General features: G+C 61.9%; 37 protein-coding genes and 4 tRNA genes. 16 read left to right on the forward strand and 25 right to left on the reverse strand.

Annotated elements, in window-relative coordinates:
• Positions 1–155: 155 nt before the first annotated feature.
• From rpsA to BLR71_RS16155, 7 genes are all read right to left on the reverse strand, one after another.
• Entirely contained in the window at positions 156–1,829 is a 1,674-nt protein-coding gene (rpsA, locus tag BLR71_RS16125) for a 30S ribosomal protein S1 (RefSeq protein ID WP_092528676.1), read from the reverse strand.
• A gap of 184 nt (positions 1,830–2,013) precedes the next feature.
• A complete protein-coding gene (gene cmk, locus BLR71_RS16130) occupies positions 2,014–2,697 on the reverse strand; it encodes a (d)CMP kinase (RefSeq protein ID WP_092528678.1) in 684 nt (227 codons plus the stop codon).
• Positions 2,694–5,033, reverse strand: a complete 2,340-nt coding sequence (locus tag BLR71_RS16135) for a bifunctional prephenate dehydrogenase/3-phosphoshikimate 1-carboxyvinyltransferase (protein WP_092528680.1) — start codon at positions 5,031–5,033, stop codon at positions 2,694–2,696. Before BLR71_RS16135 ends, cmk begins: the two co-directional genes overlap by 4 nt.
• Before the next feature lie 2 nt (positions 5,034–5,035).
• Positions 5,036–6,127: a prephenate dehydratase gene (gene pheA / locus BLR71_RS16140; RefSeq protein ID WP_092528682.1), complete on the reverse strand. Its 1,092-nt coding sequence runs from the start codon at positions 6,125–6,127 to the stop codon at positions 5,036–5,038.
• Positions 6,128–6,211: 84 nt separating this feature from the next.
• The gene (gene serC, locus BLR71_RS16145; protein WP_092528684.1) at positions 6,212–7,312 is read right to left on the reverse strand and encodes a 3-phosphoserine/phosphohydroxythreonine transaminase; all 1,101 of its coding nucleotides are present in this window, start codon (positions 7,310–7,312) and stop codon (positions 6,212–6,214) included.
• Between the two features lie 40 nt (positions 7,313–7,352).
• Positions 7,353–10,091: a DNA gyrase subunit A gene (gene gyrA / locus BLR71_RS16150; RefSeq protein WP_092528686.1), complete on the reverse strand. Its 2,739-nt coding sequence runs from the start codon at positions 10,089–10,091 to the stop codon at positions 7,353–7,355.
• 144 nt (positions 10,092–10,235) lie between these two features.
• Entirely contained in the window at positions 10,236–11,279 is a 1,044-nt protein-coding gene (locus BLR71_RS16155) for a CobW family GTP-binding protein (RefSeq protein ID WP_340147982.1), read from the reverse strand.
• Positions 11,280–11,570: 291 nt separating this feature from the next.
• On the opposite strand from BLR71_RS16155, the gene BLR71_RS16160 reads away from it, so the two are divergent.
• On the forward strand, positions 11,571–12,692 hold the full coding sequence (locus tag BLR71_RS16160; RefSeq protein ID WP_092528690.1) for a histone deacetylase family protein: 1,122 nt from the start codon (positions 11,571–11,573) through the stop codon (positions 12,690–12,692).
• Positions 12,693–12,816: 124 nt separating this feature from the next.
• Here BLR71_RS16160 and BLR71_RS16165 read toward each other — a convergent pair whose 3' ends face one another.
• The 10 genes from BLR71_RS16165 to BLR71_RS16210 form a co-directional block, all read right to left on the reverse strand.
• The gene (locus tag BLR71_RS16165) at positions 12,817–14,637 is read right to left on the reverse strand and encodes a SurA N-terminal domain-containing protein (protein ID WP_092528692.1); all 1,821 of its coding nucleotides are present in this window, start codon (positions 14,635–14,637) and stop codon (positions 12,817–12,819) included.
• Between the two features lie 182 nt (positions 14,638–14,819).
• Positions 14,820–15,092: a nucleoid-associated protein HU-beta gene (gene hupB, locus BLR71_RS16170; RefSeq protein ID WP_092528694.1), complete on the reverse strand. Its 273-nt coding sequence runs from the start codon at positions 15,090–15,092 to the stop codon at positions 14,820–14,822.
• A gap of 176 nt (positions 15,093–15,268) precedes the next feature.
• A complete protein-coding gene (lon, locus tag BLR71_RS16175; RefSeq protein WP_092528696.1) occupies positions 15,269–17,677 on the reverse strand; it encodes an endopeptidase La in 2,409 nt (802 codons plus the stop codon).
• A 145-nt stretch (positions 17,678–17,822) separates the two neighbouring features.
• The gene (gene clpX, locus BLR71_RS16180) at positions 17,823–19,103 is read right to left on the reverse strand and encodes an ATP-dependent Clp protease ATP-binding subunit ClpX (protein ID WP_092528698.1); all 1,281 of its coding nucleotides are present in this window, start codon (positions 19,101–19,103) and stop codon (positions 17,823–17,825) included.
• A 76-nt stretch (positions 19,104–19,179) separates the two neighbouring features.
• A complete protein-coding gene (gene clpP / locus BLR71_RS16185) occupies positions 19,180–19,800 on the reverse strand; it encodes an ATP-dependent Clp endopeptidase proteolytic subunit ClpP (RefSeq protein WP_092528700.1) in 621 nt (206 codons plus the stop codon).
• A 119-nt stretch (positions 19,801–19,919) separates the two neighbouring features.
• Complete coding sequence (gene tig / locus BLR71_RS16190; RefSeq protein ID WP_092528702.1) at positions 19,920–21,266, reverse strand: trigger factor; 1,347 nt, start codon at positions 21,264–21,266, stop codon at positions 19,920–19,922.
• Between the two features lie 322 nt (positions 21,267–21,588).
• Positions 21,589–21,663: transfer RNA gene (locus tag BLR71_RS16195), tRNA-His, on the reverse strand.
• Between the two features lie 32 nt (positions 21,664–21,695).
• Positions 21,696–21,770 (reverse strand) — tRNA-His (locus BLR71_RS16200).
• A gap of 55 nt (positions 21,771–21,825) precedes the next feature.
• A tRNA-Arg gene (locus BLR71_RS16205) sits at positions 21,826–21,902 on the reverse strand.
• A 72-nt stretch (positions 21,903–21,974) separates the two neighbouring features.
• Positions 21,975–22,051, reverse strand: a tRNA-Pro gene (locus BLR71_RS16210).
• Between the two features lie 217 nt (positions 22,052–22,268).
• On the opposite strand from BLR71_RS16210, the gene folD reads away from it, so the two are divergent.
• From folD to BLR71_RS16240, 6 genes are all read left to right on the forward strand, one after another.
• Positions 22,269–23,135 (forward strand): bifunctional methylenetetrahydrofolate dehydrogenase/methenyltetrahydrofolate cyclohydrolase FolD, encoded by an 867-nt coding sequence (gene folD, locus BLR71_RS16215; RefSeq protein ID WP_092528704.1) that lies wholly within the window; start codon positions 22,269–22,271, stop codon positions 23,133–23,135.
• A gap of 119 nt (positions 23,136–23,254) precedes the next feature.
• Positions 23,255–23,722, forward strand: a complete 468-nt coding sequence (locus BLR71_RS16220; RefSeq protein ID WP_092528706.1) for an S-ribosylhomocysteine lyase — start codon at positions 23,255–23,257, stop codon at positions 23,720–23,722.
• A 24-nt stretch (positions 23,723–23,746) separates the two neighbouring features.
• Positions 23,747–24,496, forward strand: coding sequence for a 5'-methylthioadenosine/S-adenosylhomocysteine nucleosidase (mtnN, locus tag BLR71_RS16225; protein WP_092528708.1), 750 nt, complete (start codon positions 23,747–23,749; stop codon positions 24,494–24,496).
• A 181-nt stretch (positions 24,497–24,677) separates the two neighbouring features.
• Entirely contained in the window at positions 24,678–25,637 is a 960-nt protein-coding gene (locus tag BLR71_RS16230) for an alpha/beta hydrolase (RefSeq protein ID WP_092528710.1), read from the forward strand.
• An 11-nt stretch (positions 25,638–25,648) separates the two neighbouring features.
• Positions 25,649–26,692, forward strand: a complete 1,044-nt coding sequence (locus BLR71_RS16235) for an asparaginase (protein WP_092528712.1) — start codon at positions 25,649–25,651, stop codon at positions 26,690–26,692.
• A 197-nt stretch (positions 26,693–26,889) separates the two neighbouring features.
• Complete coding sequence (locus BLR71_RS16240; RefSeq protein WP_092528714.1) at positions 26,890–27,126, forward strand: DUF2789 domain-containing protein; 237 nt, start codon at positions 26,890–26,892, stop codon at positions 27,124–27,126.
• Positions 27,127–27,155: 29 nt separating this feature from the next.
• Here the strand turns inward: BLR71_RS16240 and BLR71_RS16245 are convergent, their stop codons facing one another.
• A complete protein-coding gene (locus BLR71_RS16245; protein ID WP_092528716.1) occupies positions 27,156–27,566 on the reverse strand; it encodes an SRPBCC family protein in 411 nt (136 codons plus the stop codon).
• 205 nt (positions 27,567–27,771) lie between these two features.
• Positions 27,772–29,526, reverse strand: coding sequence for a bifunctional ornithine lipid synthase OlsF (olsF, locus tag BLR71_RS16250; protein ID WP_245696563.1), 1,755 nt, complete (start codon positions 29,524–29,526; stop codon positions 27,772–27,774).
• Positions 29,527–29,683: 157 nt separating this feature from the next.
• Here olsF and queC point away from each other — a divergent pair, with 157 nt between their 5' ends.
• Genes queC through BLR71_RS16270 form a run of 4 tightly spaced genes read left to right on the forward strand, consistent with a single transcriptional unit; the run spans position 29,684 to position 32,256 of the window.
• On the forward strand, positions 29,684–30,475 hold the full coding sequence (gene queC / locus BLR71_RS16255; protein WP_092528720.1) for a 7-cyano-7-deazaguanine synthase QueC: 792 nt from the start codon (positions 29,684–29,686) through the stop codon (positions 30,473–30,475).
• Entirely contained in the window at positions 30,468–31,109 is a 642-nt protein-coding gene (queE, locus tag BLR71_RS16260) for a 7-carboxy-7-deazaguanine synthase (protein WP_092528722.1), read from the forward strand. The genes queC and queE overlap by 8 nt, the downstream gene beginning before the upstream one ends.
• On the forward strand, positions 31,109–31,954 hold the full coding sequence (locus BLR71_RS16265; protein WP_092528724.1) for a 6-carboxytetrahydropterin synthase: 846 nt from the start codon (positions 31,109–31,111) through the stop codon (positions 31,952–31,954). Before queE ends, BLR71_RS16265 begins: the two co-directional genes overlap by 1 nt.
• A complete protein-coding gene (locus BLR71_RS16270; RefSeq protein WP_217629353.1) occupies positions 31,951–32,256 on the forward strand; it encodes a YkgJ family cysteine cluster protein in 306 nt (101 codons plus the stop codon). The genes BLR71_RS16265 and BLR71_RS16270 overlap by 4 nt, the downstream gene beginning before the upstream one ends.
• A gap of 156 nt (positions 32,257–32,412) precedes the next feature.
• Here the strand turns inward: BLR71_RS16270 and BLR71_RS16275 are convergent, their stop codons facing one another.
• The 3 genes from BLR71_RS16275 to BLR71_RS16285 all read right to left on the reverse strand — a co-directional run bounded on the left by BLR71_RS16275 (position 32,413) and on the right by BLR71_RS16285 (position 37,725).
• Positions 32,413–36,303: an ATP-binding protein gene (locus BLR71_RS16275; RefSeq protein ID WP_092528726.1), complete on the reverse strand. Its 3,891-nt coding sequence runs from the start codon at positions 36,301–36,303 to the stop codon at positions 32,413–32,415.
• A gap of 192 nt (positions 36,304–36,495) precedes the next feature.
• On the reverse strand, positions 36,496–37,134 hold the full coding sequence (locus BLR71_RS16280; RefSeq protein ID WP_092528728.1) for a MiaE family protein: 639 nt from the start codon (positions 37,132–37,134) through the stop codon (positions 36,496–36,498).
• 156 nt (positions 37,135–37,290) lie between these two features.
• Positions 37,291–37,725, reverse strand: a complete 435-nt coding sequence (locus BLR71_RS16285) for a DUF1289 domain-containing protein (protein ID WP_092528730.1) — start codon at positions 37,723–37,725, stop codon at positions 37,291–37,293.
• 276 nt (positions 37,726–38,001) lie between these two features.
• Between BLR71_RS16285 and acnB the strand changes: the two genes are divergently transcribed.
• From acnB to BLR71_RS16305, 4 genes are all read left to right on the forward strand, one after another.
• The gene (gene acnB / locus BLR71_RS16290) at positions 38,002–40,602 is read left to right on the forward strand and encodes a bifunctional aconitate hydratase 2/2-methylisocitrate dehydratase (RefSeq protein ID WP_092528732.1); all 2,601 of its coding nucleotides are present in this window, start codon (positions 38,002–38,004) and stop codon (positions 40,600–40,602) included.
• A gap of 331 nt (positions 40,603–40,933) precedes the next feature.
• Positions 40,934–41,533, forward strand: a complete 600-nt coding sequence (locus BLR71_RS16295; RefSeq protein WP_092528734.1) for a porin family protein — start codon at positions 40,934–40,936, stop codon at positions 41,531–41,533.
• Positions 41,534–41,689: 156 nt separating this feature from the next.
• Complete coding sequence (rraA, locus tag BLR71_RS16300) at positions 41,690–42,169, forward strand: ribonuclease E activity regulator RraA (protein ID WP_092528736.1); 480 nt, start codon at positions 41,690–41,692, stop codon at positions 42,167–42,169.
• A 44-nt stretch (positions 42,170–42,213) separates the two neighbouring features.
• Complete coding sequence (locus BLR71_RS16305; RefSeq protein ID WP_092528738.1) at positions 42,214–43,113, forward strand: glycine betaine ABC transporter substrate-binding protein; 900 nt, start codon at positions 42,214–42,216, stop codon at positions 43,111–43,113.
• Positions 43,114–43,195: 82 nt separating this feature from the next.
• On the opposite strand, the gene BLR71_RS16310 is transcribed toward BLR71_RS16305, so the two are convergent.
• The 3 genes from BLR71_RS16310 to BLR71_RS16320 form a co-directional block, all read right to left on the reverse strand.
• Positions 43,196–44,221 carry an XdhC family protein gene (locus BLR71_RS16310; RefSeq protein WP_092528740.1) on the reverse strand — a complete coding sequence of 342 codons (1,026 nt, stop codon included), beginning with the start codon at positions 44,219–44,221 and terminating at the stop codon, positions 43,196–43,198.
• A gap of 74 nt (positions 44,222–44,295) precedes the next feature.
• Positions 44,296–46,644, reverse strand: coding sequence for a xanthine dehydrogenase family protein molybdopterin-binding subunit (locus BLR71_RS16315; RefSeq protein ID WP_217629354.1), 2,349 nt, complete (start codon positions 46,642–46,644; stop codon positions 44,296–44,298).
• Positions 46,631–47,161 carry a (2Fe-2S)-binding protein gene (locus BLR71_RS16320; protein ID WP_092528742.1) on the reverse strand — a complete coding sequence of 177 codons (531 nt, stop codon included), beginning with the start codon at positions 47,159–47,161 and terminating at the stop codon, positions 46,631–46,633. Before BLR71_RS16320 ends, BLR71_RS16315 begins: the two co-directional genes overlap by 14 nt.
• Before the next feature lie 280 nt (positions 47,162–47,441).
• Between BLR71_RS16320 and BLR71_RS16325 the strand changes: the two genes are divergently transcribed.
• On the forward strand, positions 47,442–48,649 hold a 1,208-nt coding region (locus tag BLR71_RS16325; RefSeq protein ID WP_139172664.1), incomplete at its 3' end, for an IS1182 family transposase.

The following is a 48,649-nucleotide window of genomic DNA, read 5'->3' on the forward strand; positions in this document are numbered from 1 at the left end:
CTGGCACTGAAATGAAGACTGCCCCGGCAAAGCCGAGGCAGTCTTCTGGAGCGCCGCCCCGAGGCTGGTGACGGGTTATCACACAGCCTCCCTAAGGGCGGCGTTTTTGTTCAAGCGTCAGGGCGTCTCGGCGAACCGAGACACCAGGGCTGGACTTAGTCCTGACCCATCTGCTGCTTGATGAGATCACCGATGGTGGTCGGTGTAGTCTCGGACTCCTGCTCGCGCAGACGACCCATGTTTTTACGGGTGTCTTCCTGATCCTTGGCCTTGACGGACAAGTTGATAACGCGGCTCTTGCGATCCACGCTCACGATGCGAGCTTCGACGCTATCGCCTTCGTTCAGGACGTTGCGTGCATCTTCAACGCGATCGGCGCTGATCTCGGAAGCCTTGAGCACGGCCACGACATCTGTTGCCAGCTCGACGTGGGCTTCCTTGGCATCGACTTCGACGACACGACCGGTAACAACGCTACCCTTGTCGTTAACGGCGAGGTACTCGGCAACCGGATCGCTGTCCAGCTGCTTGATGCCCAGAGAAATGCGCTCACGCTCCGGATCGATGGACAGGATGACAGCTTCTGCCTCATCGCCCTTCTTGAAGTTGCGCACGGCTTCTTCGCCCGTCTCGGACCAAGAGATGTCGGACAGGTGCACCAGGCCGTCGATACCGCCTTCCAGGCCGATGAAGATGCCGAAGTCGGTGATGGACTTGATGCTGCCAGACACGCGGTCGCCCTTGTTGTAGCGAGCGCTGAAGTCTTCCCACGGGTTAGTGGTGCACTGCTTGATGCCCAGAGAGATACGACGACGCTCTTCGTCGATATCCAGAACCATCACCTCGACGTCGTCGCCAACCTGGACGACCTTGGACGGGTGAATGTTCTTGTTGGTCCAGTCCATTTCGGACACGTGGACCAGGCCTTCGACACCTTCTTCCAGCTCGGCGAAGCAGCCGTAGTCGGTAAGATTGGTAACGCGTGCGTTGACCTTGGTGTTCTCCGGGTAGCGACCCTTGATGTTGACCCAGGGATCTTCGCCCAGCTGCTTGAGACCCAGGGAAACACGGTTGCGCTCACGGTCGAACTTCAGCACCTTGACGTTGATCTCGTCGCCGACGGCAACGATCTCGGACGGATGCTTGATGCGCTTCCAGGCCATGTCGGTGATGTGCAGCAGGCCATCGACGCCGCCCAGGTCCACGAAGGCACCGTAGTCGGTCAGGTTCTTGACGATACCCTTGATCTGCTGGCCTTCCTGCAGGGTAGCCAGCAGCGCTTCACGCTCGGCGCTGTTCTCGGCTTCCAGAACGGCACGGCGAGAAACCACCACGTTGTTGCGTTTCGGGTCGAGCTTGATGACCTTGAAGTCCAGCTCTTTGTGCTCGAGGTGAGCTGTGTCACGCACCGGACGCACGTCTACCAGGGAACCCGGCAGGAAGGCACGGATAGAGGCCACGTCGACGGTGAAGCCACCCTTGACCTTACCGTTGATCACGCCCTTGACGATCTCATCTTTCTCGAAGGCTGCTTCCAGCTCTTTCCACGCCTCGGCGCGCTTGGCCTTCTCGCGGGACAGGCGGGTCTCACCGAAGCCATCTTCCACGGCTTCCAGTGCAACCTTGACTTCATCGCCCACACCGATGGTCAGCTCACCGTTGTCGTCGCGGAACTGCGCGGACGGGATCTGGCCTTCGGATTTCAGACCGGCATTGACGGTGATCCAATCACCTTCAATGTCGACGACGGTCGCCATGACAATGGCGCCCGGCTCCATGTTGATGTCTTGGAGAGACTGTTCAAACAAGTCAGCAAAGCTTTCGCTCATGATGTTCCTACGTGATCAACGTTGAATGGCGGCTTACCGCCTTCTCCGCACCACCAGCGAGTGCGGGCCTACTGCAATATGCCTCGGGGATGTTGACGCTGGTTAGACCTGAGCGGACTCTCAGTACGTGCTGTCCGCCCATGTCGTTACATTGTCCCGAGGCCCGTAATGGATCGTTGGACGATCATACAATGCCGCGTTGGGCAAGCAGATCCTTCACCCGTTCCACCACTTCCGGAATAGTCAGGCTCGTGGTGTCCAGCTCGATGGCATCGGCTGCCGGTTCGAGAGGGGCAACGCTGCGCTGCATATCTCGCGCATCGCGGGCCTGAATCTCCTTCAAAAGACTCGGTAGACTAGCATCCTGCCCCGCCTCCCGCAACTGCAGATGCCGACGCTTGGCACGCTCCTCGGCGCTGGCGGTCAGGAAGACTTTCAGGGGAGCGGCGGGAAACACCACTGTCCCCATGTCACGACCATCGGCCACCAGGCCAGGCGCCTTGAGGAAGTCGCGCTGACGCTTCAGCAACGCCTCGCGAACCCGCGGCAGCGACGCCACCTGGGAGGCCCGGTCGCCGGCCTGCTCGGTGCGAATCTCACGGCTGACGTCATCCCCTTCCAGCAGCACGAGACTCCCACCCTCGTCGGGAACGAAGACCACGTCCAGATTGGAAGCCAGCGTTGCCAGAGATGCCTCGTCGTCCAGCTCCACCTCATGGCGCTCGGCCGCCAGGGCGGTCAGCCGATACAGCGCCCCGCTGTCCAGCAAATGCCAACCCAGCCCCTCGGCGATCAAGCGGCTAATGGTGCCCTTGCCGGCCCCGCCGGGGCCATCGATGGTCAACACCCGTGTTTCGGCATCGCTCATGCATCCTCCCGCTGTTCGCAGGCCACGGACTCATCACCAGAGGCGGGAGCGACGATCAGGCCGACACGGCGCGCCAGCTCGACGAAGCCGGGGAAGGAGGTGGCCACATTGGCGCAGTCATCGATCACGATCTCGTCACGGGCGCGCAGTCCGGCGACCGCGAAGGCCATGGCAATGCGATGATCACCGAGGCTGTCGACTTGACCGCCGCCGTAATTCGGCGCGCCGGAGCCATCGTCAGCACCGAGGATATCGATACCATCGGCCACCACGGTATTCTCGACGCCGAGCACAGCGAGGCCATCGGCCATGGCCTGAATACGATCGGACTCCTTGACGCGCAGTTCTTCCGCACCGCGCAGTCGCGTCGTGCCTTGCGCATTGGCGGCAGCGATAAACAGCGCCGGGAACTCGTCGATGGCCAGCGGCACCTGGTCGACCGGAATATCGATACCCTTGAGCGGCGCATAGCGCACTCGGATATCCGCGACCGGCTCTCCGCCCACCTCATGCTGATGCGATAGCTCGAGATCGGCACCCATCAGCTTGAGGATATTGATCACCCCGATACGGGTGGGGTTGATACCGACATGCTCGAGCGTCAAGTCGGCACCCGGCGTGATCGCTGCGGCGACCAGGAAGAAGGTCGCCGAGGAGATATCGGAGGGCACATCGATAGGCCCTGCCGCAAGGGAGCCACCGCCGTTGAGCCACGCAGTATCGCCTTCGCGCTCGACCGGATAGCCAAAACCATTGAGCATACGCTCGGTGTGATCACGTGTCGGCGCCGGCTCTTTAACGCGGGTCTCACCCTCGGCATACATGCCCGCGAGCAACAGGCACGACTTGACCTGGGCACTGGCCATGGGCATCGCGTAGTCGATGCCTTTGAGGGGCTGGCCACCATGAATCTTCAGCGGCGGGCGCCCGCCCTCGGCGGTGTCGATCTTGGCCCCCATCAGGCGCAGCGGGTCGGCGACCCGGCCCATGGGCCGCTTGGTCAGGGAGGCGTCACCCGTCAGCTCGCTATCGAAGGCCTGACCGGCCAGCAGGCCGGCAAACAGGCGCATGGCGGTGCCGGAATTGCCCACGTAAATAGGCCCCGCCGGCGCCTTGAGGCCGTGCATGCCGACGCCATGGATGGTCACCCGCCCTTGATGCGGCCCTTCGATGGCCACGCCCATTTCGCGGAAGGCCTGCAGCGTCGCCAAGCTATCCTCGCCTTCGAGGAAGCCTTTCACTTCGGTGACACCTTCAGCTAGCGCGCCCAACATGATGGAACGGTGTGATACCGACTTGTCGCCCGGCACGCGAATGCGTCCGGAAACGCTGCCGCCGGGGCTGACCCGGTAGCGCATGGAATTGTCTTGCATGGTCTGATAACCCGCCTGATAACTGGTCTGGTTTAACAGCGTATCGAAATAGTGCCGAGCATGGCTGGCCCGGTCGAGAATGCCCAGCATGGCATCGCCGTTTCCCTCTTCCACGGCACGGCGCAGTCGAGCCACGCCCCCTTCGAAATCATCCAGGGCCTGCAGAACGGCATCGCGATTAGCCGTAAAGATATCCCGCCACATCACCGGGTCACTGCCGGCGATACGGGTGAAATCACGAAAGCCACCGGCAGCGTAGCGAAAGATATCCAAGCGCTCATCCTGGCGAGCCAGGGTATCCACCAGCGAAAAGGCCAGCAGATGCGGCAGATGGCTGGTGCGCGCCAGCACCTGGTCGTGGTGCTCGACTGGCATTTCGAGCACCGTGGCCCCGCAGGCGTCCCACAGGGCACGCACCCGGCACAGCGCGCCGGGCGCCGTGTCTTCGTCGGGCGTCAGGATGACCTTGTGCTGACGATACAACCGGGAATTGGAAGCGGCCACCCCACTCTTCTCGGAGCCGGCGATCGGATGCCCCAGCACCAGGTTGGTCGGCAGCTTGCCGAAGATGCGCTCTGCGGTATCGCGAATGGCCGCCTTGGTGCTGCCGACATCGGTGATGACGACGTCGCTAGCGGCCGTGTGAAGCCCTGCGGCCAAGGCCTCCATCACCGCATCCATGGCCAATACCGGCACTGCCAGCACGACCAGGCTGCTGCCTGGCAGCACTGCGGCAAGCTCGGTGTCACCGCCGTCGATGATGCCCATCTCGATTCCGCGAGCGATCTCGTCGGCATCACGGTCACAGGCCAGAATCGTACCAGCGAAACCGCCGGCCTTGAGGGCCGCCGCCAAGGAACCGCCAATCAGCCCGAGCCCGACGATCAATAATTGGGACTCGCCGAGCCTGCTCGCATCCGGCGCGGGCGGCGCCGCCGACTGAGGCCTGGAAGACGCCCTCATGATCAGAGCACACCTACCGGATAGGAGCCCAGCACCTTGAGCTCGGCACAGCGCAACTGCACTTCCTCGAGCACGGCCGCCACACGCGCATCATCACGATGCCCGCTGAAGTCGATGAAGAAGACGTAGTTCCAGACCCCGCTGCGCGACGGCCGCGTCTCGAGACGCGTCAGGTCGATCTGATGACGGTGGAAGGGTTCCAGCAGGTCATGCAGGGCGCCAGGCTGGTTGCGCATGGCCACCACGATCGACGTCTTGTCCTCACCCGAGGCAGGCACATCCTGATTGCCGATGATCAAGAAGCGCGTCGAGTTATCCGGACGATCCTCGATGGTCTCGGCAATCTTCTCGAGGTCATAGAGCTTGGCCGCCATATCGCCGGCAATCGCCGCACTATGCCACTCGGTCTTGACCAGCTTGGCCGCCTCGGCGTTGGAAGACACCGGCACCCGCTCGGCATGCGGATAATGCGCGTCCAGCCATTTGCGACACTGAGCAAAGGACTGGGGATGCGAGTAGACCCGCGAGACCTTGTCACGACGGGTATTGCTCGACACCAGCAGGTGATGATGGATGCGCAGCACCACTTCGCCACAGATGCGCATTGAGGAGTCCATGAAGGAATCCAGGGTATGGTTGACCACGCCTTCGGTGGAGTTTTCCACCGGCACCACGCCGTAATTGACGGCGCCGGCCTCGACCTCCCGGAACACCTCGTCGATGGCGGCCATCGGCAAGCTGACCGCGCTTTCGCCGAAGTGCTTGAGGGCCGCCTGCTGGGTAAAGGTACCTTCGGGCCCCAGATAGGCCACCTTGACCGGCTTTTCGAGCGCCAGACAGGCCGACATGATCTCGCGGAACAGCCGCGCCATTTCCTCGGCATCCAAAGGCCCCTGGTTGAGCGCCATGATGCGTCTGAGCACCTGGGCCTCACGCTCGGGCCGATAGAAGACCGCATCCGGGTCGGAGTCGGTCTTTACCTTGGCCACCTGACCCGCGCACTGGGCGCGCTCGCTGATCAGGCGCAGGATTTCACCATCCAGGCCATCGATACGCTGACGCAGCGCATCGAGATCGATGGGGGTGTCACTCATTCGATTTCCCCTAACTAAACCCCTGATTCGACAATGGTACGGCCACCGAGCATGGTTGGCTCGGTCGCGCCGCCCGCTGCGACGCTAGCCGCGCCGACGCTCGAAGTCGGCCATGAACTCCACCAGGGTATCGACCCCGGATTCGGGTACCGCGTTGTAGAGGCTGGCACGCATGCCACCCACGCTGCGATGCCCCTTGAGGTTGAGCAGCCCGGCCTCTTCCGATTCGGCCAGGAAGGCCTTGTCGAGGCGATCATCTGCCAGCACGAAGGGCACGTTCATGCGCGAACGATTGTCCACCGCAATAGGGTTGGAATACATATCGCTCTGGTCGATGGCGGCATACAGCTTGGCGGCCTTGCGCTCATTGAGGGCATTCATCGCCTCGAGACCGCCGATCTCGTGTTTCAGCCACTGGAACACCAACCCCGCCAAGTACCAGCTATAGGTCGGCGGCGTGTTGTACATCGAGCCGTGCTCGGCCATGACCTTGTAATTGAACATGGTCGGCGTATCGGGGCGCGCGCGATCCAGCAGGTCATCGCGCACAATCGCCAGCGTCAGGCCGGCGGGGCCGATGTTTTTCTGGGCCCCGGCGTAGATCACACCGAACTGCGAGACATCCAGCGGGCCGGAAAGAATCGACGAGGACATGTCGCAGACCACCGGCACTTCACTGCCATCGGCCAGTCGCCCTTCGGGGATATAGTCGAACGCAAGGCCGCCGATGGTCTCGTTGCTCGTATAGTGCAGGTAGGCTGCATCACCCGACAGCGCAATATCCTCCTGGCGCGGCACGGCGGTGAGGCCATTGGCCTCGCTGGACGCCGCCACATGGGCACCGGCCAGATGGCGCGCCTCGGCAATGGCTTTCTTGCCCCAGATACCGGTATACAGATAGTTCGGCGTGCCGCCCTGACCCAGCAGGTTGTAGGGCAACATCGCAAATTGCATCGAGGCACCGCCCTGCAGGAACAGCACCCGATAGTTATCGGGCACGGCCAGCAGCTCGCGCAGATCCGCCTCGGCCTGCTCGGCGATGGCTACGAACTCGGGGCTACGATGGCTCATCTCCATCACCGAGAGGCCACGCCCCTGATAATCGAGCAGCTCTTCCCGAGCCTTTTCCAGAACGGCGGTCGGCAGCGCCGCCGGTCCCGCACAAAAATTATAATGACGTGTCATCAGCGTAGTATTCCAGAATGATGGTGTCGGCTAACGGCGCTCAGTGATCGTCTTCAGACGCATCGCTGCCTGTCCCCTCTGCGGGGGCTTCGCCTGACGCGTCTTCCGCGCCCGCCTCAAGCGTTTCTTCAGCAGCCCCGTCCAGTGTCTCACCGCTAGGCGCTTCTTCGTCCGGCTCGTCGATGCGCACGGTCTTGACCAGCGCCTCGCCCTCGCCCAGACGAATCAGCATCACGCCCTGAGTGTTGCGCGATGTCGTGGACACTTCCTCGACCCGCGTACGCACCAGCGTGCCTTTGTCGGTGATCAGCATCATCTCGTCGGCAGAGTAGACCTGCATCGCCGCGACCATATCGCCGTTACGCTGGCTGGTCTGCATCGCGATCACGCCCTGGCCACCACGCCCACGCAGCGGGAACTCCTCGAGGCGGGTACGCTTGCCATAGCCGCGCTCGGAGGCGGTCAGGATGTAGATCTGACCATCATGGGTCGCCACATCTGCCGGGGCCTCAGCATCATCGCTTTCGGTATCGTCTTCGACATCGACCTGCTGGGACTGCGGAATGATCAGACTGATCACCCGAGCGCCATCCTGCAGCCGCATACCGCGCACGCCGCGGGCAGTCCGCCCCATGGCGCGGACATGGGATTCCTCGAAGCGGATCGCCTTGCCGTTGGAAGACAACAGCATGGCGTGGTCCGAGCCAGAGGTAATAGCGGCACCAATCAGCTGGTCATCCTCGTCGATATCGATGGCGATGAGGCCAACGCTACGCGGACGCGAGAACTGATCGAGGCTGGTACGCTTGACCGTACCCTTGGCGGTAGCGAAGAAGATGAAGCTGTCTTCGCGATACTCGCGCACCGGCAGCATGGCGCTCACCGCTTCGCCTTCATCCAGCGGCAGCAGGTTGACCAGCGGCTTGCCCCTGGAGCCGCGGCTGGCATTGGGCATCTCGTAGACCTTGAGCCAGTAGACCTTGCCCTTGTTGGTGAACAGCAGCACGGTGTCGTGAGTCGAGGCCACCAGCAGGTGTTCGATGACGTCTTCATCTTTCATCGCCGTCGCCGACTTGCCGCGCCCACCGCGGCGCTGCGCCTGGTAGTCGGAAAGGGGCTGCGTCTTGGCATAGCCGCTACGAGAAATGGTCACCACCATGTCTTCTTCGGCGATCAGGTCTTCGATATGCAGATCAAGATGGCTGATCTGGACCTCGGTGCGACGCGGATCACCATACTGATCGCGGATGGCTTCGAGCTCTTCGCGAATCACCTCGAGCAAACGGTCTGCGGAGGCCAAAATCGCGGTCAGCTCGGCGATTCTTTCGAGAATGCCCAGATACTCGTTGAGCAGCTTCTCGGTCTCAAGGCCGGTCAAACGGTGCAGACGCAGCTCAAGAATGGCCTGGGCCTGGGCCGGCGAGAGGCGATATTGCTGGCCTGCATCGTCGAGACCGAAGCCCTCTTCCAGATCCTCGGGCTTGCACGAGGTCGCACCGGCTCGCTCCAGCATGCCGGTCACCTGCCCCGGCTGCCAGCTACGGGCCAGCAGTTGATCCTTGGCTTCAGCAGCCGACGGCGAGGCCTTGATGAGCTCGATCACCTCATCGATATTGGAGATCGCGACCGCCAAGCCCTCGAGAATATGACCGCGTTCACGCGCCTTGCGCAGCTCGAAGAGCGTACGGCGGGTGACGACTTCACGACGGTGACGAATGAAGGCCTCAAGCATTTCCTTGAGGTTAAGCGTCTTCGGCTGGCCGTCGGACAATGCCACCATGTTGATGCCGAACACGTTCTGCAGCTGCGTCTGAGCGAAGAGGTTGTTGACCACCACCTCGCCGCTTTCGCCACGCTTGACCTCGATCACGACGCGCAGACCATCCTTGTCGGACTCGTCGCGCAGTTCGGCGATGCCGTCGATGCGCTTTTCCTTGACCAGTTCGGCGATCTTCTCGATCAAGCGCGCCTTGTTTACCTGATACGGCAGCTCATTGACGATGATGTGGTCGCGGCCCGTCTTGTCATCGTGCTCGATGGTGTGACGCGCACGCACATAGATGCGCCCACGGCCGGTACGGTAGGCATCGAGAATCCCGGCCTTACCGTTGATGATGCCGCCGGTGGGGAAGTCGGGGGCCTGGATATATTCCATCAGGTCATCGATCGACAGCGTATGGTCGTCGATCAACGCCAGGCAGCCGCTGATCACCTCGCTCATATTGTGCGGCGGGATGTTGGTAGCCATACCCACGGCAATGCCGGAGCTACCATTGATCAGCAGATTGGGAACCTTGGTCGGCAGCACCTCGGGGATGCGTTCGGTGCCGTCATAGTTGTCGACCCAGTCGACGGTATCTTTCTCGAGATCGGCCAGCAGCTCATGGGAGAGCTTGGCCATGCGCACCTCGGTATAACGCATGGCGGCAGCGTTATCACCGTCGATGGAACCGAAGTTACCCTGGCCGTCGACCAGCACATGGCGCATCGAGAAATCCTGCGCCATACGTACGATGGTATCGTAGACCGCACTGTCACCGTGCGGGTGATATTTACCGATGACGTCACCCACGACACGGGCCGACTTCTTGTAAGGCTTGTTCCAGTCGTTGTTCAATTCGTGCATGGCAAACAGCACACGCCGGTGTACCGGCTTGAGGCCATCACGTACGTCGGGCAGCGCCCGGCCGATGATCACGCTCATGGCGTAATCGAGATACGACTGCTTGAGCTCGTCCTCGATGTTGACTGGCAGAATCTCTCTGGCGATGTCACCCATGGGTCGTCAAATCCTTTGCACTGCGACTGTTTGGCGCTACGGGAGGCTGGCAAGGCTAGCTTCGTGATAGCAATGCGAAATTGTACCACTCACCGCCCCCTAAAGGCAGCGTCAGCGCCCCTAGCGGAGCCAGTTCGGGGTAGATTATCCGACTTCGCGGCAGGCCAGCAGGCTCGCTTCCAGTGACGCTGGCTCAGGCAAGGCCTGGCTATCCGCCTCCATGATCAGCTCAAGGCGCGAATCCCGCCGCCAACTGGCCGGCATCAGCGTCACGCGGCCAGCAGCCCGGTTGTAGAATTTCCAGCCTGACGCAGTGTGCACCACCGCCTTGATGCGCAGCGCCGCGGGCAACGACGACAACAACTGTTCTAACGCATCCAGCGAAAACCGCTCGCTTGCATGAAAGCGCCACCCTAGGCTGCGAAAGCCAAGCGAGCCTCCTTCGTCGCACACCGGCTTCCCAGGAACGGGCGCACGATAGGCAAACGTATCCAGGGTGACCGCAGCCTGTCCTTCGTGAGCAGTAGAGTGCGACCTCATCCGCGGCGACGCCGAGGCCTCCCCGCCTTGATGACCAGAAGCCCCCTTGGCGCCATCCTGATGAACGGCATCATCAAGCAGCCGCGACACGGGAAGCTGCCCATGTGGCGCCACCTCGATCCAGCGCTTGGCGGGCCATAAGCCGGAAAGATATTCCTGCGCTACCCGGCACTGCCGCTCCGTGGCCAGATCGGTCATGGTAAGCGCCACGCCATCGGCCATCGCCAACTGATCGCGAAAGGTCTCATGCTCTCTTGAGCGCGGGTCATCGAGGCGTCGCGGATCCAGCAAGGCAATGATATCGCGCACCTCCAACACCTCGTTGAAGGCCTCGCTGCGCAGCAAGTCCAGAAGACCCGCGGGATGACCAAGCCCGGAGGGCTCTATGATCAGCCGATCAGGACGATGACGGTGCAGCAGATTGACCAGCGACGCCTGCAACACGAAGGCCAACTGACAGCATAGGCAGCCGCCCGGCAACCCCTTGACCACCACATCCTCGCGCTCTTCGAACATGGCCTGATCGATACCGACCTGGCCGAACTCGTTGATCACCACGACCCAGCGCTCGTCAGCAGGCTTGTGGGCCAGCAGGTGGCGAATCAGAGTGCTCTTGCCGCTGCCGAGAAACCCGGTAATCACATGCACGGGAATGCCTGTCAGAGGCATGCTTGAGTGAACGACAGATGGACGAGAAGCGGATGAAGGCGATGGAGAAGGCACAGGCGCGGATCCTCGATGACGTCGATGAAAGCTAGTAGGCTCAAATACGTTACTTTATAACATTTTCGCCTGCTTAAGCAGATCGCAACTCCCTATTGATCGCTGAAAAACCATTCGGTGCCCACAAGCCGAATTGCCTGAGACGCGGGAGAGGACGACACTGAAGCAAGCAGCCCTCCCGGCGCCCGGGGCGGGCACTATCTAACGTGACGGAGAATGCTCGTGATCGGCGACCGCTCAGTGCTGGTGATCAATGACGACCGCATGCTTAATCATCAACCCGACATCCAGGACCCCTTCCTGCCTGGACGCCTGGACCGACGAGTCAGAGAGATACTCAATGGCCTGGCGGTTCAATGGAAATATCCCGAGCACCCCGGCCGGATAACGGCCATCATGGAACGCCTCAGCGCCGAGCCGATCCCCGGCGTGACGTTCGAGACCGCAGAGCCGGCCACGCTCGAGCAACTTGGGCGGGTACATACCAGCGCCCACCTGCGTGAAATCGAACGCATGCGCGGCAAGCATGCCTGGCTTGATGTCGACACCACTGCCGTATCACCGGGCAGCATCGAGGCCGCCGAGGTCGCCGCCGGGGCCGCCATCGCAGCGGTCGACGCCGTCTGCAAGGGCCGAGCCCAAAGCGCCTTTGCACTCTGCCGCCCGCCGGGGCATCACGCCGAACCGGCCCGCTCGCGCGGTTTCTGCTTCTTCAACAACGTCGCGGTCGCAGCAGCCCATGCCCAGCATGAGCTGGGCATCGAGCGCGTCCTGATCGTCGACTGGGATGCCCATCATGGCAATGGCACCCAGGACATTTTCTGGGCATCGCCGGATGTCATGCTGTTCGACACCCATCGCGCCGCCCCCTTCTATCCGGGCTCCGGCCGACTGGAAGACGTCGGCGCCGGGCTCGGCGAGGGCACCACCGTCAATGTGCCATTACCCGGCGGAGCCGGCGACCAAGCCATCCTGATGGCCTTTCGCGACATCTTGGAGCCGGCAGCCGCCTGGTTCCAGCCGGACCTGATCCTGGTTTCGGCTGGCTTCGATGCCCACCGGCTCGATCTATGCCTGAACGTCAGTTATGAGGGGTTCGCCGCCATGACGGAGATCGTTCAGGGCTTGGCCGACCGACACTGCGACGGCAGGCTCGCCCTGGTACTCGAGGGCGGCTACCACCTGGAGTCTCTTTCTCAAGGCGTCCATAGCGTGCTGCAGGTTCTGGCCGGCGGCAGCGCCCCCACACCCGAAGAAATCGGCCTCGCCGATGTGGCAGCCGCCAGTGACTTCCATAAAACGGCCTTCACTTCCGACCCACCGCTCTCAGACACTTGATATAAAAGACATTTGATACATAGGTCACTTGATACGAGGGCTGCATAAAAAAACGCGACCCATGAGGGTCGCGTTTCTTATCCCGGACTAACGGGGCTCGGCTAGCACCTGCCCAAGCTAACCACTAGAGACGCTCGATCTCGGCATCATTTTGCAGCTGCTCGAGCAGCCCGCTGACTGCCGCCTGTGCACGCAGGCGCTCGACCAGTTGAGCGACGCGGGACTCGCTAGCATCGGACACATCGCCCTCTTGCACGGCATCCAGAGCCACCAGCGCCACACCATTCTGAGTCGCCGTCTGACCGTACACCGGCGCGCCATCTTCCGGATTCGGCAGGCGGAAGGCCAAGCCGTTCACCGCAGCGGGCACATTGCTGCCGCTCTGACGTGTCGCGGACTCGACCCGCTGCCAATCGACGACTTGTTGTGAGCCATCGCGTAGTGCCGCCACACGCTTCTCGGCAAGCGCCGTCAGCGCCTCCTGCACCTTGAGCTTCTCGACCGCAGCAGACACGCGGTCACGCACTTCATCGAGCTCGAGAGTGGTGGCCGGGCGATGATCCCGCACGCGCAGCACCATACGGCGATCCTGGTCCAGCTCGATCACCTCACTGTTGAAGCCTTCCTCGAGCACGTCCTTCGTGAAGGCGGCATCCATTACCCCAGGCTCGGCCAGCACGCCTTCGGCACTGTCGGCCGACACCCAGTCGCTGGTCTGAAGCTCGGCACCCACATCCTTGGCGATACTCGCCAGGTCATCGGCAGCGAAACTTTCATCGATCAGCTGCTGGACACGCTCATTGAAAAGATCATCCACGTCGGCAAGCGCTGCCTGATCGCGCAGTTCTCCGCGCAGCTCCTCGAAGGACGGGATTTCGATTTCGGTGACCTTGAGCAGGTGCAGTCCGTTGTCGGTTTCGACGATATCCGACACCTGCCCTTGGTCGAGGGAATACACGGCACTGTCAAAGGCGTCGCCGAAGAAGCCACGGCTGATCACACCCAGGTCGCCACCGCTATCGCTGGTGGACGTATCGTCCGACACTTCCGCGGCAAGCGATGCAAAGGACTCACCGGCGGCCAGACGTTCCTTGACCTTCTTGAGGGCGGCGACCGCCTCTTCTCGAGTGCGCTGATCGCCAAAGGTCAGCATGATATGCGAGACACGACGATCGGCTTCACTGACACGCTCGGCATAGAGCGAGCGCAGCTGGTCATCGTCCACCTCGACCTGGTCGGCCAGCTCGCGACGATCGAGCACCAGATAGGCCAGCTTCACCTGCTCCGGGCGCTGGTAGTCATCGCGGTGATCCTGGTAATAGGCTTCCAGGTCCGCCTGGCTGACTTGCGACGCCTCTTCCAGGTCGGAGGCGTCGAGTTGCTGGTAGCGATAACTACGCGTCTGGTTTTGCAGAGCCGCTAGGCGCTGCTTCTCATCATCGAGCATGAACTCGCTAGACGAGAGCCCCTGCTGCAGCTGTTGACGCTGCATGTCATCGCGCAGCTGCGCCCGAAACGCCAGCGGCGTATAGCCGGCACTCGCCAGGCGGTTCTTGAACAACTCCCGGGAGAATTTGCCATCCTGGTCTTGGAACTCAGGCAACGTCACGATCAGGTTATCGAGCTGCCCCTCGGAGAGGTGCAGGCCACCTTCTTCAGCGTATTGATCCAGCAATGAGGTACGAATCAGTTGGTCGAGTACCTGTCCACGCAGCTGACGCTCCTGCTCTGGCGGCACCTGACCACTGCGGATCGCGCGCTGGACCTGCACTTCGACCTGCTGGCGGGTGATCGACTGCCCATTGACGGTGGCGACATCATCCCCGCCGGATGACAGCAAACCGACCAGAGAGTCGACCCCGAAAAGAGCCATGGTCGCGATCACCGCGCCGATGATGATCTTGGCGCCCCAGCTGGTGGAGCGGTCCCGAATACGTTGCAGCATTACTGGCCTCGGCTGGAGTTTGGCAGAAAAAACGGTTCATTATAGGCGTCTGATACGGGGCTGGGGCAACCGTGACTCGGCGTATCCCATGCTACTAACGGAATCCCGCCCAATAAAAAGGCGCACCGCTGAGCGATGCGCCATACAGAAGACCGTCAGTCCGCTAGGCAAAGCCCAGCGTCTCAGTTGACAGAATCCTTGAGCGCCTTACCTGCCTTGAAGCTGGGCACTTTGGCGGCACTGATTTCGATCGGCTGACCGGTCTGCGGGTTACGGCCGGTGCGAGCAGCACGCTCCTTGATGGAGAAAGTGCCAAACCCTACCAGAGAGACGGAATCACCCTGCTTCAGGCTTTCAGTGACGCTATCGACCATGGCGTCGAGCGCACGGCTTGCAGCCGCCTTGGGAATATCGGCAGACGCGGCAATGGCTTCGATCAGCTCGGATTTGTTCACACTTCACCCCTTGACTGTTTCAGAAATTACTGGAAATCGGCGCTATCTTGAGGCGGCTTAAACGATCACAGCAAAGCGTAATTTATAGCAATGCCGCAAAAGATCGTCAAGCAACTATTGGTCCCAAGCCCCACCATGCCAAGGTTTTACCCTTGGCATGGTGGGAAAAATCACCGCTAATGAGTACTGATCACCGCTTGGGAAGAAGCAGAGTCATCTGGACGATTTTCATCAGATTCGAGGGTAGACTTCTTGGCAAGAGCAACCTCTAGCACCTCATCTATCCAACGCACAGGACGAATATCCAATGCTTCCTTGATATTGTCCGGCACTTCTTTGAGGTCTCGGCGGTTTTCCTCGGGAATTAGCACGGTCTTTATACCACCGCGCCTTGCGGCCAGCAATTTCTCCTTGAGGCCACCAATCGGCATTACCTCGCCACGCAGATTGACTTCGCCGGTCATCGCCACGTCGCAACGCACCGCTCGCCCGGTAAAAGCAGAGACCATAGCAGTCACCATGGCAATGCCAGCGCTGGGGCCGTCCTTGGGCGTCGCCCCCTCAGGCACGTGGATGTGCAGATCTTCCTTCTCGAAGCGCTCAGTATCGATACCCAACGCCTTGGCCCGGGCACGCACCACGGTCTGGGCGGCGCTCACGGACTCCTTCATGACATCACCGAGGGAGCCGGTCTTGTTGATCCGACCCTTGCCCGGGGTAAGAACAGACTCGATGGTCAGCAGCTCGCCACCCACCGACGTCCAGGCAAGCCCAGTGACGCGCCCAACCTGGTCTTCCTGGTCGGCGAGCCCATAGCTGTAGCGGCGCACACCCGCGTGGCGCTCGATGCCTTCCGCTGCCAGCCGCTGAGGCGCTTGCGCACCTTCTTTGCCCTGAGTCTCGATCCGCTCACGCAACACCTTGCGACAGACCTTCGCCACCTGACGCTCCAGCTCGCGCACCCCCGCTTCTCTGGTGTAGTAGCGGATCAGCTCGAGCACGGCATCATCTTCGAAGGAGAGCTCGTCATCCTTGAGGCCATTTGCCTTGAGCTGCTTAGGAATCAGATAACGCTTGGCGATCGCCAGCTTCTCGTCTTCGGTGTAGCCCGGCAGACGAATGATTTCCATACGGTCCATCAAGGGACCCGGAATATTCATCGAGTTCGCCGTGCAGATGAACATGGTTTCGGACAGATCGTAATCAAGTTCGAGATAGTGATCGCTGAACTTGTCGTTCTGCTCCGGGTCCAGCACCTCAAGCAAGGCAGACGACGGATCGCCACGGTGATCCATGCCGATCTTGTCGACCTCATCGAGCAGGAACAGCGGGTTCTTGACCCCGGCCTTGCTCATGCGCTGCACCACCTTGCCCGGCAGCGAGCCAATGTAGGTACGGCGGTGGCCGCGAATCTCGGATTCGTCACGCACGCCACCCAGCGCCAGCCGCACGTACTTGCGGTTGGTCGCTCGGGCAATCGACTGCCCCAAAGAGGTCTTGCCTACACCGGGCGGCCCCACCAGGCACAGCACCGGACCCTTGAGCTTCTTGACCCGCTTCTGAACGGCCAGGTACTCGAGAATACGCTCCTTGACCTCCTCGAGCCCGTAGTGGTCTTCGTCGAGGACCTTCTGGGCGCGCAGCAGGTCATGCTTGACCCGAGTACGCTTCTTCCAGGGCACCGCGATCAGCCAATCGAGATAGGAGCGCACCACCGTAGCCTCGGCGGAGGACGGTCCCATCATTTTCAGCTTGTTAAGCTCCTGAGTGGCTTTCTCACGAGCCTCATCGGGCATGCCGGACTCTTCGATCGCCTGCTCGTACTTCTCGGCCTCATTGGGCACGTTGTCGAGCTCGCCCATCTCTTTCTGGATGGCCTTCATCTGCTCGTTGAGGTAGTACTCGCGCTGCGACTTCTCCATCTGGTCCTTGACCCGCGACCGGATGCGCTTCTCGACCTGCAGCAGATCGATCTCAGATTCGATCAGTGCCATCAGGTGCTCGATACGGTCGCGCACCCGATCCATTTCCAGGAGCTGCTGCTTGTCGCCAATCTTCAGCGACAGATGGGCACAGATGGTATCGACCAACCGACTGGGGTCTTCGATCCCGGACAGAGAGTTCAAGACCTCATTGGGGACCTTCTTGGACAGCTTTACGTACTGCTCGAACTGATTGAGCAGCACGCGCACCAGTGATTCCTGCTCCCTCTCGGTGAGCGGCTCGCTTTCGCGCAGGGTCACTTCGGCGCGGCTATAGCCTTCGTCGACCACGGTGATATCACCGACGTCGGCGCGGGCTGCGCCTTCAATCAACACCTTCACGGTGCCATCGGGCAGCTTCAGTAGCTGCATAATCTCGGCAACGGTGCCCACCGCGAACAGGTCGCTGGTATCAGGCTCGTCCTGACCGGCTTCACGTTGGGCGACGAGCAGAATGCGCTTGTCGGCGGCCATGGCCGCCTCGAGCGCCTGAATGGACTTCTCTCGCCCCACGAACAGCGGGATCACCATCTGCGGGTAAACCACCACATCGCGAAGCGGCAATAGGGGCAGACTCTGGGTCTGTTCGGCGTTCTGCTGCATCGCAGACGTTCCTCAATGCTCGAATGATTGAACAGGTGATGGGGGCAACGGGCACTCTTTACAAGCGCAGCGGCGGGCCACCAGGACAAAAGAGCGCGAAAAAAAGGGGCCGCAAAAGCGGCCCCTGCTCCGGAGGGGAACGGCCCTAGCCGTCTTTGCCCGCCACCTTGCTGTCTTCCTGCTGGGAGTAGATCAGCAGCGGCTCGCTTTCTCCACGAATCACGGAGTCATCGATCACCACCTTGGTGACACCCTCAAGCGACGGGATCTCGTACATGGTATCGAGCAGCACCGCCTCGAGGATCGAACGCAGGCCCCGTGCACCGGTCTTGCGCGACATGGCTTTTTCAGCGACGGCACGCAGCGCCTCTTCACGGAAGTCGAGCTCGACACCTTCCATCTCGAACAGCTTGACGTACTGCTTGACAAGCGAGTTCTTGGGCTCGGTGAGGATCTGGATCAAGGCATCTTCCGAGAGCTCGGTGAGCGTCGCGATGACCGGCAGACGACCCACGAACTCGGGAATCAGGCCAAACTTGACCAGATCATCGGGCTCGACGTCGAGCAGGATATCGCCCACACCCTTGCTTTCGTCCTTGCTCTTGACCTCGGCGTTAAAGCCGATGCCACCCTTCTCGGCGCGCTCCCGGATCACCTTGTCGAGACCCGCGAAAGCGCCGCCGACGATGAACAGGATGTTGCCCGTATCCACCTGCAGGAACTCTTGCTGCGGATGCTTGCGACCACCCTGGGGGGGCACCGAGGCGGTAGTGCCCTCGATTAGCTTGAGCAGTGCCTGCTGAACGCCCTCGCCCGAGACGTCTCGCGTGATCGAAGGGTTATCGGACTTGCGCGAAATCTTGTCGATCTCGTCGATGTAGACAATGCCCTTCTGCGCCTTGTCGACATCGTAATCACACTTTTGCAGCAGCTTCTGGATGATGTTCTCGACATCTTCACCGACATAGCCCGCCTCAGTGAGGGTCGTGGCATCGGCGATGGTGAAGGGAACATTGAGCAAGCGCGCCAGCGTCTCGGCAAGCAGCGTCTTACCGCTACCGGTCGGGCCGATCAGGAGGATATTGGACTTGCCAAGCTCCACCTCTTCGCTCTTCACTTCGGCACGCAGACGCTTGTAATGATTGTAAACCGCCACGGACAGCACCATCTTGGCGCGATCCTGGCCGATCACATAATCATCGAGGGTGTGCCGAATCTCTCGCGGTGCCGGCAGGCGATCTTCATCGCTCTCGGCATCGGCCTCGAGGACCTCCTCGCGAATGATGTCGTTGCACAGGTCGACGCACTCATCGCAGATATAGACGGACGGGCCGGCGATCAGCTTGCGAACTTCGTTCTGGTTCTTGCCACAAAACGAGCAGTACAGCAGCTTGCCGCTCTCGTCCTTACCTTTGCCGTCGGCCATTTGCGTACCTCTCTACGAACGGCGGCCGGAGGGCCGCCGGAGTTGCATATCGTGGCTGATGATGACGTCCACGCTATCAGGATGCCGGCCGTTTCTCCAGCATGGCATCGATCAGACCGTATTCTGCCGCCTGGGCCCCATTCATGAAGTTATCACGATCGGTGTCCTTGGCAATGGTCTCGATGTCCTGGCCGGTATGATCGGCAAGAATCTGGTTCAGGCGCTGACGGATAGAGAGAATTTCCTTGGTGTGGATCTCGATATCGGTGGCCTGACCCTGATAACCGCCCAGCGGCTGGTGGATCATCATGCGTGAATTCGGCAAGCAATAACGCTTGCCCGCGGCGCCACCGGCCAGCAGTAGCGCACCCATGCTAGCGGCCTGACCGATACAGACGGTGGAAACGTCCGGCTTGATGAATTGCATGGTGTCATAGATCGACATGCCCGCCGTGACTGAGCCACCCGGCGAGTTGATGTACAGATGAATGTCCTTGTCCGGGTTCTCGGACTCCAGGAACAGCAACTGCGCCACCACCAAGTTGGCCGTGTAGTCTTCCACCGGTCCCACCAGGAAGATCACACGCTCCTTGAGCAGGCGCGAGTAGATGTCGTAGGAGCGCTCACCGCGCGCGCTCTGCTCGACCACCATCGGCACCAGGCCGCCAGCGTTTTGAATATCGAACTCGTTGCCCATTGTGTGACGTCCTTCATCCGATGACTGAATTACGACCCCGCCTATGCGGCGTCATGGAGACAGTAAAGCATGCTTGACAGCCCGACCGAAGCCGGGCTACCAACGACTGCCGTCGTCTATCACGCCGTGGCGCCGTCCTCTTCTTCCTCAGCCGCTTCAGCTTGCTGCTGAGCCGCCTGCAGCGCCTGCTCGTAGGACATCTCGACATCCTTCACAGTGGCCTGCTCGAGCAGAACCGCAACGGCCTTCTCTTCCAGAATCGACGATTTCAGCTGATTCTTGAGCTGGTCGTTGCTCATGTAGTAATCGATGACCTGCTGCGGGTCCTCGTACTGCTGAGACAGCTCCTCGACCTTGGCCTTGATCTCATCGTCAGACGCATCGATCTCGTGGGTCTTGATGACTTCTGCCAGCAGCAGGCCGACCTGAACGCGGCTCTTGGCCTGTTCGGCGAACAGTTCGTTGGGCAACTGAGAGACATCGAAGTCCTCGCCCAGGCCGAACTGCTGAGCGGCCTGACGCTTGAGGGCGTCGGTTTCCTGCTGAACCAGCGCCTGCGGGGCCGGAATGTCGTTGGCCTTCTTAAGCGCGTCCATGACCTGCTGCTTGACGCGATTGTCAACGGCCTGAGCAGCTTCGCGAGTCATGTTCTTCTTGATCTCGGTGCGGAAGGTATCCACATCGCCACCTTCGACACCGAACTGCTTGATGAAGGCTTCATCGATCTCGGGCAGCTCTTGACCGCTAACCTTGTGGACCTTGACCTTGAAAGTCGCATCCTGACCGGCCAGGTTCTCGGCCTGATAATCTTCCGGGAAGGTCACCTTGATCTCGGTCTCGTCACCGGCTTTGGCACCGATCAGTTGCTCTTCGAAGCCCGGAATGAAGCTACCGGAACCGATCACCAGGTCATGGTTCTCGGCGCTACCACCTTCGAACGGCTCGTCGCCCAGGAAGCCCTGGAAGTCGAGGGTGACCTGATCGCCGTCTGCGGCGGCACGCTCGACTTCGGCCCAGGCGGCATTCTGCTTGCGCAGGGTCTCGATCATCTGTTCGACGTCGGCATCGCTCACTTCGACCACCGGACGCTCGACTTCGGCGCCTTCGATGCTGGCCAGCTCGACTTCCGGATAAATCTCCAGCGTTGCCACGAACTCGAGATCCTGACCGCTTTCATTGACCGTCGGCTCGATCTGCGGATAGCCCGCCGGGTTGAGGTTTTCCTGGGTAATCGCCTGAACGTAGCGCTCACGCATCACCTCGCCCACCACTTCATTGCGCGCATCTTGCCCATAGCGCTGGCGGACCACAGCCATCGGCACCTTGCCGGGGCGGAAGCCATTCAGGCGAGCGTTCTTGGCGGTGTCCTTGAGGCGAGCCTCGACGGCCTGGTCGATCTCGGCCGCTGGCACTTGAACCTTGACGCGACGTTCGATCTGGGAGGTCGTTTCGACGGAAACTTGCATGAATAGTCCTCTACCACTGGGGCGTTCGAAAAAGCGTTGAATGGTCAAAGGGGTTCAATTCTAAGAACCCCAATGCACGCTGGCAAGCGCGATGCCATGACTATGGGGGCGCTATCGCCTGTTACAAGGGGGTTGGCGGCAAAAACCTTGCTCTTGCAGCATAAAAAAACACTGATAACACCACCTTGCGGACACGGCCATCAGGACAAGATGCCACGGGCGCAAGACCAAGGCGCACAGACCCCAGACACGCAAAATCGCTCGTGACCATTGGCCGCGAACCTGTTTATGAAAAAGCAAGAAATATCAGGAGGGAAGGTAATGGGGTGGATGATGGGGATCGAACCCACGACAGCCGGAACCACAATCCGGGGCTCTACCACTGAGCTACATCCACCACTACCAAAAACACAACAAGCAACCGAAAAATGGGGTGGATGATGGGGATCGAACCCACGACAGCCGGAACCACAATCCGGGGCTCTACCACTGAGCTACATCCACCATATCGGCTTGCCTGCCAGGCACTCGCCTTGCTGTCGACCACTTACTCTCAAAGTGGCGCGCCCAGCAGGACTCGAACCTGCAACCTACGGCTTAGAAGGCCGTTGCTCTATCCAATTGAGCTATGAGCGCATTCTAAAGCCTCTAGACTCGTAACTGCAACCCTTGCCAACACCTTTATCTTAAAAAAATCAAAAGGTTACATGGTCGGGATGGAGGGATTCGAACCCCCGACATCCTGCTCCCAAAGCAGGCGCGCTACCAGACTGCGCTACATCCCGTCGGCATCAAACTGCAGCACATTGACGCGAAAACTGCCGCCTCAATGCGGAGCGTATTTTACGCATCCTTGCCCGCTGGTCAAGCCCTTAGCGCACACTCTCGCACAAGCATGCTTTGACTCGAGGCCAGCTCATGCGAAAATCAACGCCCTCAATCTTTCGTCGCCCGCGGCAGGTATACCCCAAGCCCGCCGACTTAACTTTTTAGGAAACGCCGATGACCGCCCAACTGATCGATGGCAAGGCCATTGCCGCTCATGTTCGTCAACAGGTTGCCCGCCAGGTAGCGGCCCGTCACGAATCAGGCGCACGTAGCCCAGGCCTGGCCGTGGTGCTGGTCGGTGAAGACCCGGCATCCGAAGTCTATGTACGCAACAAGCATCGCGCCTGTGAAGAAGCCGGCATCCTCTCCTTTCGCCATCAGTTGCCCGCGGACACTACCCAAGCCCACCTGGAGGCGCTGGTCGATGAGCTGAATGCCGATGAGCGCATTGACGGCATCCTGGTACAGCTACCCTTGCCCGAACACCTGGACCCGCGGCCTATCCTCGAGCGTATTCAGCCCGACAAGGACGTCGATGGCTTCCACCCGTACAACCTTGGTCGTCTCGCTCAACGCCTACCCCTACTTCGCCCCTGCACCCCCAAGGGCGTCATGACCCTGCTGCAGGAATCCGGCCTCGACGTTCGCGGGCTGGACGCCACCATTGTCGGCGCCTCTAACATTGTCGGCCGACCCATGGCCATGGAACTGATGCTGGCCGGCTGCACGACGACCGTCTGCCATCGCTTTACCAAGGATCTAGAGGCTCAGGTGCGCCGCGCCGATCTGCTGGTGGTCGCCGTAGGCAAACCCGGACTGGTCAAGGGCGAATGGGTGAAGGAAGGCGCCATCGTCATCGACGTGGGCATTAACCGCAATGATGACGGCAAGTTGATCGGTGACGTGGAGTTCGCGCCGGCCGCCGAACGCGCCAGCCACATCACACCGGTTCCGGGCGGTGTCGGCCCGATGACGGTCGCCTCGCTGCTCGAAAACACCCTTTATGCCGCAGAACTCCATGACCCCATCAAGGGCGAATGATGCGCTGCGGCCCTGAGTAGGCGCCAGCCGGCTCAGTGCGTTAGAATCTCCTCTTTTCGCCCCAGGCGCATCGTCATTGGGCGAATCGCCAATCAAATTGTTAGACGAGGTCAGGTGACATGAGCGACCAGAAGATGAACGTCGAAAGCTTCAATCTCGACCACACCAAGGTCAAAGCGCCCTACGTCCGCCTGGCCGGCGTTACCGTCGGCCTGCACGGCGACGAGATCTACAAGTACGACATGCGCATCTGCCAGCCGAATCAGAACCACATGGACATGCCGGGGCTGCATTCGCTGGAACACCTGATGGCAGAAATGTCGCGCAACCACACCGACAAGGTCGTCGATATCAGCCCGATGGGCTGCCAGACCGGTTTCTACTGGGCGATGATCAACCACGACGACTACGACGGCATCCTCACGCTGATCGAGAAGACCCTCGAAGACGTGCTCGAGGCCGATGAAGTGCCGGCCTGCAACGAGATGCAGTGCGGCTGGGCCGCCAGCCACAGCCTCGAAGGCGCCAAAGAGATCGCCCGCGGCTTCCTCGCCAAGCGCGACGAATGGCAGCTTATCTTTGAATGATCCGATGATCAGGGCGACACACGCATGAACAAGATTGGCATCATCGGCGCAATGGCCGAAGAGGTAGCGCTGCTGGCCTCTCATCTGGAAGAGCGGCGCACCCGCCAGCATGTCGGCTGCACCTTCCACACCGGACGCCTGCAAGGCGTTGAGGTAGTGATCCTGCAGTCTGGCATCGGCAAGGTGAACGCGGCGGTAGGTACTACCCTGCTGCTGGACGTTTACAAACCCGACGTCGTCATCAATACCGGCTCCGCCGGTGGCTTCGGCGACGACCTCGCCGTGGGTGACGTGGTGATTTCTTCCGAGGTGCGCCACCACGACGTGGATGCCGTGGTCTTCGGCTATGAACATGGTCAGGTACCGCAGATGCCGGCCGCCTATCTACCCGATAGCCGGCTAGTGGCGATCGCCAGGGAATGCATCGAATCCCTGGGCGAGCTACGCGTCGTCGAAGGGCTAATCGCGACCGGCGACATCTTCATGTCCTGCCCGGATGCAGTAGCTCGCACTCGCGATCGCTTTCCGGCCATGCTCGCCGCAGAGATGGAAGCGGCGGCTATCGCCCAGACCTGCCACCTCTATGGGTGCCCTTTCGTGGTCATTCGCGCCCTGTCAGACATCGCAGGCCAAGAGTCCAATGTCTCTTTCAAGGCGTTCATCGATCAGGCCGCCGAGCACTCGGCACGAATGGTCGAGGCCATGGTCATTCGCCTAGGGGCGCTTGATAGCATCGCAGGAGAACCCCAGCAGAGCGCTCTCACAAGCGCCTAAACAGCATCTCCCCGGTCCTAAGCTCTTGAGTGGAGAGTGCTTCTCATAAAAGAGCACTTCTCATAGAAGAGCACTTCGCATAGATAGAAGGCGCCGTGCAGGCGCCTTTTTTGTAACCACTGTACAACATCGATGCAAAAATTATACATTGACGAGGCTTCATGACGGACGGAGACCCGCTATGCATGTCGCCTCCCGGCTATCGCGCCGCCTGGCCACTTCACTCCTGTTGCTACTGCCGACACTACTGATAGCCGGCTGCACGACCTTGCCGCTGGGCCTCGACGAGACATCCGCCGATCACGACACCCGTCGTCTCGATGCCTTGACCTACACGCCAAAGGATTGGCCAACGCCTCTACAGGCAGATGTTTACCTGCCGGACACCGCTGACGACGCCGGCCTCAGGCCCGCCGCACTGGTCGTTCACGGAGGCGGCTGGCAGCGTCGTGAGCGGGCCGACATGGACGCCATCGCCAAGCGCCTCGCCCAGCGCGGCTACGTAGCCGTCAATATCGACTATCGGTTTGCACCCACCTACCGCTTCCCCGCACAACTCCATGACCTGCAGCAGGCCATGCACTGGATCAACCATCATGCTGAGCGCTGGCGTATCGATACCGATCGCATCATCGGCGTCGGCTACTCCTCCGGCGCGCATCTCGTCAGCCTGCTTGCGGTGATGAATGCCAGAAACCCGCTGGACAGCCCCTATGGAGGCCCCGAGACACGGCTTGCCGGCGTGCTGGCTGGCGGCACGCCAACCGATCTTTCACGGTTCGACGACGGCCGCCTGCTTAACGACTTCATTGGCGGCCCTCAGGCCGAATACCCGGATCGCTACCGCCAGGCATCACCGCTGCGCCAGCTCGACGATAGCGCCCCGCCCTTCTTTCTCTTTCACGGCAACCTCGACGGCCTGGTGCCAATCGAGCAGGCCAACGTCTTCCAGACCGCTCTGGACGAGCGCGGCATTGGCAATACGCTGTACCGGCTAAGATGGCGAGGCCATTACACCACCTTCCTCACCGCCGGGCCGGCCATCGAGGCAGGGCTCGATTTCCTCGACCGCCAACTGGCGCCAGCCCCGGTCACAGCCCAGTCCGCATCGGGTATCATGACGACACCCCCTAACCGCTGACAGGAGTGCCCATGCACGCGCCCCGCTCTCGCCTATTGGTCATCTATACGGGCGGCACTCTCGGCATGGTCGAGACCCCACAGGGCCTCTCTCCAGGCGGCAGCTTCGAGCCTCGCCTGCGTGATGCGCTGAACACCCTGCCGCCGGCTCGACGGGCCAGCCTGCCTGACTTCGATTTCATGGCCACGCCCTCAGCCATCGACTCGAGCAGCGCCACCCCTGCCGACTGGCAGGCCCTGGCGGCACTGATCGACGAGCATCAGCAGGCCTATACCGGCATCATCATCCTGCACGGCACCGATACCCTAAGCTGGACCGCCAGCAGCCTGGCCTTCCAACTACAGGGTATCGACAAACCCGTGGTGGTGACCGGGGCCATGCGCCCACTGGAAGCCGAGGACAGCGACGCCCTCGCCAACGTCGAGGGCGCCCTGCGCTTCGCCACCCAGCCAGCGCTTCAGGAGGTCGCGCTCTACTTCGCTGGACGTCTGCTGCGGGGCGTACGCACCCGCAAGTGGCAGACACAGGCCGAAGACGCCTTCATCAGCCCCAACTATCCGCTGCTCGGCGAACTGGTCGACGGCGCCCCGGTGCTCTACCCCGGCCGCGGACTGGTCGATCGTCAGCGCGGCACCCAGCGTTTCGAGCTGCCCGACTATCGCACTCTCGGCCCCTCGCCCGTGGCAAGAATATCCCTATGGCCAGGCATGACCGCAGACCAGCTCGCCAAGATGCTGCTCGACGACGCCATCGGCGGCGCCCTGCTGGAAGTCTGGGGAGGAGGCAATATTGCCGATGACCCGGCGCTCATTGAGGTGCTCGCCCAGGCCAGAGGAGAAGGCAAGCTGATCGCCGCCATCAGCCAGTGCCCGCAGGGGAGAATCGAGATCGGAGCCTATGCGGCCGGCCAAGGGCTCATGGAGGCAGAGGTACTATCAGGCGATGACATGACCCCCGAAGCCACCATGACCAAGCTGATCCATTTACTGGCCCAGCCGCTCAGCGATGCAGACAGGCGCCAGCACTTCCTGACCAGCCTGGTCGGCGAACGCTGAGCCCGTCTCTGGCACAAACGGGTGGCGCCGGAGAGAGAAAGCCTGGCAGGCTGAGAGGCAGACGAACACAGGCAGCAGCCACAAGGCTCGATATCATCCGAATGACCGGGTATTCGAGCCAAGCCACCCTCAGGCACCAAGATCCTGAAGGCATGGAATCACCCACTCAGTCTTGACCCATCACAAGGAGCATCAATATGGAACATGGCGCACACCCCTTCAGTGAACTCTTCGAACAGCTCGGCCTGCCCGCCGATGACGCCTCCATCCAGGCCTTTATCGAACGTCACTCCCCCCTTCCCGAAGACATCGAGCTGGCCGACGCTCCCTTCTGGAACCGGTCTCAGGCAGCACTGATTCGCAGCGCCCTGGAGGAAGATGCCGACTGGGCAGAGGTCGTCGATCAGTTGAATGCAGCGCTTCGCGGGAACTGAATAGATCCGTCAATCTTGACGGATCAAGCTTACAGCCGCGCTTCGACGCGTTCGAGGATCTGTCGGCTGACCCTCCCCACCATCGGGCGGGCCGCCTTGTTGACGGCCCGCTCCACCAGGCGATTTTTGATCACGTAGTCGAGGGTCAGGGAAACAAGCGTCCCTTCAGGCACGGGCGTCAGGCGATAACAGCCCTGGTTCTTCACCCCGTCGATGGATTCCCAGGCCAAGCGCTCTGGCGCGCGAGATTCCGTAATCGCCACATCAAAGGTCCAGTCGACGCCCACCGCCCGGACATGCCAGCGGTAGCGATCATCCCCTAGCGGCTCGATGGACTCGATCAGATCGGAATACTCGGCGAAGTCTTCGACTCGTTTGAGTAACTCGAAGACCCGCTCCGGTGGCGCCGGCAATGTCGCGCTATGTTCGATAGTGGCCATATTCGGGTTCCAGTTGCTGGTCTTGATGAAGCGGGCTGATACCCCGAGGGTAACCACCCCGCTTCTTCAAGACCAGCATCCTTACGCCACCCGACACCTTGCATGGTCAGCATCACCCTTCAGCCAACTCTCGCCCGGTCCTGCTCTTTTCTGGCCTGCGACGCCCCACAAGGTTCAGCCTGTACTTCATTGCGCCAGGAACACCTCACTCGCCCATATAGCGCGCCCGCTTCTTCGCCTTCACCTTGGCGACCTCGACCCGCACTAAGCCGTCCACACAGTAGCCGAAGTCGGCATCGACGCTGAAATCCAGGAACTGCACACCGCCGGGCGAGCACAGCTCGGTATAATGCTTGTAGAGCGCCGGCACCGTCACCCCGTGCATGCCGAGCTGCTGCTTGAGCACCTTGAAATCGGCAGCGCCATCCTGATGGCAAAACAGCGCCTCGGCTTCCTCGACCGTCGCCGCCGACACCCGAAACGGCGCGCGGGCCCGCACGCCTGACTCATCGACGCCGTAATAGTGCTGGTAGTAATACACCAGCAGCTCGAGGGCCGCTCGTGGAATGGCATTGGAGAGCGATACCGGGCCGACCATCCAGGCGATCGACGGATTGGCCTTCAAGTAGGCGCCGATGCCAAGCCAAAGCAGGTCGAGACTACGCCGCCCCCAATAGCGGGGCTGCACGAAACTGCGTCCCAGCTCGATACCCTCGCCGACGCTCTCGAGCCACTGCGCCGAACACTCAAACAAGGACGCGGAATAAAGGCCATCTGCGCCATGGGTGCTCACTGCCTCACCGACCCTCGCCAGGCGGTAGGCACCGGCGATCTCCATGGCCTTGTCGTCCCATACCAGCAGGTGCTGATAGTGGCGATCATAGTCATCCAGGTCGCGGTGCTCACCGGTGCCCTCACCCACCCGCCTGAAGGTCAGCTCGCGCAGCCGCCCAAGCTCGCGCATCACCACCGAGTCGGCGCGATAGTCGTGGAGAAGAATCCGCATGCCTTCCTTGGTCGTGCCCAGGCACTGCGCCTGTTCGAGCTCGGCACGCAAGGCCTGGCGCGGCTCCGGGTGAGCGATCGGCCGTTCGGTGACAAAAAGCGAAGAACGGTTCTTGGCCAGCCGGTAAACGTGCTTGCGCAGCAGTTTGAGCTTGGTGCGGTTAGGCAGCGTCGGCAAATCGAAGCGCGCCAGAGGGATCGGCTCCCCGATGCGGATCGGCAGGTCCATGGCGTGCTTCTTGAACATCTCATTGACCAGCAGCAGCCCGCCCAGCGGGCGGTAGATCAACGAGAGCGAATAAAAGAGCGCCGAATTACGCCCGCCCACATGCACCGGCAGAATCGGGGCATTGGTCTTGCGAGCCAGATGCAGAAAACCGCTCTGCCAGGGGCCATCCTTGATGCCTGAAGGCCCAGCCCGAGAGACCTCACCAGCGGGAAAGATGATGAGTGCTTGCTCGGCCATCAGCGCTTCGTTGCCGGCCCGCGCGCTCTTTCGGTACCCCTTGCCGGTCAAATTGTCGACCGGCAGCAGCAAGGGCCGCAGCGGCACGAACTCCCACAGCAGGTCATTGACCATCACCTTGACGTCGCGCCGCACCTCCCCCACCAGTTTGAGCAGCGCCAAGCCATCCAATGTCCCCAGCGGATGGTTGGCGACGATCACGACGCGCCCTTCGCTGGGGATGTTGCAGCGCTCCCTGGCCGACGTCATGTAGCTGAAGCGAAAATGCTCCAGTACATGATCAACGAATTCGAAAGGACCGGCGTCACGGTGCCGCGCCAGAAAGTCATTGACCTCATCCTCATGCATCAAGCGGCGCAACAGCCCCATGGCGGGCTGGCGGACCAGAGGTGCGCGACCATTGAGGGCGGGGTACTTGTCATCGATCAGGCGTTCGATATCGAGCATCAGGGTTCCTCCAGTGATGTCGATATCCTGGGCAAATGCCATGACGAGGCCATGTCAGAGACATGGCGAAGGCATGACAGCCGCCGGCGCTGGTCAGCGGCAGCGCCAGTCTCTAAAATGCTCGGCTCGTCCGGACCGGATCCCGGGCGTCCGCGCCGCCAGGCTGCGGCCTAAACAAATTCTCCGAAAGGACATCTCCATGACCTCATCAACTCCCCGTGCCGTGGTGATCTACTCCGGCGGCATGGACTCCTACACGGTGCTGCACCGGGCCCGCCGCGAGGGCTATGAGCTCCACGCCCTGTCGTTCAACTACGGGCAGCGTCACGCCCGTGAGCTAGACATCGCCAAGCAGGTCTGTGCCGAGCTCGGGATCGCCCATCAGATCGTCGATATCCGCGCCATTCATGGCCTGATCGATAACTCGGCGCTGACCGACGCCTCCCAGGCACTGCCCAGCGGCGACTACGCTGCCGACAACCTGAGCGCCACCGTGGTGCCGAACCGCAACATGATCCTGCTGTCGCTGGCCATCGCCCAGGCCGTGAATATCGGTGCCGACCGCGTTTTCTATGGTGCCCACGGCGGCGATCACGTGCTGTATCCGGATTGCCGGCCCGAATTCGTCGAGAAGATGAACGACGTCGCGGCCATCGCCAATTTCTCGCCGGTGACCATCGAGGCGCCCTATCTGCACAAGGGCAAGGACGAGATCCTGGCCGACGGCCTCGCCATGGGGCTGGACTACGCCAACACCTGGACCTGCTATCTGGGCGAAGCCCTGGCATGCGGCGAGTGCGGCAGCTGCCGCGAGCGCCTGGCCGCCTTTGCTCGGCATGGCTTGAGCGATCCGTTGGGCTACTCTTCACAGCGGCCCGAAGCCGCCGCATCACCCCAGCCCGGTACTGATGAAAAAACTGCCGCATCACAGCGACCCGGCACTGACGCAGAAGCCATCGCTGACACGAACGAAGGTCGCCAGGATGTATAGCGTCAAAGAGGCTTTCTATACCCTGCAGGGCGAAGGCGCCCGGGCCGGGCGCGCCAGCGTCTTCTGCCGCTTCAGCGGCTGCAATCTCTGGTCGGGGCGCGAGAAGGATCGCGCTACCAGCGCCTGCCGCTTCTGCGATACGGATTTCGTCGGCACCGACGGCCAGAACGGCGGTCGCTTCCACGACGCTGAAGCGCTCGCCGATCATCTCGCCGCGCTTTGGCCAGCGGTGCCGGGCGGCAAGCGCTATGTGGTCTTCACCGGTGGTGAACCGCTGCTCCAACTGGACGCGGCGCTGATCGAGGCGCTGCATGCCCGGGATTTCGAGATCGCCGTGGAGACCAACGGCACGCTCACGCCGCCGGCTGGCATCGACTGGCTGTGTGTCAGCCCCAAGGGCGACACCTCGCTTGCCATCACCGCTGGCGACGAGCTCAAGCTGGTCTATCCGCAACAGGACGCCCTGCCCGAGCGCTTCGCCGGGCTCGATTTTTGCCACTTCTATCTGCAGCCCATGGACCTCGGCCCGCTGGGCGGAGACGGCAATACCATGGGCGATGTCGTGGACTACTGCCTGAACGCACCTCAATGGCAGATGTCGCTGCAGACTCACAAGATCGCGGGGATCGACTGATGACCCTCTTCGTCAATGGCCTAACCCACCTCGACGCCTCGCTGTGGTGTTCAACCCGTGGCCTGATCGGCGTCAGCTGGCAGGTGAATGCCGAACTCGACGGCGAACTCGGCGAGGACGGCATGCTGTTTGATTTTGGTCAGGTGAAACCCTGGATAAAGTCACGACTGGACGACAGTGCCGACCACACCCTGATCGTGCCCACCGAAGCGCCGGGCGTGACGGTCAGCGAATGTTCGGAAGGCCTCGTCATCCGCACCACCACGCCCTACGCCATGGAGGTGCGCGGCCCGCACCAGGCCTTCACCCTGGTACCCTGGACGCAAATCACACCGACAGCGCTTGCCGAGCACTTCAGCGAGCAAATGCTGCAAGACCCGCCGCCGCGGGTCAGTGCGATTCGCCTCAGCTTCGAGGACGAGGTCCTGTCAGGAGCCGCCTACACCTACAGCCACGGCCTGCGCCGTCACTCAGGAAACTGCCAGCGCATCGCTCACGGGCATCGTTCACCGCTGCATATCTGGCAGGCAGGCAAGCGCGCACCGGCGCTGGAAGCCGACTGGGCCGAGCGGCTGGCCGACCGCTATCTGGTCGATGCCAGCGATATCCTCGACGACCCAGAGGCCGCCGCCAAAGGCGAGCTGACGACCCGCTACCGTGCCCCACAAGGCGAGTTTTTCCTGCGCCTGCCTAGGGAGCGCTGCGTGACTCTGCCGACGGCCACCACCATCGAGCAGATCGCCGCCTGGCTTGCCAAAAAGGTCGCGGGGGAAACCGGCGAAGCCACTCGAGTCCAGGCCTTCGAGGGCATCGGCAAGGGGGCCATTGCGGAGCGAATGCCATGAGTCGACTGATTGCCAACAGCCAGGCCGCGGCGCCCGACTCCGCTCAGGCCACCGGCGGCTGCCGCCCGGGGTGCGGTGCCTGCTGTATCGCACCGTCGATCAGCTCAGCGATTCCCGGCATGCCCGAGGGCAAGCCGGCCGGCGTGCGCTGCGTGCAGCTCGACGATGACAACCTTTGCCGGCTATTTGGCGACCCGCGTCGTCCTGCCGTCTGCGCACGCTTTGACTTCGACCCGGAGCTTTGCGGCAGCGAGCGTGACGAGGCCCTGTCGCGTATCGCCGCCTGGGAAGCCATGACCTGAGGCACCGGCGCTGCAGCCCGCACAATGTTCTTCTTCAACCCGCCGCGCTTCGACCAAACACAAAACGGCCCATCCGCCAGGCGGATGGGCCGTTGTTCGTCATACGCACGATTTTCTAGCCGTGCTCAACCTTTGCCTCTTAGGTTTCAGGCGCCACTAGCTTTCCGCCCGCGCCGGTGCTTCCAGCCGATGATCGAGCAGCGTCCGCCAACGCATGAGCACCGGGGCATCGCTGACGCTCAGGCTAGCCAACAGCTTGCGGAACTCATCGCGCACCGTCGCATCCTGCGGATCTACCAGCGTTAGCCAAAGCTCCTGGGCGTTGAGTTGATGATGCAGGTTGTCATGCTCACGGGCCTGCTTCAACGCCTGCTCGGCCAGGCGGCGCACTTCCTCCACCGGGTGACCAAGACGGTGGCGCACACGCGCCAGCTGAATGGACAGCTCCGGCATGTAGAGCGAACTACGCTCTTGGGCCACCAGCAGACACTGATCGAGGTAGTCTTCGGCGCGCTCGAACTCTTCACACACCACCAGCGCATCGACCCACCACAGCATCGGCGTCTGGAAACGGTGACGGCCCGAAATGGCATCGAACTCCTCCATGCAGGCCTCGATCACCTTGAGCCCCTCACGATCGCCGGCCAGCGCCTTTTCCCAGCCCAAGAGACTCTGGGACGACAACTGCCACAGGTGCAGGTCCGGCGTGCCGGTAAGCTCGAAGGCACGCTGCGCGCGGCGACCGACCAGATGCACATGCCCCAACTGACGATAGACGGCAGCGGCATACATCAAGGCCATGGCAAGTGAGCCTGGGTGATTGAGGCTTTCGGCGAGGCGAATGGACGCCTCTGCCTGCACCTCCGCCCGGCGATAGTCGCCACGCAGGCACAGCGCCCAGCCCTGATAGCAGGCAGCGGCCACCTGAGGATGATCAGAGAACGGCAGCCACTCGATCATCATCGGCTGATGCAGGGGATCGACCTCTTCCAGATGAGCGTAGGCCTGGCGAATGCTGCCGGCCCAGTATTCGCAACTAGCGCGGGCATAGTCGGCAAGGCGCAGATAGCGTGGGTCCTCGAGACGGGCGGCAAGCCCCGCCAACTGAGAGGCCAGCGAAAAGGCATCGGCATGCGCATGCCGCTGACTGCAGCCGACCCACAGGCCCCATTTGACCAGGAAGCGCTGCTCGAGATCGCTCTCGTCGTCGGCCTCGTCTTGCTGGGTGGCCAACAGGTCTCGCGCACGCACGAAGCTTTCGTGTGCCGTGGGCGAGGCATGCCCCTCCATGGCGAAGGCCGCCTGGCCACGCACCGTCAGCAGGCTTATCTCACGCTCGACGCTATCTTCGACCTGGCGCAGGCTGGCCAAGCCCTCATCGGCCATCTTCAGGGCTGTGCGGTTGGCACTGACCTTGAGTGCCTCGCGGGCCGCCAGCTCAAAGTAGCGGGCACCGCGTGCGTAGTGACCGCTGCGTCGCAGGTGAGTGGCAAAGTCGCCCGGATGGCGGCTGATCCAGATCGGGAAGCGCTCTTCGATCAGGCTGACCACTTGGCGGTGAATGGATACCCTGACGTCACGCGGGCAAGAAAGATACGCCGCCTCCTGCAGGAGCTGGTGGCTGAACTGGTATTCGCACTCGGGTGAAGACGTGCAGGGTTCGATGACCTCGAGGCGCAGCATCTGCTCCAGCGCCTGCTTGAGGCGCCCGGCTTCCCAGCCGCTGCACTCGGCAAGAAAGTCGACGCGGAACTGACGCCCCAGCACAGCGGCAATCTGCGCCACCTCCCGGTCGGCATCCAACTGGTCGATCCGGCTTGCCAAAAGCCCCAGCAAGCCTTGCGGCAGTTCATCGATCTGCACGCTACGCCCTTCTCGACGCTCCATGTCCAGGCGACGGCAGATCTCCTGCAAATACAGCGGCACCCCATCGCAGCGCTCGATCAACTGGCTGCGCAGGCGCGGACTGAGATGCAAGTGATAGCGTCGCGCCAGCTGCGAAAGCAGGTTGGAAGACTGCTGGCTGTCCAGGCGACCCAGCGTGATCTGCTGGTCCCAGTGCAGCTTGGAGGGCAACGACTCGCGACCGTGGTGGCTCGCCACCAGCAGCAGCGGACAATTGAACGGCAAGCGCGTTTGCAGAGCGGCCAGCACCTTGTAGGACGGCTCATCGAGCCACTGCAGATCATCGAGCATCAAGACCAGCGGACCGTCCTGAGTCAGCGCCTCGATCAGTTGCTGCAGCAGCCGAGCCACCAACTCGACCGCCTCGCCGCTCTGAATCAGTACGGCCTCGTCGCTTTGGCAGATACCCAGCGCCTCGGCCAATAGCCGACGCTGATTGTCATCGAGCTCCAACGCCGGATACGCTTCCAGCAGCTTGTCCAGCTGCGCTTCGCTGGGCTCTTCTTTGAGGTGCCAGCGCAGCAGGGTCCGCGCCACGCTGTAGGGCGTCTGCGCCGCCATGCGTGTCGCAGGCTGCCAGCAGATAGCCGCTTCGCGGCTCTGTTCGAGCTGACGAAATGCCACCATCAGCGCCGACTTACCCATGCCCGAGGGGCCGCGTACCAGCACGCTCTGGCGCAGACCGATGCCAGCACGAGCGAGGGCGTCGCGCAGCTTGCGCAGATCGGACTCGCGCCCCACCAGGCTTGGCGGCATCGCCTCGCGGCCGCCCTCGTTGACGCCAAGGACCAGCGCCCGCAGCTGGACCTTGCCGTCGCAGGCCACCAGCCGTGAGGCCAAACGCGGCTGAAGGTCCAGCGCCGGCGGCATGTGTTGGCTGGATTCGTGAGAGATCACCAGCTCACTGCCATCGGCCGCCCCCATTAATTCCAGAGAGCGCTGCGTTACCTGACCCAGCGGGTCCACTAGCTGGCGTTCCTGCACATAGACCACGCGACCGCTGTTGAGCCCGGCAGACAGGGTGAATTGCGGCATTTCACCTTCACCGGACCAGCGCCGCTGGCTTTCTTCAGGCAGCGCGGTCCGGCAATGCTCGTAGAGCGCGACCAGTTCGGCCAACTGATGGGCCGGGCCATGGGTGCCAAAGCAGGCAAGGCCCAATCCACCGGTGGCGCCGGTCAGCCAGAAACCGCCCAGATGATGACACTGCTCTTCCAGCCAGCGCAGCAGCTCGATCTGCAGACGCAAGCAGGCGCAGGTTTCAGAACGATCCTGCCAGTCGCCTTCGAGCTTTAGGCGAATTGCCATCACCGACAGCTGCCGCTGCTCGATTTCATCTTCCTCAAGGGGCGTGCTCTCCGCCGACATGGCCCGAGAGAAGGCACCTTGCGGCGTGACCGCCGAAAGCTCGGAGTGACTGTCCGACCAGTACTTGGCCAGTTGAAGAAAGCTCAGGTCGGGCTGCTGACCCGACAGCGCCAGCAGCTGAAGGTAGGCGTTGTACTCTTCATGGGCGGCCGCCGACTGCCCCTGCTCGGCCAGTTGCCGCACCAGGCACTCGTGGAAGGGCCCGTAACCGGAAAACCGGCTGACCAGGGTACGCAGCAGCGACTCCGGCACATCGTCGTGTTCTTCGATAACCGTTTCGGCGAAGGCAATGACCCGCTGGCGCCACTCGTTGCGGGCTTGGAGGAGCCAGCGCTGAAACTCGGCACAGGGAGTGAGCTGCAGCTCCTCGACGAGATCGCCACGATAGGCATCGAGGATGGCTTCCAGGTTGGGAATGGTGGCCACGCCATCGAGCAAGTCATGCAGCTCATGAAGGTCGAAGGCCCAGTGCTCGGGCAACTTGAAGGCGATCGTCTGGCGGGAGACCACCAGCACCTGATCAGCCTCGTCACCTAGCGACTGGCGAAGACAGTGAAGGGCATGGCGCAGATTGGTCCGGCCGGACGATAGCCCCTGATCCGGCCAGAGGAGCTCTGCCAGCGTCGCTCGGTTGACCGGCTGGTCATGGAGCAGGAGGTAGACCAACAGTGCCTTGACCTTGTCGTAGCTGAACTGGGTCAGGCAGTCCTCACCCAGGGTCAGGGAAAAGTGTCCGAAAAGCGCTAACTGCTCGTTGACTGAGGGTTCCTGCATCGTGTTGGTACCTGCGTTATTATCTTGCTGGCTCGGACAACTACGACACCCTTGTGCGAAGCGAGTCTGCCGAACCCTTTGTTGTGTTTACGCAACTGCGTATCGTCCCGAGCTTCCCCACCCGGGTCACACCTCTGGCTGGCCTTCACGCGCGTCTTCTTGCTGCCTCAACACCTTATCGCAGGCACTCCCTCAGGCTGCGGCAGGTACGCCACTGTGAAAACGGAACACCTCATCCGGCTCACAAATTAGCTGGCGTTCGCATTCGGCGAAAAAGACAATGCGCGCTTCCACGCTCGTATCATTCGCCTCTGCAGCATAGCGACGGGCCAGCATCAGATAATCTTCGTAATGGCGTCCTTCTGACTTAACCAGACTGCGGTAGAACTTGGCAAGCTCGGCATCGAGATGAGGGATAAGACGGGCGAATCGCTCACAGCTACGCGCCTCGATGTAGGCGCCGATAATCAGGATATCGACCAACCGCTGTGGGTCCTCGCGGCGAACATGACGACGCAGCCCCTCGGCGTAGCGAGACGCACTGAGATGGCGATATTCGATGCCGCGGCTCTCCATGACGCGAATCACCTGCTCGAAGTGCAAAAGCTCCTCTCGCGCCAGCTGCGACATCTTGGTCAACAAAAGCGGGCGGTCGACATAGCGATACATCAGGCTCATCGCCGTCGAGGCCGCCTTCTTTTCGCACTGGGCATGATCGATCAGCAGCAGATCCGGGTGGGCAAGCGCCGCGTCGAGCCAGGCATCGGGCGTCTCGCAGGACAGAAAATCCCTCAGCTCTGCGGGTAGCAGGTCTTCCATAGTCTCTTGCATTGTCTCTCAAATCATCAGCGTGATAGTGGGGGCATTGATCAGAGCAAGTAAGCGTCGGCACTACTCGCTATCAGTGCGCCTCTTTCGAATAGGCTCTTTTAAAAGGCTGGGGCGTCATCAGCACAGCGGCATGGCGCCTGCCTGATACGACGACCATCAGACCGATGCCTGACGCCGGGCCTCTGCTTCTGCCATCAACCGCGGAACCAGCTCGGCGTGCAGCTCGGCGGGTGACAGGCGCCGGCCCTTCCCCACTGCCTCGAGTCCATAGCGCGATAGGTCGTTGATGCGATCGCGCCCTACCCGCAGCAGCTCCACCGCCTGAGAAAGCGGCGGTTGATCGTCACGATGGCGAATGCGGTGGCGCTCTAGCTGGGCCTTGAGCATATCGGCATCCACGACCCGCAAAAGCTCCCCGGCTGCCGCCACCCGCAGTGCATCCAGCTCGGCAAGGCGGCAATCCCGCTCTTCGAACGCATAGGTCGGCCAATCGCGAATTTCGTCGGCATGGCGCTGGCAACCCCGGCAGACATCGTCACCGACGGTGGTCGAACATAGCCCAACGCAGGGCGAAATGATGCGGCGTGTCATGACTCTCCTTCTTTGCTTCCCGCTATCTTACCCGGCTCGACGATTCCACGACATACTCGAACGAGCTCTTGTCGTGCCCCCTTCACTCCCCGAGACCGAGGTGTGACGCCTGCCGATTGGGGGCTTGCTTAACATTGTCGACAAACTCAGGTAGACTTCCTCACCTCCCGCAAGACGCACAAAAGAAAGTCCCGGAGCGCCTCGAGCGACGGTCATAGGCACCTCATGTCGTCACAATGAAGCGCTCTGGTAGATCAACTAGATGAGGGTCCCTCCGTGCTTGAAGCCTATCGCCAACATGTCGAAGAACGCGCCACCCAGGGCGTACCGCCCAAGCCGCTAAACGCCGAGCAAACCGCCGAACTGATCGAGCTGCTGAAGAATCCGCCGGCCGGCGAGGAAGAGTTCCTGCTCGAGCTGCTGACCGATCGCGTGCCGCCGGGCGTCGACGAAGCCGCATACGTGAAGGCAGGCTTCCTGACCGCGATCACTAAGGGCGAAGCCGAATCTCCGCTGATCGACAAGACCCACGCGATCAAGCTGCTTGGCACCATGCAGGGCGGTTACAACATCGTCTCGCTGGTGGAGCTACTCGACGACGAGAGCCTGGCCAAGGAAGTTGGCGAACAGCTCAAGCACACCCTACTGATGTTCGATGCCTTCCACGACGTGGAAGAGCGCGCCAAGGCCGGCAATGCCGTGGCCAAGGACATCATCCAGTCCTGGGCAGAGGCGGAGTGGTTCCTGGCCAAGCCGGCCCTCGAAGAGAAGATCACCCTGAGCGTCTTCAAGGTGCCCGGCGAGACCAACACCGACGACCTCTCCCCGGCCCCGGATGCCTGGTCACGCCCGGATATTCCGCTGCATGCCAACGCCATGCTCAAGAACCCGCGCGACGGCATCGAGCCGGAAGTGCCCGGCACCACCGGCCCGCTCAAGCAGATCGAAGCAGTGAAGGCCAAGGGCTTCCCGGTCGCCTATGTGGGCGATGTGGTCGGCACCGGCTCCTCGCGCAAGTCCGCCACCAACTCCGTGCTGTGGTTCTTCGGTGACGACATTCCCAACGTGCCCAACAAGCGCGCTGGCGGCTTCTGCTTCGGCGGCAAGATCGCCCCGATCTTCTTCAACACCATGGAAGATTCCGGCGCCCTGCCCGTTGAAATGGACGTCGAGAAACTCGAGATGGGCGACGTCATCGACGTCTACCCGTACGAAGGCAAGGTCTGCAAGCACGGCACCGACGAAGTGGTCAGCACCTTCGAGCTCAAGACGCAGCTGCTGCTCGACGAAGTGCGTGCTGGCGGTCGTATCCCGCTGATCATCGGCCGTGGCCTGACCGGCAAGGCGCGTGAGTCCCTGGGTCTCGCACCGTCCGACGTCTTCCGCCTGCCCGAGCAACCGTCCGACACCGGCAAGGGCTTCACCCTGGCCCAGAAGATGGTCGGCAAGGCCTGCGGCATGGACGGCGTGCGTCCGGGCATGTACTGCGAGCCGAAGATGACCACCGTGGGCTCTCAGGACACCACCGGCCCGATGACCCGCGACGAGCTCAAGGATCTGGCCTGCCTCGGCTTCCAGTCCGACCTAGTGATGCAGTCATTCTGCCACACCAGCGCCTATCCGAAGCCGGTAGACGTGGAAACCCACCACACCCTGCCCGACTTCATCATGAACCGTGGCGGCGTCTCGCTGCGTCCGGGCGACGGCATCATCCACTCTTGGCTGAACCGCATGCTGCTGCCCGACACTGTCGGCACCGGCGGCGACTCCCACACCCGCTTCCCGATGGGCATCTCCTTCCCGGCGGGCTCTGGCCTGGTGGCCTTCGCTGCCGCCACCGGCGTAATGCCGCTGGACATGCCGGAATCGGTACTGGTGCGCTTCAAGGGCAAGCGCCAGCCGGGCGTGACCCTGCGTGACCTGGTTCACGCCATTCCCTACTACGCGATCCAGAAAGGTCTGCTGACCGTCGACAAGTCCGGCAAGAAGAACGCCTTCTCCGGTCGCGTCCTGGAAATCGAGGGCCTTGAAGATCTGACCGTCGAACAGGCCTTCGAGCTGTCCGATGCCAGCGCCGAGCGTAGCGCCGCCGGTTGCACCATCACACTGGGTGAAGACTCGGTCTCCGAGTACCTGAAGTCCAACATCACCCTACTCAAGTGGATGATCGACGCCGGCTACGGCGACCGTCGCACCATCGAGCGCCGCATCCTCGCCATGGAAGAGTGGCTGGCCAACCCGAGCCTGATGCGCGCCGACAAAGACGCCGAGTACGCCGAAGTCATCGAAATCGATCTCGAAGAGGTCAAGGAACCGGTGCTGTGCGCACCGAACGATCCGGACGATGCCCGCCTGCTGTCCGAGGTCGCCGGCCAGTCCATCGACGAAGTATTCATCGGCTCGTGCATGACCAACATTGGCCACTTCCGCGCCGCCGGCAAGCTGCTCGAGAAGCAGCCCGCGGGCAGCCTGAAGACCAAGCTGTGGCTGGCACCGCCCACCAAGATGGACCAGCACCAACTGACCGAGGAAGGCTACTACGGCATCTACGGTCGTGCCGGCGCGCGCATGGAAATGCCGGGCTGCTCTCTGTGCATGGGTAACCAGGCACGAGTGGCGCCGAAGTCCACCGTGGTGTCCACCTCCACACGTAACTTCCCCAACCGTCTGGGCGACGGCGCCGACGTCTTCCTCGCCTCCGCCGAGCTTGCCGCCGTGGCAGCGGTCGAGGGTCGTCTGCCGACGGTCGAGGAATACCAGGGCTACATGGGCGAGTTCGACGCGATGGCCGGTGAGATCTATCGCTACATGAACTTCCATGAAATCGAGGAGTTCCAGAAAGCTGCCTCGAACGTGATTCCGGTCGCCGAAGCCTGAGGCCGGGTCACCCTTAAATCGCCGATGCTCGCAACATCGCCGGTTCAGCCGCTGAAGAAGGCATTACGCCTGAATCAGTAAGCCGACCCGGAGCCGATGACCGAAGCGCCCCGCCCTGCGGGGCGCTTTTTTGTTGTCAACCTTTGTTGGCCAAGCGTCATCGATTACGACAAAAACTCACTAAACGTTACCGAGCAAAGCTTGTTGTCGAACAGTGTTCTGCTAATATTCCAATGCTCATCGCTCAATCGTCACGCTCGTGTTTCCTCGGCAAGATGCAACAACGCTGGGACGCTTAGTCAATCCAGATACCGACATCAAGGAGAAGCCAATGAAACTTCGCACCCTGTTTACCGCCTCACTCGCCACGGGTCTTTGCGTTTCTGCACCGGCCGTGCTCGCCGCCCCGAATGCCGAAGGCCTCTACCTGGGCCTGGGCACAGGCTTCAGCTCGCTGGAGAATGATCGCGACGACGTCGATAACTTCATCGAGTCCGGCTCCGAGGACTTCAACGTCGACGATGACGACAACGTCTTCAAAGGCTTCGTCGGCTATGAGATCAACCCCTACTTCGCCACCGAGCTCTTCTACGCAGACCTTGGCCACACCCGCCTGAAGGGTAACGACATCGGCAACACCGACCTCGAGTCCAACGCCTACGGCGTCAACGTTGTCGGCCAACTGCCGGTCACGCCCTGGTTCACGGCCTTTGCCAAAGCCGGCCTTGCCAAGTGGGAAACCGACGTCGATGGCAACCTTGGCGATGCCAATCTGGATCTCAAGGATAACGACGGTACCGATCCGGTCTACGGCGTTGGCGCGCAGTTCAACTTCGATCCGTTCCTGGTCCGCGCCGAATACGAGCGCTATGACATGGACAGCGACTACCAGATCGACACCTTCACCGCCTCGGCGGGCCTGCGCTTCTGATCGTGCAGCGATAAGTCTGCAAACAGGCTTGGCTAGCAACACCAAGCCAGCAAAACGCAAACGCCGGGCACTGACCCGGCGTTTGCACATCTCATCGCAGCGTTTATCAACGCCCAGGTTGTGGCACCATCAGGGTTCCCGCTCAAGGAGAATCCCATGACTTCCATCATCACACCCGATCTCTGCGACGCCCACCCGGACGTCGAGGTACTCGAACCCATCTTCGTCAACATCGGCGGTCGCGACGCCTTTGGCGGCCCGGTGCGCACGGTCAAGTGCTTCGAGGACAACTCGCGAGTCAAGGAAGCCGTCGCCGAGCCGGGCAACGGCGCCGTGCTGGTCGTGGATGCCGGTGGCTCGCTGCGCTGCGCGATGCTTGGCGACATGCTGGCCGAACAGGCGGCAAGCAACGGCTGGTCAGGCGTGGTGATGTACGGCTGCGTGCGCGATGTCGATATACTGGCCGAGACCGATATCGGCGTCCAGGCCCTGGCGGCCCACCCGCGCAAGAGCGAGAAGCGCGGTGAAGGCCAGCGCGATATCGCCGTGACCTTCGCCGGCGTGACCATCAGCCCGGGGCAATGGCTGTACGCTGACAACAACGGCATCATTATTGCCAACGAACCTTTATCATGAGCGCCTCGCGCCCCTTCCCCCTGGATGTCGCTGGAGATAGTTAAATGCAGTTCCGTTCCCTGATCGTTTCCGCCGGCCTGCTGCTCGGCGCCGCCAGCCCCCTGGCCCAGGCAGACAGCCTGCGCCTTGGCATTGGCGAATGGGCCACCGGCCAAGCCAGCACCTATGTCTTGAAGGCGGTCCTCGAGGACGCCGGCCACCAAGTGGATGTGAGCTCGGTGAGTCTTGCCGCCATCTGGCAGGGCCTCTCGGTCGGCGAGCTGGATGCCTTCAGCGGCGCCTGGCTGCCGGTCACTCAGGCAAGCTATTACGAAGGCGTGTCCGACAAGGTCGATGACCTTGGCCCCAACCTGACCGACGCTCGCGTTGGCCTGGCCGTGCCGAGCTACGCGGACGCCACCTCCATCGCTGACCTGTCTGGCGCCGGTGAGACCCTTGGCCAACGCATCTACGGCATCGACCCTGGCGCCGGCATCATGGCCCTGACAGAGCAGGCGATGCAGGCCTACGGCATTGAGGACTGGCAACTGGTCGCGGGCAGCGATGCCGCCATGAGCCAGACACTCAAGACCGCGATTTCACGCGAAGAGCCGGTCGTCGTCACCGCCTGGTCCCCGCACCCGGTCTTTGCGGACCAATCGCTGCGCTACCTCGATGACCCCAAGGGCATCTATTCGAGCGACGAGCAGATCCATACCGTGGTCCGCAAGGGGCTAGCCGAGGAGAAGCCGGAAGTCACCGCTATCCTCGACCGCTTCCAGTGGACCCTCGCGGACATGCAGGGCCTGCTGGATGCCAACCAGGAAAATGGCGACTATGAAGCCAACGCCCGGGCCTGGGTAGACGCCCACCCGGAGCTGGTCGCCACCTGGCTCGGCCAGGCTGATGACAAGGTTGATGGCGAAAGCGAGATTGAAAGCGAGAGCGCCAACCAGGACGACTGATGCAAAATGGGTAGATGACGTGACGAAAAACGCCCGGCCACTGCGGTGGCCGGGCGTTTTTGGTTGGAAGGCATCAACTTGCCTAGAGGTCTGCAAGCGCCCTGCCCCGACGCACCCGCACGATATCGGCCATCACCGCGAGGGCGATTTCCGCTGGCGTCTTGCTGCCAAGCCTAAGCCCCACTGGCATCTGGATGCGTGCCAGCTCGGCCGCACTCAAGCCACCGCTGCGCTCGAGCCGCTCAGCTCTGGCGGCAGAGGTCTGCTGCGAGCCCATCACCCCGATGTAGAAGGCCTCGGTCCTGACGGCTTCGATCATGGCCAGATCATCGATACGCGGATCATGGGTCAACGCCACTATCGCTGTGGCGCCATGGCAGCCGCCCGCGGCGATAAAGGACGAAGGCAGCGCCTCGACGCGCTCGACGCCGGGCAGTGAGACACCCGCCAACATACCAGGACGCGGGTCACAGAGAATGACCTCGAAGCCCAGCCGCACGGCGAATTCGGCGCAGGCCTCGGCAACCGGCGACATGCCGGCCAGCACCAGCCGGGCCACCGGGCCGACACGCAATTGCACCTCCCCAGGCGCCGGCTCGTCACCCCCAGCAGGCAGCAGCACCCGCTCGCCGAGACCGCTATCATTCTCGAGGCGCATCCGGCCACTCGCCAGGTCCACGTGACGCAGCTGCGGCCGCTGGCCGGTCAACGTCGCCTCAAGGGCCGCGAGGTGCTCAAGGGTGGCGTTATAAGGCAACAGGCGCTCGACCAGCACATCGAGGATGCCGCCGCAGGGAAGTGAGACCCCAGGCCCATCGAGCCCGCCTTCCTTTTCACCGGCATTGGCATCGCCATCGGCATCGCCATAGCGCACCCGTTGCACCGGCGACTGAAAGGCGCCAGCGGCCAGGCGTGCCAGGAAGTCTTCCTCGACGCAGCCCCCGGACAGCGAGCCCACATGGCGACCGTCGCGAAGTGCCACCAGCCAGGCGCCCGGCTCCCTTGGCGAAGAGCCAAAGGTCGAGAGCACCGTACACAGCCATAGCGTCTGCCCTTGTTGCGCCCAGGCAAGGGCCTGGCGGATCACCGTCAGATCCAGATGTTGCATGATAGGCCTCACTCAGGAAGGCCCCGCCCGGACGTGCCGGGGCGGGGCTTCTGGGATGGGGGAAAAGTCTTGCCCTAGAGAGCGGCCTTAAGCGCCTCGGCACGCATCGGCATGTCGCGCAGGCGAACGCCGACGGCATGCTGGATGGCGTTGGCGATGGCGGGCGCCACCACCGTGGTGCCCGGCTCCCCAAGGCCAACCGGCATGGCATCGCTCTCGACGAACTCCAGATCCAGCTCCGGCACATGGTTCATGCGCAGCGGCGTATATGGCCCCAGGTTCAGCGCCTTGGGCTGGCCTTTCTCGTATTCGGTGCCTTCATAGAGCGCCATGGAAAGCCCCCACAACAGCGACCCTTCGAGCTGCGCCATGGCACCGTCAGGATGCGCCAGGGTACCGGCATCGGCCACCGTGGTGAGCCGCTCGACCTTGACCGAGCCATCGCCACGACCGACCTTGACCCGAGCGATACAGGCCACCCAGGTCGGCATGTCGCGCTCCTGGCCGAAGGTCAACGCCACGCCCATGCCCACGTCATCAGGCAGACTATCGCGGCTATCCCAATCGGCCTTGGCCATGGCCCGTTTGAGCACGGCCTTGAGGCGGTCGGCACCCCCAACGCTCTGAGGCGCCTGGCCCGCATTACGCCCCTCGGCCTTGAGCAGCTCGAGCCGGAAGTATGCCGGGTCCTGGCCAACGGCCAGCGCCAGCTCGTCGATGTGCTGCTCTACCGCCCAGGTCGTCCAGCCCGGTCCCACCGAGCGCAAATAGCCCGGCACGAAGACCTCGTGTGCCTTGTGGTTCTGCTGTGCCCAAACCCGCTGCGCGCCAACGTCATACCAGTGATCGGCACCGCTGATGGCAAAGGAGTCGAGCTTGCCACCGTTTTCGACCGGCTCGATGAGAAAGGCCGGCGCCATGGCGGCAGAGGGCCAGCCGGCAGCAGCAGCATGCTCGGAGGCCACCACCTTGCCGTTGCCGTCGAGCCCCGAGCGCAGGCGCTGCACCGAGGGTGAGCGCACGCAGTCCAGTCGGGTATCGTCAGGCCGGGTGAAGACCATCTTCACCGGGCGCCCCAGCGCCTTGGCCGTCAGCGCCGCCGGAATGGTGTAGTCGCCATAGAGGCGTCGCCCGAAGCCACCGCCCAGGTAGTACTGATGCAGGGTGATCTTGCTGGCATCGACATTAAGCGCCTTGGCCAGCATAGGCACTGCCAGCGATTGCTGCTGGTTGCCGCAGTGGACGTGCCAATGGCCATCTTCCTCGATCACGGTCGCGTTGACCGGCTCGAGCTGGAAATGCAGAACGCTTGAGGTGGTGTAGGTGGATTCGATGACCTGATTTGCGTCCTCGAGCCCCGAGGTCACATCGCCGATATCAACGAACAGTGAGCCATTATCGCGGCTCGGCGACGCGACCAGGGCATGGCCCTGTTCCTGGATATCCGCCTCGCTGATATCGTAGCTGTCGCCACGCTGCCACTCGACCTTGAGGGCATCGGTGGCACGCATCGCCGCCGAATAGCTGTCGGCGATCACGGCAAGCCAGCCTTGGCAGACACCGGAAGGGTCATCCAGCTCGATGGTCTGACGATAGCCCTCGACCTGCTTGGCATCGCTGTCGTCCACCGCAGTGGGCTTGGAGCCGAAGCGGGTCGGTGGCAGCACCGGGCGGGCATAGACCATCTTGTCCACGGTGACGTCGATGCCATAGATCGCCTCGCCGTTAACCTTGGCCGGCACGTCCAGGGCGCCGCCCTTGGTGCCCAACACCCGACGCTCGCTGGCAGGCTTGAGGCTGATCTCCTTGAGTTCTTCCTCGGTGAAGGTGCGTTCGAGCCCCGCCTGAGACACGATCTCGCCATAGCTGATCGCCTTGTCTTTGCTGATCACCTGGCCCTTGCGGGCGCGACAATCGCCCGGCTCGACGCCCAGCAGCTTGGCACCGGCCTCGATCAGGGCGATACGGCCGGCCGCACCGGCACGCGACAGCGGCAGATAGCTGTGGTTTACCGACCAACTGCCCCCGGTGACCATATAGCCCCATTTCGGGTCGCTATCGACGTAGACGACCTCGATGGTGGACCAGTCGGCCTCAAGCTCTTCGGCCACCAGCCGCGCCAGGCTGGTGGCGACGTGCTGGCCCATTTCCGCCTTGGTGATATGCACGGTGACCGTGCCGTCGGGCGCGATGGCATACCAGATCGTCGGCTCAAAGCGACCGGCGGCCAGGGACTCGCTGGCCGAGCCACCGCTTGCTGCGCTGGCGACGCCAGACAGGCCGAAGGCCATCATCGCCGAACCGGCCATGGTGCCAATCAGAAAGCCACGGCGTGTCATGCCTAGGGCACCATCCTTCGCGTTGCCCTGGGCGTCGCTACCTTTGGCCTCGACGGCCGCCAGTTGGTCTTCAAACCTGGCCATGGTTCACCTCCTGCTCACGGCTCGGGTCGAAGACGCCAACGCCGGCGGTGGATGCCTGGCTGGCCTGGCCGATCTCGGCGGCACGCTTGACCGCCCGGTGGATGCGCACATAGGCCATGCAGCGGCACAGGTTCCCGGCCATGGCCTGGGTGATCTGCTCGTCGCTGGGGTCCGGGGTGCGGCTCAAAAAGTCAGCGGCCTGCATGATCTGGCCCGACTGACAGTAGCCGCATTGAGGCACCTGATACTCGCGCCAGGCCTGCTGAAGCGGGTGGTCATCGTTGTCCGACAGCCCTTCGATCGTGACGACATCGCCGCCTTCGGCAGCGGATACCGGCAGTACACAGGTGCGCGTGGCGCTGCCGTTGAGGTGGACGGTGCACGCGCCGCACTGGGCGATGCCGCAGCCAAACTTGGTACCTGTCATGCCGAGATGATCCCGCAATACCCACAGAAGTGGGGTCTGCGCAGACACCTCGACGCTGACCGGCTTGCCGTTCAGAGTGAAGCTGGCCAAGGGAATTCTCCTCAGGTAGTCATCGGCGGCGCTTTGCGCCGAGTGCGCGCCGTGAGCCGGCGTCTGGTGGTGCAATATTGTATCGCACACAAGCTTAGCAGGCTGCGGGGTAGTGTCGACTGCCACCCAGGACGTCCATTCCACGCACTTTTTTACGCCCCACTTATTCGCGACCCCCTTTACACGCACCTCTTGCATTCGCCCTTTTCCCGTCCTGGATGCAGAAAGCGGACATACACCGGGCACCCAAACGAAAAACCCCGCCTAGAAGGGAGGCTGTGTGAAAACAGCCTCCCAGGCTGGCAAGATAGCCGTGAACTCACCCGTTCACGGCTATTTTTGTATGCGACACCTACAAGGAAAGCCTCGCAGCCAGACCTCGCTGCTACCTCCCAGCATTGAAGAATATGTCCCGGAAAATCACCCGGTGCGGGTGATTGATGCCTTCGTGGAGTCCCTGGACGTCATCGAAATGGGGTTCGACAAGGCGCGCACCGCGGCCACCGGCCGGCGACCCTACCACCCGGGCGACCTGCTCAAGCTCTATATCTACGCCTACCTGAACCAGACCAGCAGCACCCGTCGCCTAGAAAAGGAGTGCCACCGCAACCTGGAGGTGCTGTGGCTAATGAAACAATTGGCACCCGACTTCAAGACCATCGCCGATTTCCGCAAGGATAACGGTCAGGCGATCAAGCGGGTGTGCCGTCAGTTTGTTCTGTTCTGCAAGCAGGCGGGGCTGGTCAGTGGCCACCTGGTGGCCATTGACGGCAGCAAATTCAAGGCGGCGGCGAGCAAGGATCAGGCACTGACCCGCAAGCAATTAGAGAAACAGGTTGGGAAGCTGGAACAGAAGATCGATCATTATTTGGGGCAATTGGCCGCGTCCGACCAACAGACAGACACCGACTTGAATCAGGCCAAAGTCCACGATGCCTTGGCTTACCTGCAGTCTCACAAAGCCGAGTTGCAGGACGAGCTCAAGGCCTTGGTAGATAACGATGACACCCAGACTTGTCGGACCGAGCCGGAGGCCCGGCTCATGAAGTCTGGCCGTGAGGGCATGGTGGTCGGCTATAACGCGCAGAATGCGGTCGATGCCGAGCATCAACTGGTGGTGCATCATGAACTGACGCAAGTGGGCGGGGATAATCGGCAACTGGAGCCGATGGCCAAGGCAAGCCAGGCGGTTCTTGAAGACGAGCTGGACACGATCGTTGCCGACGCGGGCTACTCCAACGGGGAGCAGCTTGAAGACATTCGGAAGGCTGGCGTGAACGTCGCGGCCCCCTCGAACCGATCAGTCAACAATCAAGGCACTGGCGACTTCTTCCAGAAAAGCGACTTCACCTACCTGCCAGATGCCGATGCCTACCGCTGCCCGGCGGGTCAGTTACTCCACCACAAGATACGTAACACCCACCAGAAGAGACATTTATATGTCCGTACCGGCTGCAGTCAGTGCCCCTTGCAGGGGCAATGCACGAC

The sequence above is a fragment of the Onishia taeanensis genome (assembly GCF_900100755.1).
In the GTDB taxonomy this organism is placed as follows: Bacteria; Pseudomonadota; Gammaproteobacteria; order Pseudomonadales; family Halomonadaceae; genus Onishia; species Onishia taeanensis.

Coding starts and splice junctions, on each gene's coding strand:
- rpsA (WP_092528676.1), bottom strand. CDS start 1,829: ATGAGCGAAAGCTTTGCTGACTTGTTTGAACAGTCTCTCCAAGACATC.
- cmk (WP_092528678.1), bottom strand. CDS start 2,697: ATGAGCGATGCCGAAACACGGGTGTTGACCATCGATGGCCCCGGCGGG.
- BLR71_RS16135 (WP_092528680.1), bottom strand. CDS start 5,033: ATGAGGGCGTCTTCCAGGCCTCAGTCGGCGGCGCCGCCCGCGCCGGAT.
- pheA (WP_092528682.1), bottom strand. CDS start 6,127: ATGAGTGACACCCCCATCGATCTCGATGCGCTGCGTCAGCGTATCGAT.
- serC (WP_092528684.1), bottom strand. CDS start 7,312: ATGACACGTCATTATAATTTTTGTGCGGGACCGGCGGCGCTGCCGACC.
- gyrA (WP_092528686.1), bottom strand. CDS start 10,091: ATGGGTGACATCGCCAGAGAGATTCTGCCAGTCAACATCGAGGACGAG.
- BLR71_RS16160 (WP_092528690.1), top strand. CDS start 11,571: ATGCTCGTGATCGGCGACCGCTCAGTGCTGGTGATCAATGACGACCGC.
- BLR71_RS16165 (WP_092528692.1), bottom strand. CDS start 14,637: ATGCTGCAACGTATTCGGGACCGCTCCACCAGCTGGGGCGCCAAGATC.
- lon (WP_092528696.1), bottom strand. CDS start 17,677: ATGCAGCAGAACGCCGAACAGACCCAGAGTCTGCCCCTATTGCCGCTT.
- clpX (WP_092528698.1), bottom strand. CDS start 19,103: ATGGCCGACGGCAAAGGTAAGGACGAGAGCGGCAAGCTGCTGTACTGC.
- clpP (WP_092528700.1), bottom strand. CDS start 19,800: ATGGGCAACGAGTTCGATATTCAAAACGCTGGCGGCCTGGTGCCGATG.
- tig (WP_092528702.1), bottom strand. CDS start 21,266: ATGCAAGTTTCCGTCGAAACGACCTCCCAGATCGAACGTCGCGTCAAG.
- folD (WP_092528704.1), top strand. CDS start 22,269: ATGACCGCCCAACTGATCGATGGCAAGGCCATTGCCGCTCATGTTCGT.
- BLR71_RS16220 (WP_092528706.1), top strand. CDS start 23,255: ATGAGCGACCAGAAGATGAACGTCGAAAGCTTCAATCTCGACCACACC.
- mtnN (WP_092528708.1), top strand. CDS start 23,747: ATGAACAAGATTGGCATCATCGGCGCAATGGCCGAAGAGGTAGCGCTG.
- BLR71_RS16230 (WP_092528710.1), top strand. CDS start 24,678: ATGCATGTCGCCTCCCGGCTATCGCGCCGCCTGGCCACTTCACTCCTG.
- BLR71_RS16235 (WP_092528712.1), top strand. CDS start 25,649: ATGCACGCGCCCCGCTCTCGCCTATTGGTCATCTATACGGGCGGCACT.
- BLR71_RS16240 (WP_092528714.1), top strand. CDS start 26,890: ATGGAACATGGCGCACACCCCTTCAGTGAACTCTTCGAACAGCTCGGC.
- BLR71_RS16245 (WP_092528716.1), bottom strand. CDS start 27,566: ATGGCCACTATCGAACATAGCGCGACATTGCCGGCGCCACCGGAGCGG.
- olsF (WP_245696563.1), bottom strand. CDS start 29,526: ATGGCATTTGCCCAGGATATCGACATCACTGGAGGAACCCTGATGCTC.
- queC (WP_092528720.1), top strand. CDS start 29,684: ATGACCTCATCAACTCCCCGTGCCGTGGTGATCTACTCCGGCGGCATG.
- queE (WP_092528722.1), top strand. CDS start 30,468: ATGTATAGCGTCAAAGAGGCTTTCTATACCCTGCAGGGCGAAGGCGCC.
- BLR71_RS16265 (WP_092528724.1), top strand. CDS start 31,109: ATGACCCTCTTCGTCAATGGCCTAACCCACCTCGACGCCTCGCTGTGG.
- BLR71_RS16270 (WP_217629353.1), top strand. CDS start 31,951: ATGAGTCGACTGATTGCCAACAGCCAGGCCGCGGCGCCCGACTCCGCT.
- BLR71_RS16275 (WP_092528726.1), bottom strand. CDS start 36,303: ATGCAGGAACCCTCAGTCAACGAGCAGTTAGCGCTTTTCGGACACTTT.
- BLR71_RS16280 (WP_092528728.1), bottom strand. CDS start 37,134: ATGCAAGAGACTATGGAAGACCTGCTACCCGCAGAGCTGAGGGATTTT.
- BLR71_RS16285 (WP_092528730.1), bottom strand. CDS start 37,725: ATGACACGCCGCATCATTTCGCCCTGCGTTGGGCTATGTTCGACCACC.
- BLR71_RS16295 (WP_092528734.1), top strand. CDS start 40,934: ATGAAACTTCGCACCCTGTTTACCGCCTCACTCGCCACGGGTCTTTGC.
- rraA (WP_092528736.1), top strand. CDS start 41,690: ATGACTTCCATCATCACACCCGATCTCTGCGACGCCCACCCGGACGTC.
- BLR71_RS16305 (WP_092528738.1), top strand. CDS start 42,214: ATGCAGTTCCGTTCCCTGATCGTTTCCGCCGGCCTGCTGCTCGGCGCC.
- BLR71_RS16310 (WP_092528740.1), bottom strand. CDS start 44,221: ATGCAACATCTGGATCTGACGGTGATCCGCCAGGCCCTTGCCTGGGCG.
- BLR71_RS16315 (WP_217629354.1), bottom strand. CDS start 46,644: ATGGCCAGGTTTGAAGACCAACTGGCGGCCGTCGAGGCCAAAGGTAGC.